45 protein-coding genes and 1 pseudogene (2 of these 46 running past the window's edge) are annotated in these 57671 nt (G+C 45.4%); 26 read left to right on the forward strand and 20 right to left on the reverse strand.

The genetic code is table 11. From position 1 onward, the window contains the following. Nucleotides 1–161 carry the beginning of an amidohydrolase gene (locus ACFPFU_RS13585; RefSeq protein ID WP_377065308.1) on the reverse strand. Its footprint begins 1135 nt before the window's first position, so only the first 161 of its 1296 coding nucleotides appear in the window; its start codon is at nt 159–161; its stop codon lies off the left edge, out of view. A gap of 153 nt (nt 162–314) precedes the next feature. On the opposite strand from ACFPFU_RS13585, the gene ACFPFU_RS13590 reads away from it, so the two are divergent. After that, on the forward strand, nt 315–725 hold the full coding sequence (locus tag ACFPFU_RS13590) for a c-type cytochrome (protein WP_377065309.1): 411 nt from the start codon (nt 315–317) through the stop codon (nt 723–725). 82 nt (nt 726–807) lie between these two features. Then, nucleotides 808–1836 carry a DUF481 domain-containing protein gene (locus tag ACFPFU_RS13595; RefSeq protein ID WP_377065310.1) on the forward strand — a complete coding sequence of 343 codons (1029 nt, stop codon included), beginning with the start codon at nt 808–810 and terminating at the stop codon, nt 1834–1836. Nucleotides 1837–1840: 4 nt separating this feature from the next. On the opposite strand, the gene ACFPFU_RS13600 is transcribed toward ACFPFU_RS13595, so the two are convergent. From ACFPFU_RS13600 to ACFPFU_RS13610, 3 genes are all read right to left on the reverse strand, one after another. After that, nucleotides 1841–4507: a hypothetical protein gene (locus tag ACFPFU_RS13600; protein ID WP_377065311.1), complete on the reverse strand. Its 2667-nt coding sequence runs from the start codon at nt 4505–4507 to the stop codon at nt 1841–1843. 459 nt (nt 4508–4966) lie between these two features. Then, nucleotides 4967–5719, reverse strand: coding sequence for a peroxide stress protein YaaA (gene yaaA, locus ACFPFU_RS13605; RefSeq protein WP_377065312.1), 753 nt, complete (start codon nt 5717–5719; stop codon nt 4967–4969). A gap of 3 nt (nt 5720–5722) precedes the next feature. Next, nucleotides 5723–10789: a T9SS type B sorting domain-containing protein gene (locus tag ACFPFU_RS13610; RefSeq protein ID WP_377065313.1), complete on the reverse strand. Its 5067-nt coding sequence runs from the start codon at nt 10787–10789 to the stop codon at nt 5723–5725. 81 nt (nt 10790–10870) lie between these two features. Here ACFPFU_RS13610 and ACFPFU_RS13615 point away from each other — a divergent pair, with 81 nt between their 5' ends. Genes ACFPFU_RS13615 through ACFPFU_RS13625 form a run of 3 tightly spaced genes read left to right on the forward strand, consistent with a single transcriptional unit; the run spans nt 10871 to nt 13983 of the window. Next, nucleotides 10871–11920 carry a PorP/SprF family type IX secretion system membrane protein gene (locus tag ACFPFU_RS13615; protein ID WP_377065314.1) on the forward strand — a complete coding sequence of 350 codons (1050 nt, stop codon included), beginning with the start codon at nt 10871–10873 and terminating at the stop codon, nt 11918–11920. 12 nt (nt 11921–11932) lie between these two features. Further along, complete coding sequence (locus ACFPFU_RS13620; protein ID WP_377065315.1) at nt 11933–13162, forward strand: M48 family metallopeptidase; 1230 nt, start codon at nt 11933–11935, stop codon at nt 13160–13162. A 41-nt stretch (nt 13163–13203) separates the two neighbouring features. Continuing rightward, nucleotides 13204–13983 carry a phytanoyl-CoA dioxygenase family protein gene (locus tag ACFPFU_RS13625; RefSeq protein WP_377065316.1) on the forward strand — a complete coding sequence of 260 codons (780 nt, stop codon included), beginning with the start codon at nt 13204–13206 and terminating at the stop codon, nt 13981–13983. Between the two features lie 4 nt (nt 13984–13987). On the opposite strand, the gene ACFPFU_RS13630 is transcribed toward ACFPFU_RS13625, so the two are convergent. Both ACFPFU_RS13630 and ACFPFU_RS13635 read right to left on the reverse strand, forming a co-directional pair. Next, entirely contained in the window at nt 13988–15046 is a 1059-nt protein-coding gene (locus tag ACFPFU_RS13630; protein ID WP_377065317.1) for an NAD(P)H-dependent glycerol-3-phosphate dehydrogenase, read from the reverse strand. Beyond that, nucleotides 15024–16721 (reverse strand): 1-acyl-sn-glycerol-3-phosphate acyltransferase, encoded by a 1698-nt coding sequence (locus ACFPFU_RS13635; protein WP_377065318.1) that lies wholly within the window; start codon nt 16719–16721, stop codon nt 15024–15026. Before ACFPFU_RS13635 ends, ACFPFU_RS13630 begins: the two co-directional genes overlap by 23 nt. A 118-nt stretch (nt 16722–16839) precedes the next feature. Here ACFPFU_RS13635 and ACFPFU_RS13640 point away from each other — a divergent pair, with 118 nt between their 5' ends. The 14 genes from ACFPFU_RS13640 to ftsZ all read left to right on the forward strand — a co-directional run bounded on the left by ACFPFU_RS13640 (nt 16840) and on the right by ftsZ (nt 33532). Then, nucleotides 16840–17814 carry a polyprenyl synthetase family protein gene (locus tag ACFPFU_RS13640; RefSeq protein WP_377065319.1) on the forward strand — a complete coding sequence of 325 codons (975 nt, stop codon included), beginning with the start codon at nt 16840–16842 and terminating at the stop codon, nt 17812–17814. Between the two features lie 399 nt (nt 17815–18213). After that, entirely contained in the window at nt 18214–18663 is a 450-nt protein-coding gene (gene mraZ, locus ACFPFU_RS13645) for a division/cell wall cluster transcriptional repressor MraZ (protein ID WP_377065320.1), read from the forward strand. Next, the gene (gene rsmH, locus ACFPFU_RS13650) at nt 18656–19561 is read left to right on the forward strand and encodes a 16S rRNA (cytosine(1402)-N(4))-methyltransferase RsmH (protein WP_377065321.1); all 906 of its coding nucleotides are present in this window, start codon (nt 18656–18658) and stop codon (nt 19559–19561) included. The genes mraZ and rsmH overlap by 8 nt, the downstream gene beginning before the upstream one ends. 2 nt (nt 19562–19563) lie before the next feature. Continuing rightward, on the forward strand, nt 19564–19944 hold the full coding sequence (locus tag ACFPFU_RS13655) for an FtsL-like putative cell division protein (protein WP_377065322.1): 381 nt from the start codon (nt 19564–19566) through the stop codon (nt 19942–19944). After that, a complete protein-coding gene (locus tag ACFPFU_RS13660) occupies nt 19941–22046 on the forward strand; it encodes a penicillin-binding protein (protein ID WP_377065323.1) in 2106 nt (701 codons plus the stop codon). The genes ACFPFU_RS13655 and ACFPFU_RS13660 overlap by 4 nt, the downstream gene beginning before the upstream one ends. Next, nucleotides 22043–23509 (forward strand): UDP-N-acetylmuramoyl-L-alanyl-D-glutamate--2,6-diaminopimelate ligase, encoded by a 1467-nt coding sequence (locus tag ACFPFU_RS13665; RefSeq protein WP_377065324.1) that lies wholly within the window; start codon nt 22043–22045, stop codon nt 23507–23509. Before ACFPFU_RS13660 ends, ACFPFU_RS13665 begins: the two co-directional genes overlap by 4 nt. 4 nt (nt 23510–23513) lie before the next feature. Next, nucleotides 23514–24725, forward strand: a complete 1212-nt coding sequence (gene mraY / locus ACFPFU_RS13670; RefSeq protein WP_377065325.1) for a phospho-N-acetylmuramoyl-pentapeptide-transferase — start codon at nt 23514–23516, stop codon at nt 24723–24725. Further along, nucleotides 24726–26078 (forward strand): UDP-N-acetylmuramoyl-L-alanine--D-glutamate ligase, encoded by a 1353-nt coding sequence (murD, locus tag ACFPFU_RS13675; protein WP_377065326.1) that lies wholly within the window; start codon nt 24726–24728, stop codon nt 26076–26078. It begins immediately after the preceding gene. After that, a complete protein-coding gene (locus ACFPFU_RS13680; RefSeq protein ID WP_377065327.1) occupies nt 26072–27241 on the forward strand; it encodes an FtsW/RodA/SpoVE family cell cycle protein in 1170 nt (389 codons plus the stop codon). The genes murD and ACFPFU_RS13680 overlap by 7 nt, the downstream gene beginning before the upstream one ends. Nucleotides 27242–27248: 7 nt before the next feature. After that, complete coding sequence (gene murG / locus ACFPFU_RS13685; protein WP_377065328.1) at nt 27249–28361, forward strand: undecaprenyldiphospho-muramoylpentapeptide beta-N-acetylglucosaminyltransferase; 1113 nt, start codon at nt 27249–27251, stop codon at nt 28359–28361. Next, complete coding sequence (gene murC, locus ACFPFU_RS13690; protein ID WP_377065329.1) at nt 28358–29758, forward strand: UDP-N-acetylmuramate--L-alanine ligase; 1401 nt, start codon at nt 28358–28360, stop codon at nt 29756–29758. Before murG ends, murC begins: the two co-directional genes overlap by 4 nt. Beyond that, entirely contained in the window at nt 29745–30512 is a 768-nt protein-coding gene (locus ACFPFU_RS13695; RefSeq protein WP_377065330.1) for a cell division protein FtsQ/DivIB, read from the forward strand. The genes murC and ACFPFU_RS13695 overlap by 14 nt, the downstream gene beginning before the upstream one ends. An 11-nt stretch (nt 30513–30523) precedes the next feature. Beyond that, nucleotides 30524–31840 carry a cell division protein FtsA gene (ftsA, locus tag ACFPFU_RS13700; protein WP_377065331.1) on the forward strand — a complete coding sequence of 439 codons (1317 nt, stop codon included), beginning with the start codon at nt 30524–30526 and terminating at the stop codon, nt 31838–31840. 75 nt (nt 31841–31915) lie between these two features. Continuing rightward, nucleotides 31916–33532, forward strand: a complete 1617-nt coding sequence (gene ftsZ, locus ACFPFU_RS13705) for a cell division protein FtsZ (protein ID WP_377065332.1) — start codon at nt 31916–31918, stop codon at nt 33530–33532. A 3-nt stretch (nt 33533–33535) separates the two neighbouring features. Here the strand turns inward: ftsZ and ACFPFU_RS13710 are convergent, their stop codons facing one another. Continuing rightward, nucleotides 33536–34060: an NADPH-dependent FMN reductase gene (locus ACFPFU_RS13710; RefSeq protein ID WP_377065333.1), complete on the reverse strand. Its 525-nt coding sequence runs from the start codon at nt 34058–34060 to the stop codon at nt 33536–33538. A gap of 114 nt (nt 34061–34174) precedes the next feature. Between ACFPFU_RS13710 and ACFPFU_RS13715 the strand changes: the two genes are divergently transcribed. From ACFPFU_RS13715 to ACFPFU_RS13725, 3 genes are all read left to right on the forward strand, one after another. Next, complete coding sequence (locus ACFPFU_RS13715) at nt 34175–35017, forward strand: purine-nucleoside phosphorylase (protein WP_377065334.1); 843 nt, start codon at nt 34175–34177, stop codon at nt 35015–35017. A 93-nt stretch (nt 35018–35110) separates the two neighbouring features. After that, the gene (locus ACFPFU_RS13720; protein ID WP_377065335.1) at nt 35111–36268 is read left to right on the forward strand and encodes an FG-GAP repeat domain-containing protein; all 1158 of its coding nucleotides are present in this window, start codon (nt 35111–35113) and stop codon (nt 36266–36268) included. A 98-nt stretch (nt 36269–36366) separates the two neighbouring features. Next, nucleotides 36367–37365, forward strand: coding sequence for a DUF3500 domain-containing protein (locus tag ACFPFU_RS13725; RefSeq protein WP_377065336.1), 999 nt, complete (start codon nt 36367–36369; stop codon nt 37363–37365). Nucleotides 37366–37424: 59 nt separating this feature from the next. Here the strand turns inward: ACFPFU_RS13725 and ACFPFU_RS13730 are convergent, their stop codons facing one another. After that, the gene (locus ACFPFU_RS13730; protein WP_377065337.1) at nt 37425–37970 is read right to left on the reverse strand and encodes a bactofilin family protein; all 546 of its coding nucleotides are present in this window, start codon (nt 37968–37970) and stop codon (nt 37425–37427) included. Between the two features lie 4 nt (nt 37971–37974). After that, nucleotides 37975–39003 carry a ParM/StbA family protein gene (locus tag ACFPFU_RS13735; protein WP_377065338.1) on the reverse strand — a complete coding sequence of 343 codons (1029 nt, stop codon included), beginning with the start codon at nt 39001–39003 and terminating at the stop codon, nt 37975–37977. Between the two features lie 404 nt (nt 39004–39407). Between ACFPFU_RS13735 and ACFPFU_RS13740 the strand changes: the two genes are divergently transcribed. After that, nucleotides 39408–40010 (forward strand): porin family protein, encoded by a 603-nt coding sequence (locus tag ACFPFU_RS13740; protein WP_377065339.1) that lies wholly within the window; start codon nt 39408–39410, stop codon nt 40008–40010. 26 nt (nt 40011–40036) lie between these two features. Here ACFPFU_RS13740 and ACFPFU_RS13745 read toward each other — a convergent pair whose 3' ends face one another. The 3 genes from ACFPFU_RS13745 to ACFPFU_RS13755 all read right to left on the reverse strand — a co-directional run bounded on the left by ACFPFU_RS13745 (nt 40037) and on the right by ACFPFU_RS13755 (nt 45171). Further along, nucleotides 40037–40600 carry a helix-turn-helix domain-containing protein gene (locus ACFPFU_RS13745; RefSeq protein WP_377065340.1) on the reverse strand — a complete coding sequence of 188 codons (564 nt, stop codon included), beginning with the start codon at nt 40598–40600 and terminating at the stop codon, nt 40037–40039. A 229-nt stretch (nt 40601–40829) separates the two neighbouring features. After that, entirely contained in the window at nt 40830–42020 is a 1191-nt protein-coding gene (locus ACFPFU_RS13750; RefSeq protein ID WP_377065341.1) for a hypothetical protein, read from the reverse strand. Nucleotides 42021–42060: 40 nt separating this feature from the next. After that, nucleotides 42061–45171 (reverse strand): efflux RND transporter permease subunit, encoded by a 3111-nt coding sequence (locus ACFPFU_RS13755; protein WP_377065342.1) that lies wholly within the window; start codon nt 45169–45171, stop codon nt 42061–42063. Between the two features lie 313 nt (nt 45172–45484). On the opposite strand from ACFPFU_RS13755, the gene ACFPFU_RS13760 reads away from it, so the two are divergent. Both ACFPFU_RS13760 and ACFPFU_RS13765 read left to right on the forward strand, forming a co-directional pair. Next, nucleotides 45485–46618 carry a helix-turn-helix domain-containing protein gene (locus ACFPFU_RS13760; RefSeq protein ID WP_377065343.1) on the forward strand — a complete coding sequence of 378 codons (1134 nt, stop codon included), beginning with the start codon at nt 45485–45487 and terminating at the stop codon, nt 46616–46618. Nucleotides 46619–46691: 73 nt separating this feature from the next. Further along, nucleotides 46692–49601, forward strand: a complete 2910-nt coding sequence (locus tag ACFPFU_RS13765; RefSeq protein WP_377065344.1) for a M1 family metallopeptidase — start codon at nt 46692–46694, stop codon at nt 49599–49601. 111 nt (nt 49602–49712) lie between these two features. Here ACFPFU_RS13765 and rny read toward each other — a convergent pair whose 3' ends face one another. The 7 genes from rny to rpsT form a co-directional block, all read right to left on the reverse strand. Further along, nucleotides 49713–51278, reverse strand: a complete 1566-nt coding sequence (gene rny / locus ACFPFU_RS13770) for a ribonuclease Y (RefSeq protein ID WP_377065345.1) — start codon at nt 51276–51278, stop codon at nt 49713–49715. 69 nt (nt 51279–51347) lie between these two features. Further along, nucleotides 51348–51632, reverse strand: a complete 285-nt coding sequence (locus tag ACFPFU_RS13775; RefSeq protein WP_377065346.1) for a cell division protein ZapA — start codon at nt 51630–51632, stop codon at nt 51348–51350. Between the two features lies 1 nt (nt 51633). Beyond that, nucleotides 51634–51918 (reverse strand): hypothetical protein, encoded by a 285-nt coding sequence (locus ACFPFU_RS13780; RefSeq protein WP_377065347.1) that lies wholly within the window; start codon nt 51916–51918, stop codon nt 51634–51636. 2 nt (nt 51919–51920) lie between these two features. Further along, nucleotides 51921–54332 (reverse strand): phenylalanine--tRNA ligase subunit beta, encoded by a 2412-nt coding sequence (gene pheT, locus ACFPFU_RS13785; RefSeq protein ID WP_377065348.1) that lies wholly within the window; start codon nt 54330–54332, stop codon nt 51921–51923. Between the two features lie 54 nt (nt 54333–54386). Beyond that, a complete protein-coding gene (locus ACFPFU_RS13790) occupies nt 54387–55004 on the reverse strand; it encodes a DUF1684 domain-containing protein (protein ID WP_377065349.1) in 618 nt (205 codons plus the stop codon). Between the two features lie 2 nt (nt 55005–55006). Further along, entirely contained in the window at nt 55007–55702 is a 696-nt protein-coding gene (radC, locus tag ACFPFU_RS13795) for a RadC family protein (protein WP_377065350.1), read from the reverse strand. Between the two features lie 183 nt (nt 55703–55885). Beyond that, complete coding sequence (gene rpsT / locus ACFPFU_RS13800) at nt 55886–56137, reverse strand: 30S ribosomal protein S20 (RefSeq protein ID WP_377065351.1); 252 nt, start codon at nt 56135–56137, stop codon at nt 55886–55888. A 225-nt stretch (nt 56138–56362) separates the two neighbouring features. Here rpsT and ACFPFU_RS13805 point away from each other — a divergent pair. Next, nucleotides 56363–57233: pseudogene (locus ACFPFU_RS13805) on the forward strand (zinc dependent phospholipase C family protein); the annotation flags it as partial. 98 nt (nt 57234–57331) lie between these two features. Here ACFPFU_RS13805 and ACFPFU_RS13810 read toward each other — a convergent pair. After that, nucleotides 57332–57671, reverse strand: partial view of a pyridoxal phosphate-dependent aminotransferase gene (locus ACFPFU_RS13810; RefSeq protein WP_377065352.1) — the final stretch only. Its footprint extends 992 nt past the window's final position; only the last 340 of its 1332 coding nucleotides appear in the window; its start codon lies beyond the right edge, outside the window; its stop codon occupies nt 57332–57334.

The following is a 57671-nucleotide window of genomic DNA, read 5'->3' on the forward strand; positions in this document are numbered from 1 at the left end:
TCATTGCCCAGTTCCGGATGTTCGTGAAAATCCCTTCTCCACTCGATGACCTTTGGTTCAATTTCTAAGGCTTTTTCATCCATCTTTTCCTTTAAATGGGTTTGCGCACAAAGCGGGGATGCTAAAAAAAGCATCCAAATAAAATTCCATTTGCTTCTCATAGTATATCAAAATAAGGTCGACATTACCAAAAATATAAAGATTATCGCGTTCATCCCTTTAAATGTCAAAAATTTTAACAACCGGCCCAATTTAGGACAAAATTGACTTAATTTGCACATGAAGGAACCATGAAAATGCTTACTGACATATTAATGAAACCTCTAATCGGGGGGCTGTGCATTTTGCTGTCGATCTCCTGTGAAAAAGAGACCGAGCGAATCAGCGTAGATGAACCCGCTCAAAGGGTTCGGGATTATATCAGAAAAATCCCGGGGGAGAATGACCCCATACCGGAAGCGCTTGCAGACAGAGGCGAAGTGTTGGTTGCTTATTCAGGTTGTTACGATTGTCACAGACGGGAAAAACGTTCCAAAGGCCCTGCTTTTTCGGATATTGCGGAAAGATACCCTGTACAGGAGGTCTACTTGGACATGCTCGCCCGGAAAGTAATCACGGGAGGAACAGGCTCTTGGGGAAGCCCGGTAATGACTCCCCATCCCCACTTGAAGTTAGAAGACGCCAAAATCATGGTGACTTATATCCTTTCTTTAAAACGGCAATAGATCCACGGTACACCGGTAGCGCTGACTTTGGAGAAAAATGGAACAATCCTTGTTACTTTGTTCCGGTTCTAATCTTAGTCACATGAAAAGAAGTTACCTGACTTTTTGCTTGTTGCTGGTAAATACTTTTTGTCTCCTTGGGCAGGATAAAGATACCGTCTATCTTTTTAATCAATCACCCTTGATCGGAGAAATAAAAAGAATCAAGCACGGGACCATGTTTTTTAAAGGGGATGATTTAGGCAATATAGAGATTGACTTACTTAACATCAAGACGCTCAGGGCATATGGTTATGGCTATCGTATACAGACCGCCGAAAGAGAATTCGTGGTGGGTGTATTCAGACCACATGATGATGATGGAAAAGTAATAGTATATGATGGTTATGAAGAACGGACACTTTTGATCAGAAACCTGAATGATGTTCAGTTGATCCACAAGAGCTTTTTCAAACGTCTGGAAGGAAGGGCCGGAGCCGGATACAGTTATACCAGGAGCAGTAACATAGGCAGGTGGAATGGCGACCTGCTGCTTGAATACGATACCGAGAGATTAGACATTGATCTCCGCGGATCGATCATCATCACCCAGGCTGAAGGGACTTGGGACAGAGAAAGGGAGGGGCTACAATTGATCTCCAATTACTACTTCAGCCCCAACTGGTTTGGATTTGGAATGGCAAATTATCAAAGAAACCTGCAGCTGGGCATCAACAGAAGGCTTCAACAAGGCCTGGGGACAGGGATTCCCTTCCTGCAACATAAAAGGGGCGTCGGGACGCTCACCTCTGGTTTGGTCATCAATCAGGAAATCAATACGGAGGGAATAAGGAACCACAATCTGTTTGAAGTCCCTGTCATCCTCAACATCGCATTTTTTAAGTTAAAAAGCCCAAAAATAAGTTTCAGCACCAGTCAAACCCTATTTATTGGTCTCATCCAGTCGGGTAGGTACCGAAATGACGGAGAAACGAGAATCAACTGGAAAATCATCAACAATATTGATTTAGGCATTAATTTTTATAACAACTTTGACAACAGGCCTCCGTTGGAAATCAGAAACACCAATTTTGACTATGGTTTGGTATTCAACCTGGGATACACGTTCTGAATACCTACTCCACCACTACGATGGATGCCTTTACCACCCTGTCTATACCCAGTGCATTGCTCTTGTATTTTATCACCAAAGGATAGGTGCCGATGGACACCTTTTTCCCATTGATCCAGCCATTCCATACACATACAGGTCCTGAGGGATCCGGATGAGTGCTTTCACAATAGTGGATCAATTCACCGGTTCTCTGATAAATAAATACTTCCACATGATCCACATCCGGGTCAATGAACACCCGGAAATCCTTATCGGGGTTTTCAGGCATCATGGCATTGGGGAACTTCACCAAGGACTCACACCGGTCTATTACCTCAAAATCATGTACCTGCTCGCAGCCGTTGGCATCAGTCACCGTTAGTTCGTAGTTTCCCGCAGTCAAAGGCCGGTAACTATCCGCTTCACCGACCAATTCCCCTTCATACCGCCATTCATAGGATGCAAATAGGCCTGGCTTTATCGTTGGGATGAGATTTTCTTCCGCACAGACATTGTAGGACTCCTGTATTTCCAAATCCGCTATTTCGAACCGTTCCACCTCATATTCTGTGCTCCCCATCCGGCAGTTGATCTCGTTCCGCACCACCACCTCGTAAATACCTTCCTCCGCCACATCGATTGACAATTCATCATCAAGGTCAAATAACCATTCGCTTTCCCCGTTGCCGTCTAACTTGAACCATTCGATTTTATGAACCAAATCCATGTCTTCTACCTCTGCTGTCAGTGTGGTAAATGGATCGTCTCCGCAAAATGGCGTCCCTTCCAAGGCCACGTCAACGGAATTTTCCGGTACGGCCACCGTAAAAAGAATGGGCTCAATCGGACAGGCACTGCTTGCTCTCGGCTGCACTTCCAGTAAATAATCCCCTACTCCGGGAGGAAAAAATTCCTCATCCCGTCCCACGATTTCCCTGTCCGGCGTCATCCATCGAATGATCACGGTATTGGGGTCTCTTCCAAAAAGCTCGGCAGTGTATATCTGATTTCCAAAACAGTTGATCAGTCTATTGGAATAATCAAATTCAAGCGGTTCGGTGACGGTCACTTCAAAAGTACGTGTTCTCGGACACAATGGAGAATCAGGATCGACCGGCGTACCTAACAACCTGTAGGTCCCTGAGGCATCGATTAAGAAAGTCTCACCTGCATCGGCATCTTCCTGGCTACCATCGGGCCGGGTTAGTCTATACACCAGGTCCTGGGAACTTTCGGGCAGCAGGTCGAAGGACTCACAAACCGTCAGGTCATCCGGTATAGAGAAACTAACCTGATTAGGGCCTTCTACTTCCTCCACACCGGTAGAGGCGCTGGTACAATTGTTATTATCACCCACCTCTACGGTATAATTGCCTTTTGGTACTTCTACTGTCAACTCCGTCTCGTTTTGGAAATCGCCTTCGTATTCACGTCCATCGTCACTCACTATCCTGTATTTCCCGGTTTGGGATGCGCCTAAAAAATCGATGATGATCCTTCCCGGCCGGGTGCCCGTTGACGAGCATCCCTGAGGGGATGTACTGATACTAAACTGGATCCCCTCTTCCGGGTTTTCATTTTCAATATTTACCCTTCGGGTCACCGTACAGCTGCCCACCGTGCCGGTCACGGTATAACTGCGGGGTTCCAGATTGGAAACGGTCCGCCGGCTGTTAGCCTCCATTTGGCCGATATCCCCGTCCGCTACGCCACTTATGGTCACAGATTCAAGTGCCTCATCCGCAATGATTTCAAATTCCCCATCCGCGTCATCACAGCTGGCTGCATCACTTATTTTTACTACCCTAAACTGGGGGGCGTCCCTCACTTCCAAGCCAAAAGACTTTTCAACCGAACAACCGGGCCGTTCGGGATCATCCACATTAAAAAAAATGGTATAAGTCCCTAATCCTTCCAGTTCGTCAGTGTCCAGGGCAAGATTATAGGATTGCTCAAGGAAAGTTCTTTCAGACTGCCCCTCCATCTGATAGGACCATTCAGCCAGGTAAGGTGAGTCGGGTTTATAATTCACGGTTTCCCCGAGACAAGCAACCGTGGTAGAGGCCTCCACTTCCACCTGGATAGATGGCCCTACATAGGTTGAGGCAACTGCCTCACAGGCAATGGAACTCACCTTTACATAATATCGGCCTGCCCTGTTGGTCTCAAACGTATTTTCAGTTCCCAAAACATTGTTGGAAGTGTCAAGCCATTCAAAGCTGTACCTGGAAAAATTAGGGTCATCCGGATCCAAGGCCTGTAATGTTACCGTTTCACTGCCACACAGTACCACATCCGGAGCCAATACAAAGCGGGGGCCTCTCTCCACGGCGACCGTTTTCGTCTCCTGATAATAATTCTGGTTGTCGCCACGAATTACCCTGAGACTCACGGTAAACTCTCCAATGGAGGTAAAGGGAAATTCGATGGACTCCACATCACTCCCTCCTGACTGATAAAAAAGTTCAAAACCATCGGCGTCCTTTATACTCCAAATATACCGGTCATTGGGATCGCCCCCTGCACTGAAATTCGCGTATACAAAAGCACCGTTGAGGCATACACCATCCGGTCCGCTTAGCTCGGGTTCCTGAAAAAATGCACTCATCACCATGCCTTTGGTCGCCGGAAATAAGGTAGCCACATACATCAGCATGGCCGTTGCTGTCAGACGAATTCCCCAAGCCATTCTATATCACTTATCTAAATTAATGTAGGATTTTCTTAATCATGATCCGGAGGAGTATCGGGATCAGAATTATACTTGCATAATCTATACCAAAACACGAAAGTTGAGCAGCCCGGTCACTGAGCTCCAATCAAAAAATTCCTTTAGTAGTCTTTTTTAGCGTTTCTTGAATGTTTTCACGAAAAAAGTTCTTGGAAATAAATTCGTCCATAGGAGCCGGGGGTTTTCATCCCGGGGTACTATAGTTCCACCCTTTACACGGGTTTTCCTAACACTTAAAATCTTTGATAATCAGAATCGAACCCAGTTTTTAAATTTACATTTAACTTGGTTCATTTCTTACTTGCCAATGTAACAGCGGCATAAAATAAACCCACCGGTTTTTGCGGTGGATAAAAAATAAGCCGGGACCATAATAACGTTGCCCGGCTTTCTGGTTTTGCAGGGAAAAGGATTAGGTCACCGGATAAATACCCAATCATCTTTGCTGCTCAAATTTTCCGCATATTCATACCCGTTTTCATTAAATGTCTTAAGTTTCTCCGGCTCATTGATACGGTTTTTGATGATGAAATTCGTCATCATCCCGCGGGCTTGTTTGGCATAAATGCCAATCACCTTATAATTCCCGTTCTTGTATTCTTTAAATACGGGATTGACTACTTTTGCTTTTAAACAGTTTGTATCCACTGCCTTAAAATATTCCTGAGAAGCCAGATTGATCACCGGCTCATGGTTTGCGGCTTTGTCTATTGCTCCGGCGATTTTTCTTCCCCAAAATTCGTACAGGTTTTTGCCCTTCTTGTTTTTAAGAGGAATGCCCATCTCCAGCCTATAAGGCTGTATAAGGTCCATAGGTTTCAATAATCCATATAATCCGGACAAAATCCGAAGGTGTTTTTGGGCAAAATCGAACGCTTCTTTTGAAAAATCCTCAACATCGATTTGGGTGTAAACATCCCCTTTAAATAGCAAGAGCGCCTGTTTCGAATTGGAAAGAGTAAATTTATCCACAAACTGTTGGTACCTCTCTTCATTTAAAGCAGCAATGTTTTCGCTGACTTTCATTAAGCCCTGAATGTCATTTTTGTTTTTTTTCTTCATGATGCCAACCAATTCACTTGTTTCCTTTTGGAACTCAGGCTGGGTATGAAGTGAAACGTCGGTGGCTGATAAATCCAAAGTTTTGGCGGGGGAAATCAAAGTAATCATAAATTAATCTATTACAACTATAGCCTTTCTTAAAGTTTTATTGATCATCTGTCTTTCATTGGTAAACTTGACCACCACCGGATATGTTCCCGGAAGGACTTTTCTTCCGTTTACCATGCCATCCCAACTGCATATGGAAATGTTTTCCACGGGGTTTTGTTCCTCACAGTAATAGATCAATTCACCCCATCGGTTGTATATGTAAACATGGATCTCGTCTATCTGTCCTTTGATGTGGATCACAAAGTTTTTGCTCGGATTGTCGGGGATAACCGCATTGGGAAAAGTAATATCTACCTCACATACATTTTGAACAGAGAACGTCACGGAAAATTCACACCCTGCTTCATCCATTACCCTCAATTCATATTCGCCATCCTCTTCCGGCGTAAATTCCCGTTCCTCACTCACCAGTTCCCCGTCCAAAAACCATTCATAGGTTGCCCATGTGCCAGGATCAAGCGTGGTAACGTTTCCCTCCAAAGCACAAATCTCATATTGATCCTGTAGCTGTGGAGGCTCACTGGCAGATTCATTGATATCGATCTCCCCGGAACCTATAACACAGTCGACTTCATTGTATAAAACAATTTCGTACCGGCCAGGAGCATCTACCGTAATTATGGGACCGGTTTCGCCTTCTATCAAGGTCCTGGCAGCTCCCACCACCCTGTACCATTCCATCCTATCTACTTCCGTCAAGTCTCCCAGTGCGGTGATTTCAGTGGTTTCCGCGCCTCCGCAAAGTTGGGGACTGCTGAGTTCCACTTCCACCTCATCTCCCCCGCTGATTTCATACGTCTGCGGGTCGGGGATGGCACAGCCGCCAATGTCAGTCACTTCCACCATGTACCTTCCCCGGGGAAGGGCCGTCTCTATTTCTGTTTCTTCGGTAAATGAATCCGTGATCTCCTCCCCGCTGTCCAATCCAATAATGGTATAGCTCCCTGAAGCCGGGCCGTTGGGAAAACGGATGACTATTGCCCCGTCAGTAAAGCCATCGACTCCACAGGTTTCCGGAAAGGCTTCCACCTCAAATCCCACGTCAGCGGGTGGATTCGAATTTTCCACCACTGACACCTGACTGTCAAAACAACCCCCGTTATAGCCTTCGAAAGTATAAGTACCGGGGCCAAGACCGGAAAGCGCAAGCGTCTCGCCAGCCGTCAACCCCAGGAACACATCTTCCGTATCGCGTGATATCAGGCTGTCAAGGTCGGCAAGCAGCCTGATCTCAATCATACCGTCCCCTACTTCACAACTTTCAGCCGGGGATACGCTGATGATTTCAAAGTCAGGCAATGGATTTACCCTCAATGCCACCGTTTTTTCCACCGCGCAGGTACTGTCCAGGGGATCCTCTGTCAAAAAATAAACCTCATAGTCTCCAGGCCCCTCCAGGTCTCCGGTATTCAGTTCCAGTTCCTGGGATTCACCCAAACTCAACCGCTCATCCGAGCCTTCCAGTTGGATGGACCAGACACCTGTCACCGGGGTATCGGGTGAAAAAGTAACCGTTTCGCCATAGCAAACCTCTTCATCCGATTGTGTTATCTCAAATTCAAATGCCGGCCCCACAAACACCGACTGGGTCACGGGACAGGTTTCAAATGTGGCAGGATCCTGCCCATCTGGAAGGGCATACGCCACCGTAACCGTGTAAATACTCTCCTCTGTTACTTCCAGTACATTTTCGTTGCCCACTATTTCTCCCGCCGCATTCACCCATTCAAAAACGTATTCATCAATACTGGGATCCTCAGGGTCAACCGCGACCAGCTCCAAGGTAGCGCCTGCACAAAGGGTGATTTCCGACGGCAAAATGATTTCGGGAGAATCCAGCACCTCCACTTCCATCGTAAAAACCTCTTCCCATGGCGTCCCGCACCGGTCGACATTAAGTTCCACGGTATAAACTCCTACTGCGTCAAATACATACTCCAGATCCTGAAATTCCTCCCCCGGCCCCCCGTCATCATACACCACCGTGCCATCCTCATGGGTAATCGTCCAGAAATAACTGTCAATATCCGGTTCGCCGCCACCCTCAAACAGCCCCACCGCTCCTTCATCCGCGCTGAGGCAAAGCCTTTCAGGGCCGCTTAACATAGGATCGGCGATGTAGCTTCCAGACTGCTGAACAAATGAGGGCAAGCCCAGGCCTGATGGCCCAGGCATGGGCAAAACTCCATCTTGAGAAAAGGTACTTGGATTGCACGAACTTCCTATTTGTATCTGTCCTATCCTGTCTGAACCTACTACGGCAGCATAAATTTGACCATCAGGTCCCATTTGCAAAGCGCCAAGGTTCAAACCATTGGAACCTGACACAGTCGCCCTGCTGTCCAAAATACATTGTTCGATTTCAGATTGAGAGGAAGCATTTTCAAAACATTCCGGACAAACAGTGGTAATGGGGTTCTCGGGATCAGTAGCATCCGTCTCCTCCACGCCTCGAATAAAGAATTCCTCCACGCCTTTCTCGTTTAAATAAGACACAAAAAGCCTGGTACCGTCACTCGAAAATTCCACCCCATACACCTCATCATCACAACCCAGGTCAATCTTCATCCCATTGGTCAACTCACCTGAATTTTGATCAAAATCAAAAACTTCCACATAGCTACATCCATTCTCAACAATAGTGACAGTCAGTTTGTCTCCTTGTGGGCTGAATTTCATGGTGCCCACACCTGTCCCGAAATTATGGACACTCCCTACTGAGCTGATGACCGGCTGCCCAATACCCTGGCCAGAGACAGGGTAGGCGCGGAAGGAGTTGTTCCCCACTTCATGGTACATCACCCACGTGGTGTCTCCGGTATTCAAGGCGGCAGAATGTTCCGTACTGGGGCTAAAGAGAAAATTACCCTTGGAAACCACGTTGCCAATACCGTCCTGGTTTTGTCCTCTCATATCAACCACCGAGAAATTAGCCTGATTTGATCCTCCGGCGGCCGCCTGGGTGGTAAACAAGTAATACAAACCCGGTTCGCCGGGTACTTCTACGGCGATCACACTCCCGGCGGACATGTTGTCCCCCCCAAGATCGGCCCCATTCGCCATTTGGTTTCCATTTAAGTCCCAGACGGTTTCGCCGTCGGTATAGAAAAGCACCTGTCCGGTCTGGTCGGAGATGGTGGTGGTACCGGCGGGTAAATTCCATACATAGCCGGGATTCTCTACAGGTCTCGGAGTGGGTGCGTCGGGATCATCCGGATCCGGATTAAAGTCCAATCCGGCATTATTACCGAAGTACCATATTTGATTGGTTTGGTCATTTACCTGCTGGTTGTTTTCGGTATCCCAGGCTCTTACGGTGATTTCCGCGTAGGAATAGCAGGTGGAGTTAGGCTCCCTGACCAATACCCAGTAGGTACCGGGTTCGCAAACTTCATTCGGAGCTTCAGAAATCCACCGCTCATCTTTTTTATTGGACCAGAAGTATTCATAATTCCCGCCTCCCGGTTGCCCTCCTACACCCCCACCGGGAAGCCCACCGCCTCCACCACCGCCTTGGTCATCGCCGGAAGACACTTCCAAAAGATCATTGAGGTCAAGCCCGGGATTGCACCAGGGATAACATAAAGTGGTATCGGAAGGTGTAAACTGTGCCTGCAGTTCATTTTCGGTAAATTCAATAGTTTTCGGTCCTGCGGTTGCGGTTTCCCCGTTGGCAAAGGTTACCGTCAAGATCACGGTCACCTGCTCTTCTGATGTGACACTGGCGGGTAAGAGGAGGTGCTCCTGGGTCATGTCCATTTCGATCTCCTCACCGTCCTCATCCACAGGTGGTGGTAAAATCTCCCATTCAAAGCTGACAGGCCGATAATTGGTAGGTTCTATGATACTGGTCAGTTGCAGGGGATTGTTCATACAGGGAAAGTCATCCTGCCATATAAAATCCACTTGAGCATCGATGTCCATATTGGGGGAAAAAGTAGGAAATACCGTTCCGCAGAAATCGGTACCATTAAAAGGATCCTCTTCCGGTTCCACTTCCTCCAGGCTTTCTTCGTCTGGGTTGTTGACCCTGCCTACATAATAAGCATCATTGTCTGGTTCTTGATAAATGTAATATAGTCTCCCATCCGGCCCGGCTCTGATGTCATATATTTGATCTATATCGGACTCCAACGGGACAGCTTCCGGACTGGCATTAGGGTCATCAACCGGGATTCTCAGCAGCTGGTCTCCTTGACTGAAATATATATAAGAGCCATCTGGAGAAAATGCAGCTCCTTCGATAGGCTCGCCGTTACCGGATTGAGAAAGTGCGGTAGGAGCGCCGAAAGTACCGGTGGATGTATCAAAATCCAGAACAACCAACTCTTCGTTTGGGTTTTCCGGTATAATTACAAGTTGCCGGGTATCTTCATTGAAGATAATAGCCTTGGGTATGGATGAAAAACTTTCGGAATCGGTTACCAGAAAACTGCCTTCCGCCTCCTCAATTCTTCTCGCTACGAGTTCTCCATCCTCAAAGCTAATCAGGTAGGATGGCGATTCGCTGGTTTTCACCACGGCGATTGCTCCGGAAGCAGGCCCGATAGGTTCATCCAGTGTAGTGACTTCTCCCAAAGGAGGTTGGTTGGAATTGGCTCCCCCAGGGGCATCCATATCTATAACAGAATATTGCAACTGACCACTTGGAGAAATATAGAAAGCATAAAAAAGACGCTCACCGTCGGGATCATAACTCAAGCTGCTAATAGCCACTGTCTGCCTGCCTTCATAATTTCCGTTAAAGCCATTAGGAGCTCCCTGAATGGGTTGATTATCATAATTATATACCAATTCCCCATTGGTATAAAAAAGAATCTGACCGGTAATGGGATCAATGGCAATGGCGTTATTGTCTTCGCCTACTATTATCGATCCGGGCAGACTCTGGACAGCGGGTTCTCCTCCTTTGCCGAAAGAAATATAATTGTTATTTTCGGAAGATCCGCAATAACCGAAAATCCATTCGTTATTGTTATAGCCCTGGGAAAGAACTTTTTCATTACCCAATAAAAATATTGCCGCAAAAGTTACTCTAATTATGATGTTTATAGGGCTATATTTCATAATTTACACACTGCTTTATATACACCATTAAAGCAGGAAAACGTTTATAAACTGTTTGGTATCCAATTAACGAAGAAATCCTTGTTTAAGTCGCAAATAAATACAGTTTTTTTCACGCTGGCGGGGCTTCTTGTATCCATAACATGTCATGGTCAGGACCCCCAATACAGCCAGTATTATGCGGCTCCCTTGTACTTAAACCCGGCATTTGCAGGATCCGAACTTGCTACCCGCGTCGGGGTCAATTACCGCAATCAGTGGCCGGGGCTGGACGCCAACTTCAATACTTTTTCTGCTTACATTGACACCTTTTTGGAAGAATATAATACCGGCATAGGGTTCTTGGTCACCAACGATACAGAAGGCGCCGCCGGACTGATGTCCACCAATATTTCAGGCATGATTTCCTATGAACTCAAAATCGCTGATCAGGCTTATTTCAGGCCGGGTTTTCAGGCAAGTTATATCCGGCGGGAAATAGGTTTTTATGAGAACCTAGTTTTTGCAAACCAGATTAATCCCAGCGACCCGTTCGGACCTATTTTGCCGGGCGATGATCTACCGGGTTTCGGGGACCCTGTGAATCTTCTTTCGGTATCGTTGGGTGGGCTTTTCTTTACGGAAAATTTCTGGTTTGGATTTACCGGGCATCATGTCAACCAGCCCAACCAGAGTTTTCTGGAAGACGGGATCAGCCACCTCCCCATCAAATTTTCCGTCCACACCGGCTACCGCATTTCTCTTGGGCAAGGCCCCATGAGAAGGGATTTTACCCATACCCATAGGCAAAGGTATTTTACACCTACGCTTAATTATAAAAGACAGGGGCCCTTTGAGCAACTGGACCTGGGAGCTTATTTTTATTTCGAACCTGTGGTTTTCGGAGCATGGTACAGGGGTTTGCCCTATAAGCCTATAGAGCAGCAAAGCAACCGGGATGCTATCGTGATGATGGTAGGCTTTAATCTTACCTCCGGTTTTAATATAGGGTATAGCTTTGATTATACCGTGTCCCAACTGGGCATCCAGTCCGGTGGCGCACATGAGGTCAGTCTTTCCTATATCTTTCCTCCAAAAAACCCAGGTGCTCCAAGAAAAAGGGACACCATACTCCCTTGTCCCAAATTTTGATAATTTTGCAACATGGACCCAACAATCATAAAGTACCTCTTGGTGGGGATACTCACCGTTAATTTTGCATTCGACAAAATCCTTAGCTGGCTGAATGTAAACAGAGAAATCAAATCCATTCCTAATACATTGGACCAGTATTTAAGTAAAGAGAAACTGGTGGAACATAAAAACTATCAGTTGGTCAACTACAAGTTCGGGCTGGTTACGGGGATTTTTTCTTTTTTATTGACAGTAGGTTTTATTTGGTTCGGCTTTTTCGGATTTCTGGATGAATGGCTGCGGACTTACATCGAATCTCCCATTTTCTTATCCATTGTTTATTTTGGCATCGTATTTATCGGGTCCGGACTCATATCCATTCCTTTTGACTATTATCATACCTTTAAAATAGAAGAGGATTTTGGATTCAACAAGTCCACCAAAAAAACCTTCTTTTTGGACAAAATCAAAAGCTACCTCCTGTCGGTCCTGATCGGCGGGGTTTTGCTGTTTGCGCTTCTCTGGCTTGTCCTGAAAATGGGAACTGATTTTTGGTGGCAATTCTGGATAATAGCTTCCATCTTCATGGTATTGGTCAACATGTTTTTCTCCGCATTAATTCTCCCCTTGTTTAACAAATTGTCTCCCCTGGAAGAGGGTGAGCTGAAAAAAAACATCCTGGATTATGCCCAGTCGGTAGGGTTTTCATTGGATAACGTCTTTGTCATGGACGGCAGTAAAAGATCCACCAAGGCCAATGCTTTTTTTTCCGGACTCGGGAAACGGAAAAAAGTGGTACTTTATGACACGCTTCTGGAACAGCACACCACCCAGGAACTGGTAGCTGTGCTTGCCCATGAGATCGGTCATTATAAAAAGGGGCATATCAAGTTGGGCATCTTCACCGGAATTGTACAGACGGGAATAATTCTATACATATTGTCGCTGTTTATTTTTAGTGAAAACATCAGTTTGGCTCTTGGAGGAAGCCAAATGGCGGTTCATCTGAATATCATCGGGTTTACCATGCTTTTCTCTCCTATTTCTACGCTTCTGGGGATCGCCATGAACATACTTAGCAGAAAACATGAATTTGAAGCCGATGAGTTTGCCCGGAAGACCTATGCCGGAAAGCCGCTGGCAGAAGCGTTGAAAACCTTATCGGTCAAAACCCTTTCCAATCTGAACCCTCATCCGGCATATGTATTTGTCCATTATTCCCATCCGCCTCTTATGCAGAGATTGGAAAAACTGGAATAAATTTACATAAATGATACGTAACCCTTTAACCAAAGCAGCTCATGGATACTTTAACCAAATTAGGTGTTGTCCCTTCCACGCTATCATCGGAAGAAAAGGAATTTTTAGATACCCAGGGTTATCTTAATTTAGGAGTGCTCCTTACGGAGACCCAACTCCTTTCTATCAGAGGCAAAATCAAAGAATTGCTCGAAAAAGAAGGGGAACATGCGGGAAGGGAACTGGTGGATTCTCCTTATATCCGGCATCCCCGGGAAGCCGGCGCGGACCGCCTGGCAGATCTGGTCAACAAAGGTGCTGAATTCGATGTTTTTTATACCCATCCAAAAGTTTTGGCCGCCATCGCCCATGTCCTGGGCCAAAACATCAAGCTGTCTTCGCTCAACTACCGCGCCGCAAAACCCGGCGCGGGACTCCAAAAACTCCATGCGGATTGGCACGAGGCTGTAGGCCCCGATGACTTCAAAGTCTGTAACTCAATATGGTTGCTGGATGATTTCAGAAAGGAAAACGGCGCCACCCGGGTGGTACCGGGTACCCACCTGAATACCCTGCTTCCGCAGGATGCTTTAAAAGATCCAATGGAACACCACCCAGAGGAGATCCTTATTGAAGCGCCTGCCGGATCCGTGGTGGTTTTTAACTCACACACCTGGCATGGGGGTACCACCAACCATACTTCCGAGGCGAGGAGAGCCATACACAGTTACTTCTGCCGGCGGGACCAACCCCAACAAGTGGATCAAAAAAGGTATATCCGACCCGAAACCCTGGCACGGATATCGCCGGCAGCCGCCGATATTTTGGGTTTGGACAGTTAAGGAATCACAAAAAATCTATATCCACGTTAGCGGGATATTTCATTAAATATTGCAAAGCGGTTTCCACTTTGAAACCTTCAAACAGCACTTTGTATAAGTTTTCGGTGATGGGGGCGCGAAGGTCTGTGCCGCTTAAAAAAAGCTTGACCAATTTAACCGTATTGATCCCCTCCGCCACTTCTTCCATATCCGCAACAATGTCATCCAGTTTATCTCCTTTTGCCAGACGGTAACCCACCGTGAAATTTCTGGAAAGCGTGGAGTTGCAAGTGGTGACAAGATCGCCAATTCCCGCCAGTCCAATAAACGACTTGGTACTGCCTCCCATGGCGTTGCCCAAATAAATCAGTTCCACCATCCCCCTGGATATCAACAAGCCCTTCGCATTTTCACCCAGCCCCATCCCCGACAATGCGCCTGCAGCAATGGCTATGATGTTTTTCAAAACCCCACTTAACTCTACCCCTACGATATCCGGGTTGCCATAAACCTGGAAATTATCCGAGCGCAGGAGGCGCTGGCCTTCCTGTATCACTTCATTGTAGTGACTGGCCACCACTGTTGCCGCCGGTTGGTTCTGGAGGAGTTCTTTGGCGAGATTCGGCCCCGCCAAACAGCCCACCCGGACCACTACGGTTTCATTCATGATCACCTCACTCATGGTGCAGATATTTTCCCTTTTTATCTTTTTCACGGTCTCCAAAGACATCCCATCCGGAAGGTTCAGTGAAAGCCCCTTGGTCCCATGGATCATCAAATGATACGGGTGCAGATAAGGCGAAAACTGTCTGATCACCTCCCTGAACCCTGAGGAAGACACCATAGGAAACAGCACGTCACAGGTGTCACATATATATTCAGGGTCATTGGTAGCTTCGATACTTTCATGCAGTTTTCTACCCTTGGCCGTGTGAAATTCATTGATTTCCTCTACCACATTAAGGTCTCTGGCATAGACTTTCACCTGTCTTTTTTCCGAGAGCAAGTTGGCTATTGCCGCACCAAAGCTGCCAACTCCTATCACACCAACTGGTTTGTTTCTATAAGATTTTTTCAAGTTCATATCCATCCAGTCTGTTATGATAATAGTACAATAAGCTGATGTCCTCAGTAATCACGTCGCCTTTTTCATTGCGGATCAGTGGCCTCTTCGCATGGTACATCCCCACGTTATCCAATCCATGCGCAATGATCTCTTCTATGCCCCCGCTCAGGTGAGGCGCCATATGCACCTTCCCCTCTTCTCTGAGCTCTTTGATCCTGTCCAAAACTTGCTGACAAGCCCTTTCGAACTCAGCATAATCCAGTATGATGTCTTCCTCCGGGATTCTCAGCAGGCTAAAAAGATCCAGGGTGCGGTTGGCCTTCTTGATCAACCGAAAAGCGGTAAATGCCACAAGATGACTGCTGAATACCCGGTTGATTTTATGAAACTCTTCTACGATTCTGCCACCCAGCTTTTTTGTATACTCCTCTTCCCGCTGGAGGTCCACTGTTACTTCGCCATTGCTCACAAAATAGTCTCTGCAATCTATGCCCCGTCCGTATTTATCCCTGCTGTTCCCTTCATTGTCCACATAGTTGCCCATAATATCCATTGCTTTACCGATTGAAACAGAAATATCAGATCCCTTGGTGAAGAATTTTACCAAGAACTTTGAAATCTTATAAGAGGTGGAAAACTCATCGGATTCATTATAGTACCTTTCCTGACCGGTAAAATCCAGGTGTTCTTTGATCAGACTTGGCGCTTCCAATACAAAATGGTAATTGATCGTAACTGGGACAATGAAAATTTTGCCGCTGTTTTCCTCAAATCCTTTTTGATAATTTGCCCGTTGGGCTTCGATGGCAGTACTCAACAGTCCGAGTTTCAATTTGGACTCAATGTTGCCGCTACGGGATCTGGTCCCGCCTGGAAAAAAGAGGCTGTGGCATCCAAACATGATGGCCTCTTTGGAATAAGTTTTGAGCGTTTCGACATAAAGCAGGTTTTTCTTTCTTCTGTCCACCTTGTAGGCCCCCAACGCATTCATAAAATAGGCAAAAATCTGAATGTTGAACAGGTTCAATCCGGCCCCGTAAATAAATGGCGGTAAACCAAGCGTACTGATGGTCCATCCGACAAGGACGCTGTCGAGGTTACTGAAATGCGTGGGCACCATCACTATGGTACCCTTGGAGGCCAGTTCTCTTAATTGGTCCGTCTCCCCGGTGATCTGTATTTTATCCTGCAAGCTGTATTGCTTACTGAAAATCGATTTAAACCCTTTCACCCGAGCAGTATTCAACAACCTGGAAAACCCGAAGGTGACCATACTTCTGGTCATTTTATAATGGCTGTGCTTAAAGTTTCCCGCTATCTCTTCCGCGTACCTGAGGGTAATGGAGGTAAGTATTTCCAGATAGGCCCTCCTTTTGGCTTCCCCTCCCAGTTGCTGATCACTCCCAATGGCCAGCAAGGAAGATTTAACCTTGGACCAAAAAAACTTTTCGTCATCGGGGTCCACCAACCAGGGATTCTGTTTGATCCTCATCCTCTCGCGATACAATGTGGTTTCCAATTCTTCTTTTAGCAGATGAACCTGGTTTCCGGTCAGTTCAAGTATCCTCTCATTACTGGTCTCCACTACCTTTTGGATGAACAACTTTCGATTTTTACTTAATTTTACCACGGGCCACTCATCCTTTTTTGGAAATATTGGCGCGTATTTGTGTTTAATATAATTGTCGGTCAAGGGTTCAGATTTTGGTTGATCAAAGATAAGTAAAAATAAAAATCAATAAACACAATATTGATTAGGGGGTTTTGTCAATGAATGAATACATCGTATTATTGCAGCATCTATATTTCAAATGAAGCAGGATTTAAAGCAGATACAATCACCGATAGCCAGTGAAATGGCCGATTTTGAAAAAAAATTCCGCTCCTTCATGCAGAGTAAGGTCAAACTGTTAGACCATATCACGCAGTATATCGTACGGAGAAAGGGAAAACAGATGCGGCCTATGTTTGTTTTTTTGACAAGTGGCGTGACGGGGCACATCACAGAAGCCACTTATAGAGGGGCTGCGCTGATAGAACTGCTTCATACCGCCACCCTTGTTCATGACGATGTAGTGGATGATGCCAATTATCGCAGAGGCTTCTTTTCCATCAATGCGTTATGGAAAAACAAAATCGCTGTTTTGGTGGGAGATTATCTTCTGTCCAGAGGGCTGCTGCTCAGTGTGGACAATGGGGATTTTGACCTGCTTCGCATCGTTTCCAATGCGGTCAGGGAAATGAGTGAGGGGGAACTTCTCCAGATCGCAAAGGCCCGTAACCTGGATATTACAGAAGAAGTGTATTATACCATCATCCGGCAAAAGACGGCCAGTCTTATTGCTTCATGCTGTGCTGTGGGGGCCTCCACCGCAGGCGCCGAGGAAGCTGTTATTGAAAAAATGCGGCTCTTTGGCGAAAAAGTAGGAATGGCATTCCAGATAAAAGATGACCTTTTTGACTACGGGAAGGACGAAGTCGGCAAACCCGTCGGCATTGATATTAAGGAGAAAAAAATGACCCTTCCCTTGATCTATGCCTTGAATCAGGCATCCTGGCTGGACAGAAAAAAAATCATTTATCTGATCCGGAATAAAAGCCAGAACAAAAAAGCCGTGAACGAGGTAATCGATTTTGTGAAGGGTACGGGAGGCCTGGAATATTCCCAAAAAATCATGCATGCTTATTATCAAGAGGCCTTAAACATCCTCAAAGAATTCCCCGAATCAGCGTACCGGGATTCATTGGAAACCCTTGTGACTTATACCATTGAAAGAAAGAAATAATCCTGTCCGGCCCACGACATGCCCATGATCCTGATCCGCCCAAAAAGTATCTTTTAAATTATTCCTTTTTACCGAAAATCTCATTTTTTTGGAAAAGTCATGGGAAATACTCCCACCTTTCTACACCGGGGATTAAATGCTTTTGTCATCAGCATTTTTTTTAGGATAAAAAACCCTTCAAATTTCATCCCATCTCAATTTTATCGCTAAAACCGCTTTTTTTAGCGGCATTGTAACCTCCTTAGACCCAGCCTGATCAGTTTTAATTTTTTGTAAAAAAAATTGTGTTTTTAGGATCTTTTGGATACTTTTATCACAAAGTGGTAAAAAGTGGGAGATTGTGGTAGATTGTGTTCAGGTATTTATTACTTTTGTATTTGATAAGGAGGCAGATTAAACATGGCATTTTTCACAGGAGAATATGAATGTAAACTCGACGCCAAAGGGCGGCTGGTTTTGCCTGCCAAAATGAAAGCATCACTACCCGAATCCCTGGGCCACGAACTTATGCTCAGAAGGGGCTTAGAACCTTGCCTGGAACTACTGACCATGCTGGAAGTAAAGAAGGATTATAGCCGACTGGCGAGCCTTGATGACACGCAGGATGAGGTAAGGAATTTCAGGAGGTCTTATTTTAGGAGAGAGGCTCCCGTGGAACTGGACAATGCCGGCCGTTTGCTCATTCCCCGCACCATGATGCGTCATGCTCAGTTGGAAAAAGAAGCGATAGTAGTGGGGATAGGGGTAAAGATTGAAATATGGAATCCTGATTTATATGAGGAATTTATCATTAAAGAAGAAAAAATATTCAATGAACTGAATAAAAAATATCTGAAGAAAGGTGGGTAACCCGGTTTACCATATTCCAGTGATGCTCAGTACCAGCATAAAAGGTCTGGATATCCAGCCTGACGGGATATATGTGGACCTTACTTTTGGAGGTGGGGGGCATTCAAAAGAAATCCTGAAACACCTGGAGCAAGGCCACTTATATGGTTTTGACCAGGATCCCGATGCCGGGGCAAATGTACCGGATGACAGCCGTTTCACATTTATCCCCGCCAACTTCAGGGACCTGAAGCGGTACCTGAAAATATACAAGGTCACCGAAGTTGATGGTATTCTGGCCGATCTCGGCATCAGCTCGCACCAGATCGATGAGCCCAAAAGAGGCTTTTCCACCCGCTTCTCCGGTAAACTGGATATGCGCATGAGCCAGTCGGGTGATCAGACTGCTGCTGATATCCTCAACCAATATGAGGAAGAAAAGCTGCACCGCATCTTCGGTGTTTATGGAGAAGTGAAAAATGCGAAAACCTTGGCCAGGGCGATTGTTTCTGCCAGGGCCAACGAACCTTTCGGTTCGATAGCGTCTTTTAAACAACTTTTGGACCGGTATGCGCCCAAAGGAAAAACAGCGAAATACGCGGCGCAGGTATTTCAGGCGCTTCGAATTGAAGTCAACGATGAAATGTCCGCCTTGGAAGAAATGCTGGAGCAAAGCGTTGAAATCCTCAAACCGGGAGGAAGGTTGGTAGTCATCAGTTACCATTCACTGGAAGACAGAATGGTCAAAAATTTTATGAACAAGGGGAAACTGTTTGGAGAACTGGAAAAGGATTTTTATGGAAACCCTATCCGGCCGTTGGAGCCGGTTACCAGAAAAGCGCTGGTAGCCAGTGAAGAAGAACTCCTTCAAAACCCCCGTGCCAGAAGTGCCAAGTTGAGAATTGCAAAAAAACTTTGAACATGGGACAAAACACTTTTAGAAAAAAAAATGCCCCGGCGGCCAAGAGGAAGAAATTCCGATTCAATCCTTTTGCTTTTCTAGAGAGGACCTTGGATGTAAGCGGTCTCCTAGGGGAAGGCATTCCATTGAAGTTGGTGCCTCCTTTTCTATATGCCGCTTTTTTGGCACTTATTTATATATGGAGCAATCATAAAGCTGAAAACACCATTAGAAAAATAGATATACTCCAGCAGGAAGTGGAGGATCTGCGGGCAGACGTCACCACCCTGGAAGCGGAATACATGTATGCAAGCAAACAATCAGAAGTAGCCAAAAAAATCGCTCCACTGGGGATAATGGAAATAGATGAACCACCACAAAAAATCATTTTGAAAAAGTGAACATCAAAAAGTCCATATTGTTGAGAGTCAGGATTGCTTTTTTAGCAGTGACAATCCTTGCTGTAGCTGTTTTTTACAGGATTACCCAGATCCAATTTGTGGAAGGCGAAAAATGGCAACAGATGTCAGAGGAAGTCAACCTGCAATACAGGCCGGTCAAAGCCACAAGGGGGAATATCTACAGTGCCGATGGCAGCCTGCTCGCCACCAGCCTGCCGTTTTACAGGGTGGCAATGGATCCGTCCATTGCTCAGGAAGATAAACTCAAATCCGGAATAGATTCGCTTTCCCTGCTGTTATCGAACTTTTACAGAGATAAACCTGCAGGTTCATATAAAAGAATGATCCTGGACGCCCGGAGTAACGGAAAAAAATACCTTATCCTGAACAGAAAGCAAATCGGGTATCAAGATAAACTTACCATGATGTCATGGCCGGTGTTCAGAGAAGGCCGGCTGGGCGGCGGAGTGATCTTTGAGAAGCTGGATCAAAGATACCGGCCATTTAAAAACCTGGCCGGCCGGACCGTAGGTTTTCTGAACGAGGACCAATACGGGGTTGGACTGGAATACAGTTTCAACGAGCATCTTCAGGGAAGAAACGGAGAGGCACTGTTCCAAAAAATAGCCGGAGGTACATGGAAACCGGTACACGATGCCGAAGATATCAAACCAACCGATGGTTATGATATCGTTACCACGTTAGATGTGAATATTCAGGATGTGGCGGAATCTGCACTTCTAAGACAGCTTTTGAACAAAGATGCCGAATTTGGCTGCGTAATTGTCATGGAGGTAGCTACCGGCCATATCAAAGCCCTGGCCAATTTGCAAAAAAACAAAAACAGCAACGGCTACGGGGAATATTATAATTATGCCATCGGCGAGCAGGGGCTTACAGAACCCGGCTCTACCTTCAAGCTCCTTTCCATCATGGCGTTATTGGAAGAAGGAAAAATCAGCCTTAATGACAGCGTTGATACGGGGAATGGTGTTTTCAGATTTTATGACCGCTCCATGCGGGATGTAAAAACCGGGGGCTATGGAAAAATCTCCGTAAGGGAGGCTTTCGAAAAGTCTTCCAATGTGGGTATATCCCGGCTTGTAAATGAACATTTCGGGGTGAACCCCTCTACATTTCTCGAATACATTTCCAAATCCGCCATTGACAAACCGATGGGATTTCAGATCACGGGTGAAGGGGTCCCCTATTTCAAAAAACCGGGAACAAAAAGCTGGTATGGAACCACACTTCCTTGGATGTCAATAGGCTATGAACTCAAAGTAACCCCTCTGCATACCTTGATGCTCTACAATGCCATTGCCAACGACGGGAAGATGGTAAAACCGATGATTGTCCAGCAGATTTCAAAAGGCAACCAGGTTAAAGAAACCTTCAAAACAGAGGTCATCCAGAAACAAATCGTATCGTCGAAAACAGTAAAACAACTGCAATCTCTTCTGGAGGGTGTTGTGGAAAATGGCACGGCCAAAAATATTAAAAACGTTGATTATAGAATTGCAGGAAAAACAGGTACCGCCCAAAAGCTGATCGATGGCAGGTATACCCAGAAATACTATACATCCTTCGCAGGATATTTCCCGGCGGAAAATCCAAAATACAGTGCCATCATCGTCGTTGACAGTCCAAAGGGCTTCAATGCTTACGGAGGAGATATCTCGGCCCCTGTTTTCAAAGAAATTGCCGATAAAATCCACGCACAGGATCTCAACCTGAATGACGGCAAAAATAACAAAAAGGAACACAGACCGGATCCTACGGAATTCCCCTTTATCAAAGCAGGGATGACGGAGGAACTTCAGATGATCTGCAACAAATTCGGCATTTCCAACCATTACAATGGTGCCGAAAAATGGGTAAAGTCGACGGTATCCCACCGTTCCATACAATGGGTTTCCAATCCAATAGAAACGGAAACGGTTCCCGACGTAAGCGGGCTGACGCTGAGGGATGCCTTATATATTCTTGAGAATAAAGGATTAAGGGTCAATTATTCAGGCAAAGGCAGGGTGGTTTCCCAGTCCTTGCCGATTGGATCTGCCATCAAAAAGAACGACAGCATCAAAATAATTTTAGGGTGAGAAAACCGCTAAAAGACATATTGTATAAAGTATCACTTGCCTCCACCAAAGGGGACATGGAACTGGGGATAGACCATTTGGCTTTTGATAGCAGAAAAGTCAAATCAGGAAGCGTCTTTATCGCCATGCCAGGGACCCAAGTGGATGGACACGATTATATAGATAAGGCGATAGAGAGCGGGGCGTCGGCAGTAGTATGTGAAAAATTGCCAGGTGAACTGCTGGAAGGCATCACCTATGTGCAAGTGGTCAATGCGGCGAAGGCTTTGGGGCTCATGGCAGCTAACTTTTATGGGCACCCTTCAGAGAAACTGAAGCTGATTGCCGTTACCGGAACAAATGGCAAAACTACGACAGCCACCCTTCTCCATCAGCTGTTTTTGGAATTGGGGCATGGATCCGGGCTCATTTCCACGGTAGAAAACAGAATTAATCAGGAAATAATACCTGCCACCCACACTACTCCTGATGTGATAACCATTAATGAATTGCTGGTCAGGATGTTGGGTAAAGGGTGTACCCATTGTTTTATGGAGGCCAGCTCACATGCCATTGTGCAGGAAAGAACGGCGGGCTTAAAGTTCGCGGGAGCGCTTTTCACCAATATATCCCATGACCATCTGGATTACCATGGCTCCTTCAGCGAATATATTAAAGCCAAAAAGAAATTGTTCGATGAGTTGCCTAAAGAGGCTTTTGCCTTGATCAATGCTGACGATAAGCGGGGGCTGGTAATGCTTCAAAACACCAAGGCGCGCCCATTTACCTATGCCCTAAAGTATCCTGCCGATTACAAAGCCAAGGTCCTGAGCAACACCCTTCAGGGGCTGGAACTTGAAATCGAAGGACAGTCAGTATGGTTCAGGATGATCGGTGAATTCAACGCCTATAATCTTTTGGCAGTTATGGGAACCGCTTTCATCCTGGAAGAAGAGGAGGAAGAAGTCCTGAGACAGCTCTCCCAGCTTAAAGGGGCGCCTGGCAGGTTTGATCAAGTAGAAGCAGGGGGAATCACTGCTATTGTGGATTATGCGCATACGCCCGATGCCTTAGAAAATGTCCTCAAAACCATCCAAAAACTAAGAACAGGTGGGGAAACCCTTATTACAATAGTAGGGTGTGGAGGAAACAGGGATAAGGCCAAACGGCCCGTGATGGCCAAAATTGCCTGCCGGCTGAGCGACAGGGTAATCTTTACCTCCGACAACCCCAGAAACGAAGACCCGATGGAGATTCTGAAGGAGATGGAAGCAGGCGTCAGCCCTATTGATCTCAAAAAGACACTGACCATCGAAGACAGGAGGTCCGCTATCAAAACGGCCTGTTCCATGGCCGAAAAAGGTGATATTATCCTGATAGCCGGCAAAGGCCATGAAACCTATCAGGAAATAAAAGGCGTGAGACATCCCTTTGATGACAAAGCCATTGCAAAAGAATTATTGAAATTAATACATAGGGAGTAAAACCATGTTATACCATCTTTTTGATTATATCGACAACGTTTTTGATTTCCCCGGTGCGGGAGTATTCAGGTATATTTCCTTTAGAGCGGGAATGGCGGCTTTATTTTCCCTGATCATCACCATCACTTTTGGGGAAACCATCATCAACTGGATCAGGAAAAAATCCATCGGCGAAACCGTGCGGGAGTTAGGCTTAAAGGGTCAACTGGAGAAAAAAGGCACCCCTACCATGGGAGGGTTAATGATCATCGCTGCCATCGTGGTACCGACCCTCTTGTTTGCCAATATTTATAATGTTTATATCATTTTGCTTCTGGTAACCACATTGTGGCTGGGAGGAATCGGGTTTCTGGACGACTACATTAAAGTATTCCGGAAAAACAAAGAAGGCCTGGCCGGAAGGTTCAAAATTGTGGGTCAGATAACCATTGGGATCATCGTGGGCACTACCCTGTATTTCCACGAAGACGTGGTCATCAGGGAATTCCAAACTGCGGTTTCCATTGAAGAAGGCATTGTAGATGCACCCGTTTTTCAGGACGTGAAATCAATGAAAACCACGATTCCATTCGTCAAAAACAATGAACTGAATTATGACGTCGTTCTGGGTTTTCTTGGCGAAAATGTAACGCCCCTGCTGTACATCATCCTGGTGATTTTCGTCGTAACTGCCGTCTCCAATGGCGCCAATATTACTGACGGCATCGATGGTTTGGCAGCGGGTACTTCGGCCATCATAGGCCTTACGATTGCCATATATGCTTATATCAGTGGTAATGCTATTTTTTCGCAATACCTCAATGTGATGTTCATTCCCAACTCGGGCGAGCTGGTGATTTTCTGTTCGGCTTTTGTCGGAGCCTGCGTGGGCTTTCTCTGGTACAATGCCTATCCCGCACAGGTTTTTATGGGGGATACCGGAAGCCTGATGATAGGAGGCGTTATTGCAGTACTTTCCCTCACATTGAGAAAAGAATTATTGCTTCCTGTCTTATGCGGGATATTTCTCATAGAACTGTTATCTGTCATTATTCAGGTCAGCTACTTTAAATACACGAAGAAGAAATACGGTGAAGGCCAAAGGGTCTTTTTGATGTCTCCATTGCATCATCATTATCAATTGAAAAACATTCCTGAAGCCAAAATCACGGTAAGGTTTTGGATCCTGGGAATCCTGTTTGCAATCATGGCTTTGGCTACTTTGAAACTGAGATAAATGAAGAAAATAGCGATCATAGGAGCGGGTGAAAGCGGGTTTGGAGCAGCCCTATTGGCACATGCTAAAGCCCATGAGGTGTTTGTCTCAGATGCCGGGAATATTTCGGATGAAAGAAAAGCGGTTTTATCCCAAAAAGGAATCCACTATGAAGAGCAAGGGCACAGTTTGGAAAAGCTGTTGCAGGCAGAGGAAGTCATAAAAAGCCCAGGAATAGCATACAGCCACCCGGCAATCCAGGAAATCGTCAAAGCAGGGATTCCTGTAATCGATGAACTGGAATTTGCCTCCCGATACACCAGAGGCAGGATAATCGCCATCACAGGCACCAACGGCAAAACCACGACGAGCCTGCTCACTTACCACTTAATGAAATCCACAGACCTTGATGTGGGGTTGGCAGGTAATGTAGGGCAAAGTTGGGCCGGGCAACTGGTTAGCGAAGATCATGACTGGTGGGTACTTGAAGTGAGCAGTTTTCAGATAGAGGGCTTTCGGGCATTCAAACCCAAAATTGCGGTCTTGTTGAACATTACGCCGGATCATTTGGATAGATATCAGCAAAACCTGGACGAATACATCGCCACCAAAATGCGGCTCACCGACAACATGGATGAAAAGGGACATTTCATTTATTTCGGCGAAGATGACTACCTCAAGAGCGGTCTTGAGAAGATGAAAGGCGTACCAAAAAAATATGCCATACACAGTGATCAAAAAGAAAGCAGCGGTTTCTATTTTGATGATAAAGCAGTTCACTTGGATGCGGATGGGGAACGCTGGTCCTGGAACGCCGAAGAAATGGCTTTAAAAGGGAGGCACAATATGATCAATAGCCTGTGTGCCATCCTGGCTGTTAAACTGGCAGGAGGTAAGAAAGACGGAATAGGAAAAGGGTTGCGCAGTTTTAAAAATGCTCCCCACAGGCTGGAATTTTCCGGGGAAATCCACGGTATCAGCTTTATCAATGACAGCAAGGGCACCAATGTGGATGCCACAGCCTATGCCTTGGCCACGTTCAGCCAGCCGATCATATGGATCGCGGGGGGAATCGATAAGGGAAATGATTATACTGTTCTGTTCCCGATAGTTAAAGGGCGCGTAAAGGCCTTGGTCTGCTTGGGAAAAGACAATAAAAAATTGAAAGCAGCATTTGAAGGCTTGGTTCCCGAAATCATTGAAACAGAAAAAATGGCCGAGGCTGTCGGCCAATCACTGAAGCTGGGAAAACCGGGGGATGTGGTGTTGTTATCCCCGGCATGTGCCAGTTTTGACCTGTTCAAAAATTACGAGGACAGGGGAAACCAATTTAAAGCCGCAGTTGAAGAACTAAAAGAAAGCAGTAAATGGTAAAGTTGAAGGAATGGTTGGACAACAATTTAAAAGGCGACCCCATTATTTGGGGGATTGTCATTCTCCTGTCCATTATCAGCATCCTGGTAGTATACTCTGCCACCGGATCACTTGCTTATAGGAAGATGGGGGGAAACACGGAAGCTTATCTCATTAAACACGGCACTCTGGTGCTGGTCAGCTTAGTGGTGATGTGGGCGGTACATAACATCCCCTACAAGTATTTCTCTAAACTGAGTCTGTTTGCCTTATGGGTTAGCATACCGTTGCTCTTCATCACTTACCTCTTCGGGTCCACCATCAACGAAGCCAGCAGATGGATTACTATTCCTATAATCAATCAGGCATTTCAGCCATCGGACCTGGCTAAACTGGCTCTCATCGCAGCGGTAGCGGGAATGCTGGCCAAAAGACAGCGCAGCATCAAGGATTTTCAGGGAACATTTGTCCCCATCATTATTTGGATTGGCATCATTTGCCTGTTGATCGGTATAGCCAACATGTCCACTGCTGTTATGTTGTTGGCTACTTGCCTGTTGTTGATGTTTATAGGCCGCGTGCCAATGAAATACTTATTGATTGTATGCATGGTGGGGGCTTTTGCTTTATCCACGGCGATCTTTATGGGACAGCGCGGCGGGGTATTCTTCTACAGAATTGAAAAATTTCTCAGCAAGGAGGAGCAGGAGATCCCTTATCAGGCACAACATTCCTATATCGCCATCGCCACCGGCGGGATCACGGGCAAAGGCCCCGGTAAAAGTGAGCAGAGAAATGTATTGCCACACCCCTATTCGGATTTTATCTATGCCATCATTATAGAAGAATACGGCCTGATAGGCGGAGGAGCGGTCCTCTTTCTTTACTTGGCTTTGCTCTACAGGGGCATGAGGGTGGTTGCCATATCCACCAGGCCCTTTGGGGGGCTTCTTTCCGCAGGACTCAGTTTTGCCCTGGTCATACAGGCCATGATCAATATGGCCGTGGCGGTAGGGCTCATTCCGATTACGGGGCTGCCCCTGCCCATGATCAGTATGGGTGGGACCTCCTTAATATTCACAGGAATCTCTTTGGGGATCATCCTAAGCATCAGCAGAGGAGACCATGAAGATGCATTTCCAACGGAAGTAAAAACAGTACGCAAAATGGCTAAAGTAGCTTAGTTAAATAGTGACAGAAAGTAAAGAGACATATCGACTGATCATCAGCGGCGGCGGAACCGGGGGACATGTTTACCCTGCCATTGCCATCGCCAATGCCTGGACTGAAAAGTACCCGGAAAGTGAAATTCTATTCGTAGGAGCAAAAGGCAAAATGGAAATGCAGAAGGTTCCTGAGGCTGGGTACAGAATTGAAGGCCTGAGAATTGCAGGAATCCAACGAAAATTGAGCATAAAAAACCTCAGTTTCCCGTTCAAGGTACTTGACAGTCTGCATAAGTCCCGCAAGCTGTTAAAAAACTTCAATCCCCATCTCGTGGTCGGCGTAGGCGGCTATGCCAGCGGGCCCGTGCTTTTCTCTGCCCAAAGAAAAGGAATCCCCACCGTGATCCAGGAACAAAATTCCTATGCGGGTATCACCAATAAACTCCTTGCAAAAAACGCAAAAGCGATATGTGTAGCTTACCTGGGAATGGATGAATTCTTTCCGGCCGACCGGCTTCACTATACCGGAAACCCTGTGAGAAAAGACATTCTTCACCTTGAAGGGAAAAAGGGTTTGGGATTGAAACACTTTGGTCTTCAAACTGGAAAACCGGTGGTATTGGTATTGGGAGGAAGCCTGGGTGCCCGAACCATCAACCAGGCAGTGCTGGGCGCCATGCCTACTTTATCCGAAAAAGGATATCAGGTACTCTGGCAAACCGGAAAATTCTATTATGAAGAAATGGAGGAAAAAGTAAGGCATGCTGAAATCGAAGGAATATTTCCTCTCGAATTCATCAAGGAAATGGACTTGGCCTACGCAGCAGCAGATATTGTGGTGTCCAGGGCCGGCGCGCTTTCCGTCTCCGAACTCAGTCTCGTTGGCAAGCCGGTGGTATTCATTCCTTCTCCCAATGTAGCAGAGGACCACCAGACTAAAAACGCCATGGCCTATGTATCCAAAGAAGCGGCCATACTACTTCCGGATGATGAGGCGGTGGAAAATTTAGCAGTTGTGATACAGGATATTATGGAAGATCATCAAAAACAGGAAGAATTAGGCCGGCATATTCTCGAACTGGCAAAACCGGATGCCGCGAAAGAAATTGTCAAAGTAATGGAAAGTATCATCAGATGAGGTTAGAATCCCTACATAGCGTCTACTTCCTGGGTATAGGAGGAATTGGCATGAGTGCCATCGCCAGATGGTTTAACCATCTTGGAATAGCTGTATATGGTTATGACAAGACCCCTTCTCCTCTCACCCACACGCTTGAAAATGAGGGAATGGAGATCATCTATACGGATGAGCCTTCACAATTGCCCGAGGTATTTAAAAGCACCTCGCAGGAAAAATTGGTTGTTTGGACTCCTGCGATTCCCCAAAACAGTGACTTGCTCCGGTACTTTAGAAACAAGGGATTCAACCTGAAAAAAAGAGCTGAGGTTTTGGGGATCATAACCCGCAATATGGAAACCGTTGCGGTGGCAGGTACCCATGGCAAAACCACCACTTCTTCCATAATAGCCCATTTATTAAAAAGCTCGGGTAAAAACACGGCTGCTTTCCTGGGAGGTCTTACCCAGAATTACAACAACAACTTCATCCTACATGACGAGGGGAGCCATGAAGCCCCTATTGTGGTGGTGGAGGCAGATGAATTTGACCGTTCCTTCCTTCATCTGCATCCCAATGTCAGCGTGGTGACCAGTATGGATGCCGATCACCTTGACATTTATGGTGACAGTCAACACCTTATCGAAGGCTTCAGGCAATTCATAGCACTCACCGAAAAAGGAGGGCTGGTTTTTATTCAAGAAAACGCTTTCGAAAAACTCAAGGGGAACGATTTTGGCGATACCGCCATCTTATGTTATGGTCTTGAGGGTACCCAAATCAAAACGCAAAACATACAAGCCGGGATATCGGCCTTCTCTTTTGATTATATCGATGAAAATGTCACGATGAAGGCCTTGAAACTTCATGTACCCGGATTCCACAACATAGAAAACGCGGTTGCGGCCATTGCCGTTGCCAGGCATTATGGGCTCTCGGAGAGCGATATCCGGAATGGGATAGCCTCTTATAAAGGGGTAAAAAGAAGGTTTGAGATCATCCATCAGGGCAAAGACCTGGTTTTCATAGATGATTATGCGCACCACCCCGAGGAAATCACGGCTTTTTTACGGTCCGTAAAGGCCATGTATCCGGAGAAAAAGCTGACGGCTGTATTTCAGCCCCATTTGTTTACCCGCACGAGGGACTTTGCCGCGGGTTTTTCAGAAAGCCTTTCCCTTGCGGATGAGGTTTTGCTTTTGGAAATCTATCCAGCCAGGGAACTGCCAATTCCAGGTGTGGAGTCAGGTATGCTGCTCGAAAAAATCAGCTCCAAAACAAAGATGGTCTTGTCAAAAGAGGTACTCATTCCTTATCTGGAAAAGTCACAACCGGAGGTTTTGGTGACCATAGGTGCCGGTGATATCGATAGAATGGTTCCACAAATCGAAAATTGGATCAAAGATGGAAAAAGGTAAAAGATGGAAGATTAAAAAACAGGCCATTTTTGTGCTTTTGGCTTTGATTTTACTGGTTTTCATCGGTTTTATCGAACATAAAGCGGCAGACAAGCCTTTTACCGGGCTGGAGGTCTATGTGGAAGGGATCAGCGATGTCTATTTCGTGGAAGAAAAAGATGTGATCAAACTATTGGAAAACGAGTTCCCCGTGCTTGGCAACAAACAGATGCTGGAGGGGATCTCGCTTCACGACCTGGAGAAAAAAGTAGAAAGCCATCCGTTTGTGAAAAATGCAGAAGTTTTTACGGACCTGAAGGGAAAAATCATAGTGAAAGTATCCCAACATGTTCCCATGGCGAGAATAGTAAGGCCCATGGCTGCCGACGGATACATCAGTACGGAAGGCAAAGTACTTCCTACTTCACCGCATTATACCTCCCGGGTAATGACAATAGAAGGTGTCAAAACAGGTGAATTGCTACAGGCAGGTGACCTCTCTGAAAGCTATCCGGGATTATTGGAGCTTATCCGGTACATCCATAAAGATAAATTTTGGAATGCCCAGATCAGTGCCGTGGAAGTGCTCGGTAATGGAGATCTTATCCTTTACCAGCAAGTAGGCAAGCAAACCATCGAGTTCGGAAAACCTGAAGAAATAGAAGATAAATTCAGCAGGATCAATATTTATTATAAAGAAATATTACCCCAAAAGGGGTGGAATACCTATAGCAGGGTAAATGTGAAATTTAAGGGTCAAATCGTTTGTGAATAATTGTTAGCGCTATGGAAAATGAAAATCTCATCGTTGGATTGGACATCGGAACCACCAAGATATGTGCCGTCATCGGCAGAAAAAATGAATATGGTAAACTGGAGGTATTGGGTATGGGAAAAGCGGTGTCGGATGGGGTCATCCGGGGTATAGTGACCAATATCGACAAAACCGTCAATGCCATACAGAAAGCCGTTAACGATGCCTCTGAAATGTCCAATGTGGATATCGGGGAGGTGATCGTCGGCATAGCCGGACAGCATATCCGGAGTTCCATCCACCACGGGGTCATCATTCGTAACACCAAAGATGACGAAATCACCGTGGAGGATGTCAGAAGATTGGCAAACGACATGGAAAACATTGTGGTTCCTCCCGGGAACAGCATCATCCACGTGATGCCTCAAGATTATACGGTAGATTATGAGGACGGCATCCGCGATCCGGTCGGCATGTCAGGCGCGAGATTGGAAGCAGATTTCCATATCATTACCGCGCAGTCGGCGGCCATCAACAACATCGACCGTTGCGTTAAACGGGCCAGCCTTCAATCCAAAGCATTGATATTGGAACCCTTGGCCAGTTCCCTTTCCGTGTTGAGTGACCTGGACAAGGAAGCGGGGGTTTGTTTGGTAGATATAGGCGGCGGCACCACTGACGTAGCCATCTTTTATGACAACATCATCAGGCATACCGCGGTGATTCCCTTTGGCGGCAACATCATTACGGCGGATATAAAAGAGGGATGCATGGTCATGCAGCACCAGGCGGAGCTTTTAAAAACCAAATTTGGAAAAGCCATTGCAGAAGAAGCCAACCCCAATGAAATTGTTTCTATACCCGGACTGAGAAACAGACCCCCGAAAGAAATATCGGTGAGAAACCTGGCTTCCATCATCCAGGCGAGAATGGAAGAGATCATAGAAATGGTCCAGTCCGAAATCGTGGCAAGCGGGGTATACAACAAACTTGCGGGAGGCATTGTGCTGACCGGCGGGGGTTCACTGCTGAACGGCGTCAGCCCGCTTTTTGAATACCTCACCGGTTTGGATACCCGGATAGGTTATCCGAATGAACATTTGGGTAAATCAAAGATCGAAGATGTAAAGAGCCCTATGTATGCTACTACAGTTGGCTTGGTGCTGGCAGGCTTTAAGGCCCTTGATGAAAGGGATGATATCTATAGAGCAAAAGAAAGCATACAAAACACCATCGGAAAACGCACTGCCCGGCAGGAGCATCTTACAAAGGATATTTTCGGATCCATTACCAGGAAATTGAAAAATTTCATTACCGATGACATCGGTGATGAAACAGGAGATTATTGACCCAAAAGTCTCAGACAATATTCACCAAAAAACAGCATCATCACCAATTAAAATAGAGGAAAAATGTCAGAAATCATGAGAGATTACAAGTTTGATATTCCCAAAAACCACAAATCCATCATCAAGGTGATCGGAGTAGGTGGAGGAGGTTCCAATGCGGTGAACCACATGTTTAACCAAGGTATCAAAGACGTGGAGTTTGTGGTAGCCAATACGGACTCGCAAGCGCTGAAAAGCAGCCCGGTTCCGCTTAAGTTACAGATCGGAGCCAACCTTACCGAGGGCCTTGGCGCTGGGGCTAACCCGGAGAAAGGCAAAAATGCCGCACTGGAAAGCAAAGAAGAAATCAGGGACCTGCTTTCGGACAATACCAAAATGGTATTCATCACCGCCGGTATGGGAGGTGGCACCGGTACAGGTGCCGCGCCAGTCATTGCCAAGATCGCCAAGGACATGGACATATTGACCGTTGGCATTGTAACGGCTCCTTTCATATTTGAAGGCAGGAAAAAAACCATGTCGGCCCAGGATGGAATAGAATCCTTAAGAGCCAACTGTGACACGGTGCTGGTTATTCTTAACGATAAGTTGAGAGAAATTTATGGAAATCTGCCTATCCGGCAAGCCTTTGGAAAAGCGGACAACATCCTGAGTACGGCTGCCAAATCAATTGCTGAAATCATCACCGTTCACCAGGATGTCAACGTGGATTTTGAAGACGTCAAAACAGTCATGAAAGATGCCGGTGCGGCAGTAATGGGCTCCGCGACGGAAGAAGGGGAGGACAGGGCAATCAAAGCGGCTGAAAAAGCCATTTCCTCGCCACTGCTCAACAACGTGGACATCAAAGGGGCACAGAAAATCCTCCTGTCTATCATGTCCGGTGAGGACGAAGAACTGTCCATGGATGAGCTTGTGGAGATCACGGAATACATCCAGGACAGAGCCGGTGATATGGCTGATGTGATCTTTGGACAGGGAATTGACCCGGACCTTAAAAAAGGCATCCGTGTAACGGTTATTGCCACCGGTTTTGAAACAGATTCCCTTACAGACAAAACCTTCGGAAAAAAACAAAACAAAGAAGAGGACAACAGTAAAAAACTGATCCATCTGGAATCCGGGAAAACATCCAAAATAGAAGAAGATGAAGGAAAAAATCCGGGTCAGACCATTACTTTTACCGTGCAGGCTCCTAAAAACAATACCGAGCCGGAAAGTTTTTCCGGCGTGAATAAAAATGAAGCACCTGCCCCCGTCTCAAATGAAGAAGAAAAGGTGAGGAACGACAAGAGACAGGTGGATGAGGACGATAACTTCGAATATGTCACCCCCGAGCCCAAATCGGAACCAAAAAAGGTCCTCACCCTTTTTGACAAGCCGGAAAACCAACCTGCCGGTCATAAAGAGCAGGAAAAACAAAACACCTATCAAAATGATTATTTTGAACAGATCAAGGAAAAAGCCATGAAAAGGGCGCATGAACGCTTTGAAAAGCTCCGCCAGATGAGATCTGTCAACCAGACGCCCGAGGAGTTCAAAGAAAAGCTGGAGGTCCCTGCTTATCAGAGAAAGAAGGTGCAATTACACGAGGTACAACATAGTTCGGAAAGAAGCCTTTCAAAATTCAACCTTAATGATGACAATGAAATCATCAGCAACAACAGGTTCTTGCACGACAACGTGGATTAAAAGTCAAAACTGAAGTAACAATTGTGCCTGTTCTTTCAATAAGCTGATATATAATCTGTTGGTGAGCAGATTACCGGACATATTTTCCTCTATTTTGGCCAGTTTTGGCTTATGGGCAAGAACATGCATTCCCAGGTAATTAAAAATATCGGTAAGGTGGCTGAGCGCAATGCTCCCACCCCCGACACCTGAGGAAAGCCCCACCAACGCGCACTTTTTATTCCTGAAACTGTTTGGATAGGTCATTCCGTCTATAAATGATTTGAGAATTCCGGGAAAAGATCCGTTATACTCAGGCACAATGAAAACATATTTTTCTCCTGATTTGACCTGCGTGTGTATCTTGTTGAATTCCTCGTTCTTCCCGCTTAACTCGTAAAGAGCAGTAAAAACAAAATCATTGGGTAAATCACTGAGGTTAATAATTTCTGAAGCTTCTCCCATGGATTCCAATATTTCCTGGTAAAGCAAGGCTATTTTTTCTGATACCGCATTTTTCCTGTTTGTGCTGACAATTATCTTTATCATGAATTATAGAAAGGTGATCGATCATTTGAACATTTAAAATACAATCCTTATCCGTATAAAGTTTCTGATTGCCTATATTTAATCCTCGTTATTCAAAACAAACATCTGTAAAGCATGTTAAAAGAGCCCACGTTAACTTACCATGAAAAAATCGCCAGTGCTGTTCAATACATCAGAAACAGCATTTCATCACCAGTCCATACAGGCATCATATTAGGGACAGGTCTGGGAAAATTACTCAATGATATCGAAATCATCAAAGAAATAAGCTATAGCGATATCCCTTTTTTCCCCATCTCCACCGTAGAGTCACATTATGGTAAATTAATCCTGGGTGAAGTGGATGGAAAAACGGTACTTGCCATGCAAGGCCGGTTTCATTATTATGAAGGGTACAGCATGAAAGAGGTTACTTTTCCGATAAGGGTAATGAAAATGCTGGGGATCCATCATCTGATCGTTTCCAATGCGGCGGGCGGGCTCAATCCCGATTTTCAGATCGGGGACGTGATGATCATAGAGGATCACATTGACCTGTTTCCCGAAAACCCACTCCGGGGTTCCAATCTGGAGGAATTTGGTGTACGGTTCCCTGATATGAGTGAACCCTATGATACCCAACTGATTAAAACGGCTATAAAAGCAGGCAGGGGAAAAAATATCCCCATAAATACCGGCGTATATGCCGGCGTTCAGGGTCCTAATTTGGAAACGAAAGCAGAATACAGGTACCTGCGGACGATAGGCGCCGACGCGGTGGGCATGAGTACCATTCCAGAGGTAATTGTCGCAGCACATTGTGGTATGAAAGTGTTTGCGGTATCTGCTATAACAGACCTTTGTTCTCCGGCAAACATCAAGAAGATTTCCATCCAGGAAGTACTTGCCGCCGCAGCCATAGCAGAACCTAAAATGACAGCCATTATACACGAGGTCATCAAGCGTATTGAAGGATAAACAAATCAGAATGTGACGGATTCGGTTCGATTTGCTTCGGAATAAGCCGCTAATTCACTATATTTAAAGAACTTAAAAAAACCGATCATAACCATGACGCATTGGATTTTCCTGATTCTTTTATTAGCCTCAACAGAAAGAAAACCAGTTTTTGAAACTCAAACCATAGACAGCGATGTGGCCATAGGATATGGTATCGCCATTGGCGATGTGGATGGAGACGGTAGGCCTGACATCCTTTTGGCGGACAAAAAGGAATTTGTCTGGTACCGGAACGGCGACTGGAAAAGATTCGTCATGGTGGATAACCTCACTGAACATGACAATGTCTGTATTGCTGCCCGTGATATCAATGGAGATGGAAGGGTGGAAGTAGCCGTTGGCGCACAATGGAACCCGGGCGAAACATCGGACGAGAATCGATCCGGATCTGTTCATTATCTCATCCGCCCGGAAGACCCGACCCAAAAATGGAAGCCTGTGGCCTTGCATCATGAGCCGACTGTCCATAGAATGCGCTGGGCCAAGGCTACGGGCGACAAATACCATTTGATCATGTTGCCACTGCACGGCCGTGGCAACAAAGGCGGGGAAGGAGAAGGCGTAAAGGTAATAGCTTATGAAAAGCCCAAAAACCCTGAAGATAAATGGGAACACTGGGTAATAGACCAGTCCATGCACCTGACCCACAATTTGGATGTGGTCAGCGAAGGTGATGGGGAAACACTTTACATCGGTGGTAAAGAAGGAGTAAAGGTGCTTTCTTTTCAAAATGGAAACTGGTCACCCCATCCAGATGGGGAATGGGCTGTAGAAGCGCATGGGTTTGGTGAACTAAGGTTTGGCAAAACCGCATCCGGATCCCGGTTTCTAGCCGGCATAGAACCCCTCCATGGTAATATGCTAACCACCTACATCCCGAGGGGAAAAACATTTGCAAAAAACCAATTGGACCGACAGGTCCTTACCGACCAAATGCAACAGGGACACGGCCTGGCAGCAGCCGATGTTTTGGGATTGGGAAAAGACCAGATTGTCGTCGGCTGGAGAGAACCCAATGAGGCAGGCGAACTGGGTGTGAAAATCTTCATTCCCCAACAAAACGGTGAATGGGACAGCATCTGGATCGATAAAGACGGAATGGCTTGCGAAGATCTACAGGTTGCGGATCTCAACGGGGACGGCAAACCCGATATTATTGCTGCCGGAAGAGCCACCAACAACCTAAAAATCTATTGGAATAGAAATTGATTCGCTACACGTATTATCCCGACCGAAATTAAACTCCCTTTAACCCTAAGCCCATGAAAACCGAACCCAGACTTTTGCGATTAGCTATAAAATGCTGCATGTGGTTGTTATTGTTCACCCCATTTACTGCTATAGGGCAGGATCTTTCGGAGCAAGCCAGCCATTTTCTCAGCACTTTGACGGATGATTTAAAAAAGAGCGCGGCATTCCCCTTCGACCATTCGGAGCGGTTTAACTGGCATTTCATCCCGCGGGACAGAAAAGGCCCCACTTTTCATGATTTCAACGAGGAACAAAAAGAAGCTGCCATTAATTTGATGAAGGCCTCTCTCGGAAAGCAGGGTTTTGAAAAAGCCACAGCGATTTTTGAACTGGAAAATGTCCTGAGGGACATAGAAAACCGGCCAAAAAACGACACCTATCGGGATCCATTAAACTATCATTTCACCATTTTTGGCCAGCCTTCTTCAGAAAAAGAATGGGGATGGAGGCTGGAAGGCCATCACTTGTCCCTCAATTTTTCTTCCGGGCGCGGGACCATCATTTCCTCCACTCCTACTTTCTATGGATCAAATCCTGCCATCGTGCCATCCGGTATTCATAAAGGCAAACAAGTTTTGGAACAAGAAACAAAGTTGGGTTTTGAATTACTTCGATCTTTGGATAAAAATCAACTGGCTAAAGCCAAATTCTCCGATGAGGCACCTTCTGACATCATCACGGGAAATGATCGGGAAGCCTCAATTCTGGAACCTAGAGGAATATTTTATCATGAGCTGACCCCACAACAGCAAGCTGTGTTCAGAAAGCTACTGGATGTTTATCTTGGTCATTATACTGCTGAATTTGCCCATAAAATGATGGAGGACATCCAGAAAAACGGTTTGGAAGAATTGTCCTTTGCCTGGGCAGGCAGCCAGCAAAACCAACTGGGCCATCCCCACTACTACCGAATACAAGGCCCCACTTTTATTATTGAATATGATAATGTGCAAAACAATGCCAACCATGTACACACGGTCATACGGGATCTCAGCAACGATTTTGCTACAGACGTGCTAAGGCAGCATTATCTGCATGGCCATGCCCATCAATAAAAAAAGGAAGCAACTTGAATATCCCTCAGTTGCCGTGGATTATGGTGTGCAACAGCAACTTACCAAGCTCTGGGATAATTTTTTGGAGGTTCTTCCCCACGGGTCTTTTCTTCGACTTTGGTGTCAGTAATGGATTTTACCTGAGCTTCTTTTTTTGCAGATGTTTTATCGTCCAATAGAGAATACAGTTCATCTCTGCTGACAGAATTGATTTTACTGGACTTGGATGCTTCTTTCACCGCTTCTTTATCCACAGTTTTTATACCACTGTTCATGATGGCGCCCTTATGGATATAAATCTGGTTAGTAATGATATTCCCGGAAACCTTAGCCGACGCATAAATGGTCGTATCTCCATAGATATAAAGATCCCCCACCACTTCTCCGCTGATGCTGATCTCATCAGCGATAATATCGCCGGTAATTGAAGCCTTTTCCCCGACCACCACTTTCTTGTCGGTGCGGATGCTGCCTACCAATATGCCATCTGCTCTGATATCACTTTTCGATATGATATCACCGGTAAGCTCGAAACCAAGTGACAAAACCGTCACTTTACTGGCATTCGCCTCTTCGTTCCGCTGTTTGCTGGATCCAAATCTCATGAGATTATTCCTCCCTTTCTTGTTTAAAAGTGGTCAAAATCGTAGAACTGTTGCCCAAATCCAACCCTACGGCTTTATCCTTGGCTCCGCCGTTTATAGCAAGGCTATTAAAACAGTAGCCTATTGAGGCCATCTGTTCCGGTGTTTCCGGCACATGGATGTTCAAAAGACCATCAAATTCATCTTTGAAGAGATTAACCAGTTCCGGATAATTAGCCCCACCTCCTGCCAAATACAGGTCAGCGGATTTGGCAAAATCCCTATCCGAAAAGGCATTTCTTAAAGACGGGGATATCACATCGTTGTAATATTGGGCAATCACCTGCTTTCGAAGCTCCCTTAAATCCAAACGCCTTCTGTTCAGGATAATTGTACCTTCAGTGAAATATTGATCAATCTGGTGCTCGGTCTTAAGATCCAAATAATTGTCCTTTTGAAGCTCCCGGGTGATCAGGTTGATGGCATATCTCAAGCCAAAAGTAGACACGCTGGACCGCTGGACCAGCCCCCCTTCTGTACTTAGAATGGCTTCCATGGTGCCATATCCCAAGCTGATCATGAAAAAGTTTTTAGGTGCATCAGAAAAAAGCTGTCTAACTGCCATGCTACACCCCACCACCTCTGGAACAACCGCCACGCGGTCAACTTCCACTGCCATTTTTTTCCTACCCCCTCCACCAAAGGTATGGGTATCGTATTCTATGATATGTTCGTTCTCCAAAAGCCTGTAGGCGTTTTCCTTAAAGACCTGAAAAGTTGAAAAAGGAAACCCGGTAGTGACGGTAAGGGGGCTACCCAGTTTTTGGGAAGCAAGCAGCAATCCGGTTTTTAAAAATATCCTGTAGTCTGCTTCGTCAGGAGAACTGTTGATGATCCGGTGAGGTGAGGTTCCTTCCGACAACGCCAAGTCGCCGACTAGATATCCTGCATTATCATGATATATTTTAAGTCCGGAAACCAAGTCCCTAGCAACATTTCTGAGCTCAAGGTTGCTACTTTCCAATACACTTGGGAATTTTATTACTTCTATCATGGAAATTTATTTATATACTTTAATCCTGTTCAAAAACTAAATCTAATATATACTGCCTTTTGGACGTCAAAGATGTAAAATTCTAGTGGGCATAAATATAAGCCATAATCAAGTACTTCACAAAAATAAAGTTTCTTCACAAACTTAATTGTTTTTTTGGAAATTAATCATTTAGATATATGCCGTCCGGAATGTAATTGTTTTTTCACAAAATAGCCGTTGAACACCTAAAATCCAAATATGCTTCTTATGTTTGGCATTAAATGTTTATTATTGGCAAAGTTATTGACACGATAAGCTAAAACATCAACCCATAGCGTTGTTATAACGTTATAACTCACAAGAATTCACCACGGCATAGAGACCGGAAATTGTTTTACGAAAAAACCACAAACACATACATTATGAAAATCAGAGCAATCATCGGCGCTTCGATATTTATTTTGTCCTTGTTGACAAGCATTCATGTGAATGCCCAAGAGTTCTCCGTAGGGCCTAAACTGGGCTTGTCCCAGGGAAATATCAGCGTAAACGGAACCGATTACGTCAGCGGCAATGACAAATTGGGTTACCATTTGGGTTTATTTGCAAGGTTGGGGGGAAACAGGATTTTTCTCCAGCCGGAAGTGCTTTACACCAACACAGGCGGAGAATTTGAAAGTCAGCAGGGAAACGACAACATAACCTACACAGCAAGTTTTAACAGGCTGGATGTTCCGGTAATGGCAGGATACAAATTTGCCAATGTCTTCAGGTTGCAGGCCGGTCCTGTGATGACTTTTATCATCAATTCCGATTTTCATAGTGACACGCAAAATGGAGCGGTCCCGGATTACAACAATGCTACCTTGGGATACCAGGCTGGCATCGGCCTTGATATCGCCAACATGATATTGGATTTAAAATATGAAGGGGCTTTGGGAAAACATGCCGAAAGCATTGCTGGACTAGCCACTGACCAAAGACAGAACCAACTGATACTCTCACTCGGCATCCGATTGTTTTGATTTCACTAAATTGAACGCCGTAAAAATCATAATTCATCCAATGATTTACGGGGTTTAAGGCTCAGTTTTTTGTATTGGCTGGGGGTCATCCCCGTAACTTTCTTGAATTGTGATGACAGATGCTGGATGCTGCTGTATCCCAGTTTCCAGGCGGATTCACTGATATTATAATCCCCATAACTCAGCCATTCCTTTACTTTCTCAATCTTTAAAAGGATAAAATAACGCTCTATCGTAATGCCTTGAATACTGCTGAACAGATTACTCAGTTTGGTGTAATCCTCGCCCGTACGTTCTGAAATTAAATCAGAAATATTCACCGAAGATGCCGCGTCTTCTGAACTTACAAGTGAAACAAGGGTATTTTTAATGCTTTCCACGAGTTTCATTTCTCTGGTTTTTACCAGTTCAAATCCCAAGGGGAGCAAGCTTTCCTCCAAAGTTCTCAATGTTTCCTTATCGGGCTGCGTATCCAAAACCACGCTCCCCAACTCGATTCTTGAATAAGAAAGGCCCACTTGGTCCAAAACCTGCCTTACCGCCATGATACAGCGTGGACATACCATGTTTTTTATATATACCGTTTCCATCAAATGGCTAACATCTTGTGCAAAATAAGTTTCTGGCAATCTTAGTAAATTAATGATAAAATACCATAAAAGAAGTTCCGAATCGGCATTGTTTTATAGAAGATCTGACACTTAGAGTACAAAAACACCTCCTGCAAAACCATAGGTATCGGTAATTTCCATGGTGATGCTTTCCAATGATTTTATGGACTGTAACTTGGATATTCTCCCAAACTCCCTTGCTTTTATCCTACTTCCTGATCCTTATCTTGTAGAAAACATTGTAATCCCTCTCTGTGGCCGGATCAACATTATCGTTGACGTACAGGAATCCCTTCTCATCGGTAAAATCCAGCCTTCCCGGCACCGGGAATTTATCCAAAACACCTATTTGTTCGCCATTCTCCACTACCAAAAAATAAGTTTTGATATATTGGGCTTCTGCTTCTTTGTATTCTGGCATGTTGTAGTACTGTTCTGATTGTGCCCGAAGTTGTTTGACCACATCCACCGGTATCCTGGTATGGAATCCTACCAATATTTTTTCCCCACAATACCTCAACTCAGTAAAAGACGGGTAATCGGAAAAATACTCACGGGAACCGGCCTCTATTTGGGGGGCCTCCGCCGGGCGATACGGGTGGGTCAGGTTTACCTGGTGCTTCATGACGGGCTGTTCCGCCGAAAAATCATAAACAAACAGTTCGTTGCCCATCACCGGCAGAACTGCCATTTCTCCCTTACTTTTATGGTACGCCACCATAGGATGACTCGCCCCTACAAAGCGTTCATTTCTTCTGGGACCCCAACTTTCAGGATAAGTCTCCAGCAATTCATGTTCCTCGTTATCCAGTCGGTACCTATATAGTGTCTTCACCTTTTCGTAAAAACCTGCACCCAATTCTGTTCCGCTGATCTCTTTTGGGTTATAAAGATTTTGTTCCTCTCCTATCATATAGGGTACACCATCTTTGACATAGGGATTAAAGGTAGTCCTAAATGTGTAGACAGTCATCGCAAAAACCCCCAAATTATTAGGCGGGATGACTTTTTCCTTTTTGCCTCTCATATCATAAAGATGAAACCCATTGAAAAGCCCCTGAGCCACCCACCTGTTCTTATCCAAAAACCGGTAGCCAAAAGCACCGCTTGAGCCCAGACCATCCGGTCCTTCGTTCAAGACCTCAAATATTTTCACGATATCCCCTTTGTTGTTTACCAAATAAGGCTTCCGGGATTTGGTACCGCGCAGCAAAAAAAGACCCTCCTCTTCCATAAAATCGTCCATCACCAATGGACTGAATTCGTCCACGACCAAACTATCCACCAACTCCAGCGCTATCTTGGACAGGGGCCCCTTGTCCTCTTCTTTATCGTTCGATTTACAGGCATAAAATGCCATGGTTATCACTACAGCACCGGCAAACAGGAATCTATTCATCTTTAATCAGGTTAAAATCAACCTCAATAACAACGTATGATCAGCGTGGTAGTTTGCTTTTTTTCCATAAAAAAACCGGCAGGGCCAAAAAGACCCCCACCATGCTGAACATCAGGCCCCCAATCGTTCCAATGGCAAGGGAAAACCAGAAAATCTCATTTTGCCCCTCCATAACGAAGGGGATCAATCCAAAACAAGTGGAAAGTATGGTCAGCAAAATCGGGGTGGCTTTCCCTGCCACTGCTTTCAGCACATTCCTATTATAAGTTCCTGTCCGGCGGTTATTAAGGTCGTTGACGATGAAGATGGCGGCATTCACAGCCAAGCCGCCTAACATCACAAAAGCGGCATACCCTCCCTGATCAAAATAAAAATCAAAAAGGGAAAAAATCAAAAACAGGCCGATGAAGGAAATGGGAATAATGAAGATGATGTACAAAGGTTGTTTGAAGTTCTCAAAAAGGATCGAGCAGATAAAAAATATACCCACAATAAGAACCAATAAAAGACTGTACTGCCTCTTGGCCCTGTTGAAATCCCAGGAGTAAGTCTGCTTGGAAGCGCTGTAACCGATGGGCATGGTCGCCTTCATCTCATCCAACACCTGATCCAGAAACTCCCCGCCAAACTTGGCTGACCCCATATATTCAAAAGAGACCATCCGGATATACTGCCTGTTCTCTTTGTGTAAGGCATTGGTGGTGGTTTCCTTTTGAAGGTTGCCAAAACCGGCCACCTTGAAGATCTTGTCCTCTCCGGAAATCAAACTGGCATTTTCAAGGTCAAATTTGGAAAAACGGTCCGCATTCTTCTCACGGATGACCACGCCGTAGCGCTTTTCATCCACATTCAGAAACAGGGAAGCGTTCTGGTGTTTGGACACATCGTTGAGGGCGTTTACCACTTGATACTGATTGGCTCCATTCAAGGATAGTTTAGCCTGATCAAGACGCAACACGTACTCATCGGTTTTTTGCTCATTATAACTCAGCCGCTCGTTGGTATTGACCTCCTGAATCCTGCGGTGCTCCAACAGTTTTGCAGCCAGGATTTCGGCCTGTTTTTCCAGTTCCGTAAAGTTATAACCTCTTAGTTCGGCTCTGAAGGAAGGTATCCCCTCTCCCCCGGGGCCCGTAAAAAAACCCTGGCCCACCCCGTAGATGGTCCACCTTACCCCGCTCCAGTCTGTCGATTTCATGGCCAGCTTCCCCTTCAGCTGATAAGGCAAAGCCGATTTTTCATAGGCTTCCTTGAAGGTAATTTCTATGCTGGCCGACTGCCCTGATCTTACGGTAGTGACAAATTTGTCCACGCCCTCCACACCCTTCAGATACGCCTCAAACTCCCTGATGATGAAATCCATCTGCTCGAGCGTATTTCCAAAAGGCAGCCTCGCGTTGACATACAGACGGGTACGCTCGGCCTCCCGGTAAGAGGATTTTTCAAAAACCCCTCTTACAAACATCCGCATGGATCCCCCTAAAGCCTTGTCGACATACGGCCTTATCTCCTCCTGGTAATAGGTGCTTCCAATGGTTTGGTTGTACCACTCCTTCCCTTCCCATTTTGAAGGCAAATAAAATACCGGCAGGCCAAACAAAAGCAACAGGGCGAATATAAACACCTTCCTATAGTTGGCTGTAAAAGCTATGGTTTTATGGAAAAGACCAAAGGCCTTGGCCCGCCTTTTAAGCTGGCCAAAACCCAATTTTCTTCCCTCCACCGCTCTTTCCCCAAAAAGCAGGCGGTACATGGCAGGGGTAAAAAACAAAGCCACCAATAAGGATACTCCCAGCATGACCGCCACCACAACCGAAAACTCGCCCAGGTTTTTTCTGTCTTCCTCCGGCAGCAAAAAAACCATCAACAAAGCAGCTATAGTCGTCAGGGAAGCGGCAAGCAATGCCAGGAAAACCTTCCTGTTTTTGTGCTTGTGCAGGTGGTCAATCATGATGATGGCATTGTCCACGATCAACCCAAAAGAGATCGTCAGCCCAGCCAGTGAATACAGGTGAATATCTACCCGCAACATATAGAGAATGATGGCAGTGATGCTGATGTTTACGACAATCCCTAAAAACAGCGTGACAAGATAACGGAGGTTTCTGTTCATTATAAAAATAAACAAAACCAGTATGACCACAGACAGGCCGGAGCGTTTATAAATCTTTTTTAATTCAGTTTCCAGAAACAAGGTATCATCATATTCAAGACGTACGTCAAATCCGGCAGGCAATAGCTCCCGGCTGTCTTCCACCTTTTTTTTAATCGTCTTGGCCAGTAAAACCTTGTTGACGCCCTCCCGGTTGAAAATCGTCAAGGTAACGGAATTATTGCCGTTGATCCGGTAATAACTTTCCGCTTCAGCCTCTTCCAGGGTCAGGTCGGCCACATCCCTCAGATAGATATCCTTCCCTTCAATTCTTCCTATCAAAAGATTCTCCAGTTGATCCAACGCGTTCAGGGACCTGTCAACCTCCAGAAAAAGGGACTCACCGGAAACATTCATCACCAAGCCGGGATAGTTTTTCCCAAAAGCGCTGTTAAGTCTCGACTCCAAAACCGAACGGGACAATTTGAGCGCCTGTAATTTTTTGATGTCATACGTCACAAAAAGGCGAAGGTCATTCGCTCCCCTCACCTGCATTTCCTCTATCTCCTCAATCCGGGTCAGGGCAGAGCGGAGTACGTCTTCCGTTATTTTCTTGATCTCGAAAGAGGCGAAAGGCCCATTGATGCTATAAGTAAGAATAGGGGTTTTCTCATTGACATTGCGTTGTGCCGATTGGGTGACATTGGGGTAACTGACCTTTTGGTCAAGCGAGGGGTATACCTGGCGGACCAGTGACGCCACTTCAAACTTTTTATATTCTATATCCGTGTGCTTGTCAAAACGCAGTTGTATCTCTCCCCTGTCATAATTGGATACAGAGGTTATTTTTTTTAATTCGGCCAGTTGGGAAAACGCTCCTTCAAGTGGTGAAGTGGCCAGTTTCTCCACCAATTCCGGAGAAGCACTGGAAACACCATAGGAAATATTCAGCACGGGCTCCCGCTCCCTTGGATTCAGATCCACGGAGAGTTTGGGTATCAGGGCAAAGCCAATGATCGCGACCACAAAAAAAGCGATGACCAAACGAAAAGGTGTCATGGTTCAAAGATATAAGTAAGCGTTATAAATATTTTCATGCCACTGCATGTCATTCAATATATCGTAGAAATAAAAAGCCACATGGGGTAATTTGATGTTGCGCGTGGCAAACAATCTCCCTCCTTTGTACCTGAAGTCAATATCCAAATGTTCCTTCGGTGTTTTCCTGCCCTCTTATCAGTATCTGTTAAAACTAAAAAAATAATTTGGTATTCAAAAACATCCTTTTGTTTTTTTATATTTGTAATCAATGATGTCTGCTGATGCTCAAAGCCCTCATGTAATACCCGGGCAACCTTAATGTTCCGCCATCATGAAATTGAACTTGGATATTTTCAGTCTTCTTGTATTGCTCGGGGCCTGTCAGGGATTGGTTTTCAGTTTGTTTTTATTTTTTTCAAAACAGGAAAACCTGAGAGGAAAAAATTACCTGGGGTTTTTCATGCTGATTCTGGCCTATAATGGCTTTGAAACCTTGAGCTGGAGTTCTGGAATCAATGATCCCTACATAGACCTGTTTTTCAACTGTTTTCATTTTATGTTGATATTTGGATTGGGGCCAAGTCTATACCTCTATATAAAAAGCATTGTCCATCAGAATAAGATTCCTTCCACCGATGTGCGTATTTATTTTCTGCCGCTTATCATACGCGTTGTCATGCGGATTTCCCTTATTATTTATGCTCTTTTATGGGGTGAGGGCACCGGGTGGCTGAGCCCCATGGATCTGGACGGGTGGGATGTAATCATAGCCGAACCTTTAAGTGTGCTGGTGTTTTGCTTTTATCTGGGCCTGACCTTTAGGGAACTGCATCTCCATTGCCCGGTATTGAACCGCAACCGGGAAGAAATAAATGCCAAATGGTTAAAACTATTCCTGAAAGGGTGTGCGGTTTTTTGTGTGACCTGGGTTGTCACCGTGCTGTCCCCCATGGTTTTTGATATTGAATATGGCCCTCATTTCTATGCCATAGAAATCCTGCTTGTATTTTTCATTTATTGGATAGCCCTGGCAAGCTATTATAGGACAAAGGTCATCTATGTCAATTTCCAAAAACCTGCTTCTTCCTATTTAAACAACCTATCTTCCGAAGATATGTTGTTGTACACCAACCGGATAGAGCATGCCATGAAAAAGGACAAACTGTATCTGGATGCGACCCTTAACGTAAAGAAGCTGGCGGAACACACGCAGATCACTCCTAAAATGATCTCTGCTGTTTTAAATGGTCATTTGAAACAGAGTTTTAATGAGTTCGTCAACACCTACAGGATTGAAGAGGTCAAAAGACGGCTGCTTGAGCCCCAAAACGGTCACCTCACCATTTCGGGAATTGCCTTTGAGTCAGGCTTCAACTCACAGGCTACTTTTCAACGGTCTTTTAAAAACCACACCGGCATGTCGCCCAAGGCGTACATCGCCAGCCGGGCACAAATTTCCGTTTAAAATATTACTCAAATCCTGATTTGAGTAGATTATTACCATCTATTTTACTGTATTGCTCCCAAATTTCAAGACCATGAGCACTACCTGGCAAACAAAGGCATTCGCAACCATTCTGTTCTATACGGTGGCAATTCCTTCATTATTGGCCCAACAAACCCACCGCACCATCACAGGAAGAATCATCGACGCGGAAACTTTCACTCCTGTTCCCTATGCCAATGTAGGAATAGCAGGCACAAGCACCGGCACGGTTTCTAACGGAGAAGGTGCTTTTATTATTAAAGTACCCGAAAAACTGCAACAGGACAGCCTGATGGTTTCTTTTATAGGCTATCAAACATTTACCCAACCTATTTCGGACATCAAAGAAGGCCCCCTCTCCATATCTTTAAAGCCTGCTACAGTTGTACTGGACGAAGTGTTGGTAGAAGCACAGCGGAAAAGTGCGGTGGAAATCATTAAAGAAGCCATTGCTGCTATCCCCTCCAATTATGATACCGCTGCTACTCAATATAGAGCTTTTTACCGTGAGGAGACCACATTGGAAGATCAGGAAGTTACCTTTATCGAATCCGTATTGGAAGTTGACAGACCCTCCTACGTCAGTAAAGAACTGGACGACCAGATCACCACAGTCAAAGAAAGGAGGAAAAATCTGGACCATTCGGCAGATCCCATGCTATATCACGTCCTTCGCTTACAGGGCGGTGCCAAATACACCATAAGAAGCGGAGATTTTATAAGATTCTATAAAAAGCCTCACAAGCACAGTATGCTTAACGAGAAGAATTTAAAAGACTATGAGTTCCATCTCAACAGAATTATCTCAGACGGTCAAAAAGATATGTATGAAATAGAAATTTCTCCCAAGCACAATAAAAAAGCATATGTTCAGGGTAAGATGTATTTGGAAACCCAGTCATTGGCTTTCGTGAGGTGGGAACTCGAATCGACACAAAAAGGGATCGATTTGGAAAACAGCAGGAATGCGCTGCAGAAAAAAATAGGAACAATGGTAACAAAAGCCAGCCTGAAACTATCTTATTTCAAGGAAGTCATCAACTTCGACAACCACAATCACAAATGGTATGTAAGGGATGTCCAGCGGGATTTCGAAGGCTTGGTCAACAGCAGAAGCAGAAACATGAAAAACAACTTGTGGAAAACCAATCTATTCCTGACTGTCACCGATATATATAGCAGCAATGATAAACTGGCACATATGGATCGTATCTATACCGGGGAGCATTCTGGCAAACACTTTTCTGATGATGAGCTTTTCTGGGAGAATTTTAATGTCATCCATCCCACTTCCTCCAGTATATCCGGTGAATTTACAGTTTATACAGATACTACTTCCACTTTTTCCGGAAATGCAGTCCATCAGCCACATACGCCAGTTTCAAACAGACAAAACGGGTTCACCCGGGCAGATTCCCTGCGCGGACAACTGACCCCATTACGTACCTGTTATGATGTCACTTTTTATGATCTGGATGTTGAGGTGTACATTGACGACCGATTCATCAGCGGCAGCAACAAGATCAGGTTTCTTGTAACTGAACCTTTTAAAAATATGCAAGTGGATCTTTATGCCAATATGGAAATCCACAAAATCCTCTATGGGAACACAGAACTGGATTATACCAGAGAATTCAACGCTGTTTTTATTGAATTCCCCAATCCGCTAAAACAAGGTACCGAGGAAGAAATCACTGTTTTTTATTCAGGTAAACCCAAAGAACCCAATAAGGATATCTCCATGGATGGTGGTTTTATGTGGGAAAAGGACGAAGAAGGTAACCCATGGGTTCAGGTAGTGTGCCAGGGCTCAGGCGCCAGCTTGTGGTGGCCCAACAAGGACCATTTATCAGATGAGCCGGACAGTGCAAGGATAGCTGTAACTGTACCAAAGGGGCTTATGAATATTTCTAACGGCAGGCTTCGCAAAACTACCGAGTTACCGGGTAATCTGACCCGCTACGAATGGTATGTCACCTACCCCATCAATAATTACAATGTGACCTTGAATATTGGTAAATATATGCATTTACAGGACCTTCATATCACTGATGATACCCTTACCCTCGATTATTATGTCATGCCATATAACCTGGAAAAAGGAAAAATCATATTTGATGGTGTAAAACCTATGCTGGCTGTCTTAGAAAGCCATTATGGCAAATATCCTTTTCCGAGGGATGGATTTAAGTTAATGGAGTCCCTCTATCCCATGGAACATCAAAGTGCGGTGAGCTTTGGCAAAATTCCGGAACATGAGGTAAAAGAGCCATTGGAAGCGCCAATGGGATTGGTTTGGCATGAAGTGGCGCACGAGTGGTGGGGAAATAATGTAAGCTGTAAGGACATGGCCGATATGTGGTTCCATGAAGCTTTTGCCACTTATTCCGAAAGACTGTATATGATGGATTTATTTGGAGAAGAGGGGGAGGCGGGCTTTATCCAAGATTTGCCGGATCAGGTGATTGGGAGAGAACCCATTATTGGGGTGCGCGATGTCAACCATATCCATTATGATATCGGGGATATGTACGGCAAAGGTGCTCTGGTATTGCATACTTTTAGGAATGTGTTGGATAATGATGAACTCTGGTTAGCGCTGCAGTCGGGCATCCAATGTGATTTTCGTTACCAGACAATAACAACAGACGATTTGGTGAATTATATCAATATCAAAACCAAAGCTGATTATACTTATTTTTTTGATCAGTACTTAAAACATGCCGGATTGCCCAAGCTCATCCTTAAACTGGAAGAAAAAAACCATTCATTGGTGGTGAACTATAAGTGGGAAGCTGATGTGGATAATTTCAGCATGCCCATCCGAATCACTACCTTCTCCGGTACTTTTGGATGGATCCATCCCACCACGGATTGGCAAGATATCCGTTTGGAAGAAATGTCTTATGAAGATTTTGAAGTGGATCAGCAAAGCTTTCTGATAGAGGTAGAAGAATTATGATCGAAGGACGGACAACCACCACCACCTTTTCCGGCACTTTCCAACGAGGTGGCCAGAATAAAAAAAACTCCCCATCCAAAGAACAGGGAGTCTTTTTCAGAACAGATTCTTCTATTTGGCGTAGTTCACCGCCCGCATTTCCCGGATCACCGTGATCTTGATTTGTCCGGGGTACTGCATTTCCTTCTCTATCTTCTGGGAAATATCAAAGGAAAGCTTACCTGCCGTGGTATCATCCACATTATCGGCATCCACCAGCACCCTGAGTTCGCGGCCGGCCTGCATGGCAAAACACTTGTTGACCCCATCAAAGCTCAGAGCCAGGTCTTCCAGATCCTTCAGGCGCTTGATGTAGCTGTCCATAATCTCCCTTCTTGCTCCGGGTCTTGAGCCCGAAATGGCATCACACGCCTGCACAATGGGAGAAAGCATGGAGGTCATTTCTATTTCATCGTGGTGGGCACCGATGGCGTTGATGACCTCGGGATGCTCCTTGTATTTCTTCGCCAGCTCCATACCCAGAATGGCGTGGGGAAGTTCCGCTTCTTCGGGATAAACCTTGCCGATATCATGCAGCAATCCGGCCCGTTTGGCCAGCTTGGCATTGAACCCCATTTCAGCAGCCATGGTGGCACAAAGCTTGGCCACTTCCCTGGAATGCTGCAAGAGGTTTTGGCCATAAGAAGAACGGAAACGCAGCCTGCCCACCATCTTGATCAACTCGGGATGCAAGCCGTGAATGCCAAGATCGATACAGGTTCTTTCCCCTATTTCTATGATTTCCTCATCGATGTTTTTCTCGGTCTTCGCCACGACCTCCTCTATGCGTGCGGGGTGTATACGGCCGTCCTGCACCAATCTGTGAAGCGCCAAACGGGCCACCTCTCTTCTGATGGGATCAAAACCGGATATGATAATCGCCTCCGGGGTATCATCAACCACGATTTCCACACCCGTAGCGGCTTCAAGCGCCCTGATATTCCTTCCTTCCCTGCCAATGATCTTGCCTTTGACATCATCGCTTTCAATGTTGAATACGGAAACGCAGTTTTCAATAGCATGCTCAGTCGCCGTTCGCTGTATGGTGTCCAAAACAATTTTTTTGGCTTGCTTAGTGGCACTGAGCTTGGCTTGGTCCAGAATGTCCTTGATATGGGAAGATGCCCTCGTGGTCGCCTCATCCTTGAGCATTTCTATCAGCTGTTCTCTGGCTTCTTCCCGGGTAAGCAAGGCAACCTTTTCCAGATCAGTGATCCGCTGCTGGGTCACTTTATCCAGCTCCTCCTTTTTCACCTGCACCACATGCAACTGGGCACTGAGGTTTTCTTTTTTACTGTCCAGCTCTGCCTCTTTGCGTTTCAGCTGTTCCATTTCTTTGGAAAGGAGCTGTTCCCGCTGCTTCAGCTTATTTTCGTTGGTGATGAGGATATTCTTTTTTTTCCCTACTTCTTCCTCAAAATCGGACTTGAGCCTGAGATACTTTTCCTTTGCTTCTAATATCTTATCCTTTTTGATGCCCTCTGCGGTGATTTCCGCTTCCCTGACAATGCTTTTGGCTTTCTCTTTGGCCTCTGTCTCTATTTTCTTACTGTTGTTTTTGATGAATAAACCCGCCAATATGGCGCCCAGCACTATGCCGACGGCGCCGGCCAAGATGATGTATAATGAAATTCCCATAGATATATTTAGTTTATCTACCGGAAAAAAAGTTCCTCTGGAAATGAGCCGTCAAATAACTATACGCATTTACAATAATGATGTCAATCGGTCATTGATCTGTTGGATGGTGTGCTTCACCTGTTCACTTCCCTCAGCGTTTGTCTCACTTAATTCCATGGTTTCCACCATACAATCAAAGGCTACCATGGCAAGCAGGTCCTGTCTGTCATCCAGACCAAATTCCTCCCTGTATCTCTTGATTTTGTCATTGATAAGTTTTCCTGCCCGTCTGATTCTGGCCTCGTCCTCCGCCTTCACTTTCATAGGATATTCCCTATCTCCTATTTTTATTTTGATTGAAAGTGTCTCCATTTTATTCAGACAAGTAGGTAATTATCTTATCGATTTCTTTTATATAGTTATCAATTCTTCCTCTCAATTCAGCAGACTCTTTATTTTCTACCGGTATGTTTCTTACAATTTTACTAATTTTAATTTGATTTTTAAAATGTTCGAGTGCTTCTTCCTTTTCCCGCATCCGCTCCTCATAACTTAACAGCTGATTTTTAAGAGCCGTATTCTCCTGTTCCAGCAGCCGCACCTTGCGGGCAACCTGCTCAGCGAGCTTTTCCAATCGTTGAAGTTCTTCGAACACCATAGTTATTTCCGGATCAGGGCACCTATCTCTTTTTCAAAAGCCTGCATTAATTTGTTCATGGTTTTGTCAATGACCTTATCGGTGAGGGTCTGTTGATTGTCCTGAAGATAAAAACTCATCGCATAGGCCTTCTTACCCGCATCGATTTTATCCCCCTTGTAAACATCAAAGACATTGATCCGCTTTAAAAGCTTTCCTCCTGTCTTAAGAGACAGCCGGCGGATGCGGTCAAAAGTAACCGATTTATCAATGACCAGGGATAAATCCCTTCTGACTTCCGGAAACTTGGAAATCTCCATGAACCTGTCAAGTCCTCCCGCCATGCCGGCCAATAAACTCCAATTGAATTCCGCAAAATAAACTTCCTGCTTCACGCCGGCCAGCGCCGCTGTTTTTTCACGCAAAAGCCCTATTTTTCCAATTTCATGATGATTGATATACATTACCAAGGCGTGGTCAAAAGGAGCAGCTTCCACGATTTCCACTTCAGTCTGCTCGAGGTTCAACTTCGTCAATAAACTTTCCGCCACGGCGTACAGATCAGGAAACCCAACGGGCCTTGTCTCCTGAAGCCAGCTCTCCTGGGTCAAATTGCCGCTTATAAATAAGGAAAGTCTTTTTGCTTCTTCATACCCGTTCTCTGTTTTGGCATAAACCGAGCCAAATTCGAAAAACCTAAGGTCTTTCTGTCTTCTGTTGATATTGTAAGCCAATACTTCCAGTCCTGCAAACAAAAGGGTTTGACGGAGTACCCCAAGATCTTCGCTCAGCTTGTTCAAAATCTCCACGTCTCTATCCCGGTCCAAGTACCCTGACTTCTCCGTATAGAAGGGCTTGGTAAGGGAATTGGTCAGGATTTCCTGGAACCCCTGGGCGGCAAGCAATTCGGAAACCCTGTATTGAAGCTTGTTTTCATCCTTTTCGGGATGCTCTGCCAGATAATCCGACTGGTAAGTTTCCTGGAGTTTGATTGCTTCAAACCCATATATCCGCAGAATTTCTTCTATAACATCTGCCTCGCGGGTCACATCCACCCTGTACGGTTTCACTTTTGCCGTAAATCCATTTTCGCTTTCATCTTCCACAGCTATTTCCAAAGCCTCCAGGATTTTTCTGATTTCCTGCCGGTCGATTTTTTTTCCAATCAACCTGTCCACATGCTGGTATTTTACGGGAACAGAAAAATCCTCAACCGGATCGGGATAAACATCTGTGATAGGCGATGAAACCTTTCCACCAGCTATTTCACAGATAAGCATTGCCGCTCTTTTCAAGGCGAAAACCGGCATATTGGGGTCCGTGCCCCGCTCAAACCGGAAAGAGGCATCTGTTTTTATGCCATGATGCTGCCCTCCCTTCCGGATAATATCCGGGGAAAAACAGGCACTTTCCAAAAATATAGCAGTGGTCCCGTCACTTACCCCCGAATCCAACCCTCCAAGGATCCCTGCCATACAAAGCCCTTCCCTGGCATCGCAAATCATAAGTTCTTCACCGGTGAGTTTTCGTTCTTTTCCATCCAGCGTAATGAAAGAGGCCCCTTGGGGCATGCGTTTGACAATGATTTCTCCCCCTTTGATCCTGTCCAGATCAAAGGCATGCAAAGGCTGGCCAAGATCATGAAGAACAAAATTGGTGATGTCCACCACATTGTTAATGGGTTCCAAATCCAGCGCGCGGAGGTAATCCTGCAGCCATTTTGGTGAAGGAGCTATTTTTAACCCGGTGATGGTCAGGCCGGCGTACCGGGGACAATCCTGACTGCTTTCCACACTTACTTTGATGCCCTTGTCATGGTTATCCACTTTGAAACCGGATACATCCGGAAGGCTGAGTTCTCCATTAAGAAGTGCCTTCAGGTCCCTGGCCACCCCCAAATGGGAAGCCGCATCAGCTCTGTTCGGAGTCAGGCCTATCTCCAGCACATCCGATTTCACAACTTCGAAATAGCGGTTGGCAGGTGTGCCATTGGGAAGCTGGGTATCCAGCACCAGAATACCATCATGGCTTTCTCCCAATCCCAATTCATCTTCGGCGCAGATCATTCCTTGGGAAACCTCCCCTCTGATCTTGGCTTTTTTTATTACAAAGGCACTCCCGTTGTTTCCATACAAAGCTGTCCCTACCAAAGCAACAGGGACTTTTTGGCCTTCGGCTACGTTGGGCGCTCCGCAGACTATGGGAAGCACATCATGGCCTACATCCACCTTGGTGAGACTGAGATTGTCTGCATTGGGATGGGGGACACAACTGACGACCTCGCCTATCACGATGCCCTCAAGACTCCCCTTTACGGATTCAAAAGTAGAAATCCCCTCCACCTCCAGCCCGGAAGCTGTGAGTAAATCGGCAATTTCTTCTGAAGAATGGTCAAATGGTATATAATCTTTAAGTCTGTTTATTGAAATTTTCATTTTTCCGGTTTTGACTAAGGCACAAATTTACTATAAATGCCCTGTACCTAAAGGTTATTTTATGTAATTTTTCTCCCCTGCCAAAATAGGGACATCCAACACGTTTTCCTTTGGGGGAAGCGGACAGGCATAGTCCGGGTTGTACGCACAATAGGGGTTGTAGGCCAAATTAAAATCAATGGTAACAGAATTCTGCCCGTCTTGTCTGAGATTGATGTACCTCCCTCCTCCATAAGTAACATCGCCACTGGTGGCATCAGCAAATGCCAGGAAAAAATTCCGGCTATCCTTTTCATCCGCTGCCTGTAGCAACAACAGACGCAAAATGCGCCCTTCCAACTCAAACTCCGCAAATGAATGCCGGATATATCTCTCCACCGACCCGTCGGTCATCGGCAACTCCAGCATTCTCCGGTTTTGTGCCGGCACCATTCTGGCTTTCACCTTGTAGACAGGGTCAACCGGAAAAAACTCAAGTTGATCCAACTCGGACTTTTGCTCGCCGGTCAGCGGAGAATCTGCGTTGAACTTAAGAAATTTAAACTGTCTTTCCCGTTCTTCTTCAATTCTTTCCCGGTATTGCTCGGGGCTCTCCCCACCGGATAAGGTATACAATAAAGAACCCAATACCACCAAGACTATCAATACCCATACAATGTTTTTCTGATTCATTTTCATATCATTCCTTCATCAGCGAAGCTAAAATAGCCAAGATCTGTGAAAATAACATGGTCCAGTACGGGAAGCTCGAGATTTTTGCCCACCAGACAAAGTTTTTTGGTCAGGCTGATGTCGGAGGCGGACGGTTTCAAATTGCCGGAGGGGTGGTTATGGACCAAAATCAATGCACTGGCGAGGTTCTCCATGGCATACTTGAATATCAGTTTTGGGTCGGCGATGGTGGCAGAAGTACCGCCCTGACTGATCAGCTGCTTTTTGATTACCTGGTTGTTTCTGTTCAATAACAGTGCATAAAAATACTCTATGCTCTCATCCAGAAGTTCTCCTCTCATCAGTTCATACACATCTCCCGAACAACTTATTTTTATCTTTTTTTGCGGATCTGCCGTTTTTCTCCTTCTTCCCAGCTCCAATGCACTCACGATACTTATCGCCTTTGCTTCCCCGATCCCCTTAAATTTTTTAAGATCGTTGACAGACATCCTGGCCAACCGGGCCAGATCGTTGTCGACACTGTGGAGAATGTGTTTCGCCAGATCCACAGCGCTAAGCGAACGGGAACCCGATCCTATTAAAATGGCAATCAATTCTGCGTCGGATAAATTCCCTTTGCCCCGCAGCAATAGTTTTTCTCTTGGTCTGTCTTCCTCCGCCAATGCAGAGATACGAATTGAAATATAGTCTTCCATAATAAAAAATTCAGAAAAGTTCTATCTATACATAAAGGTAACTGTCTGCCCAAAATTGAAAATTCAGAACGCCAATTCCATTTTGCTCCCCATCTGGAACGACTTAAAAATAAAAAAATCAAAGCCAAAAAAAAACTCCGCGAAAAGCGGAGTCCAATATTTTTATACAATAAGCTTCGTTGATTACAGGGAATTAACCAGCTTAGCGAGACTTGACTTTTTGTTGGCAGCGTTATTTTTATGTATGATATTCTTTTTAGCCAATTTGTCCAACATAGAAGAAACTTCCTTGTACAGTTCCTGAGCTTCTTCCTTATCGTGCGTATTTCTCAGTCTTTTGATAAAAGTTCTGGTAGTTTTGGCTTGATACCTGTTTCTCAACCTTTTGGCTTCATTAGCACGAATTCTCTTTAAAGCCGATTTGTGATTTGCCATATTGTATTTTTAACTTAGTGTCTTTTTAAATCCCTGCGAATTAGAAGCGCAAATTTAACGGTTTTATTTTTAACTACAAAAAATTTCTTCATTAATGCTTTCCATAAGCCATCATGCCCTACAAAAATGAAGAAAAAACGGTGTATTACAAACACAAACTATTTCAGAAAGGCAAAAAAAATTATAAATTACCTTGGTAATTAAGTTTTTAAATCTGAAATCATAATGAAATACCTTTTTTTGATAATATGCTTTTTCACGATGGGGTCACAGGAGACCATGGCCTGGGGTTTTTATGCTCACAAAAAAATAAACCGGCAAGCCGTATTTTCCCTGCCTCCTGAAATGATCGGTTTTTTTAAAGAAAACATTCAATACATCACGGAGAATGCTGTCAACCCCGACAGAAGGAGATATGCGGTAAAAGGAGAAGCAGAGAAGCATTTTATTGATGTGGACGCTTATGGGGACAGTGCGTTGTATCACCTTCCCCGCTATTGGCAGACAGCTGTACAACATTTCGGGGAAGACAGCCTTAGAAGTTTCGGGATTGGCCCCTGGAGCGCTTATCAAACCTTCCTCCAGCTTACCAGAGCTTTTGAGCGGAAAGACAAGAACGCCATTTTAAGGCTTGCGGCAGATCTGGGTCATTACCTCGGTGATATCAATGTCCCATTGCATACCACCAAAAATTACAACGGCCAGCTGACCGGGCAACACGGGATACATGGTTTTTGGGAAAGCAGGGTTCCTGAGGTCTTTGCAGAGGAGTATGATTTCTTTGTAGGCAAAGCCATTTACATGCAGGAACCCCAACTGGCTATATGGGAATCGGTCAGCCAGGCGCATCATGCTTTGGACAGTGTCCTGGGTTTTGAAAAAACGCTGACGTTAAAATTTCCCGAAGATAAAAAATACAGCTATGAAGAAAGGGGAAATATAAATGTACGGGTTTATTCCAAGCCCTTCACCCTGGCCTATCATCGAATGCTGGGAGGTCAGGTGGAACGTCAAATGCGCAAATCGATCAAAATGATTGCGGATTTCTGGTATACAGCCTGGGTGAATGCCGGCCAACCTGATTTGGACAGCCTATCTTCGGACAAAGACGCGCCTTCACCTGAAGAAGATGAACAAGACATCCAGCCCAGTGAAGAACTGAAGCATCTAAGGGAACATGAGGGACTTGTCCGCCTAAAAGTGGACCGGAGCTTTGCTGGAAGATTTCAGGTAGGCATTGATACTTCTGGCCAGGCGTTCGAAGGTGTCTCTGAAAACGTCCTCATTTTCCTCCAGCAAGGTCACCCTGAATCCTCTTAAATCAGAGCAAAAAGAACTCACAGGCACCACGCATATCCGTTCGGCCGCCAGTAAATTATATACAAACCGCTTGTCATGCGGCATTTCTTTCTCCTGTAACCACAGGTTTAAAAAACCCTGTATTCTTGGATCCTCCACCGGAAGAAACTGGGTTTCATCCAGCAGACCTTCCTCAAAGGTTATGGTATTGTAAAAAGCTCCCTTGGTCTTGTTA

The organism is Negadavirga shengliensis (genome assembly GCF_042652345.1).
Classification (GTDB): domain Bacteria; phylum Bacteroidota; class Bacteroidia; order Cytophagales; family Cyclobacteriaceae; genus Negadavirga; species Negadavirga shengliensis.

Bases quoted from the DNA above. Each gene is read 5' to 3' on its own strand.
- ACFPFU_RS13590 (WP_377065309.1), top strand. From the start codon at position 315: ATGAAACCTCTAATCGGGGGGCTGTGCATTTTGCTGTCGATCTCCTGT.
- ACFPFU_RS13595 (WP_377065310.1), top strand. From the start codon at position 808: ATGAAAAGAAGTTACCTGACTTTTTGCTTGTTGCTGGTAAATACTTTT.
- ACFPFU_RS13600 (WP_377065311.1), bottom strand. From the start codon at position 4,507: ATGGCTTGGGGAATTCGTCTGACAGCAACGGCCATGCTGATGTATGTG.
- yaaA (WP_377065312.1), bottom strand. From the start codon at position 5,719: ATGATTACTTTGATTTCCCCCGCCAAAACTTTGGATTTATCAGCCACC.
- ACFPFU_RS13610 (WP_377065313.1), bottom strand. From the start codon at position 10,789: ATGAAATATAGCCCTATAAACATCATAATTAGAGTAACTTTTGCGGCA.
- ACFPFU_RS13620 (WP_377065315.1), top strand. From the start codon at position 11,933: ATGGACCCAACAATCATAAAGTACCTCTTGGTGGGGATACTCACCGTT.
- ACFPFU_RS13625 (WP_377065316.1), top strand. From the start codon at position 13,204: ATGGATACTTTAACCAAATTAGGTGTTGTCCCTTCCACGCTATCATCG.
- ACFPFU_RS13630 (WP_377065317.1), bottom strand. From the start codon at position 15,046: ATGAACTTGAAAAAATCTTATAGAAACAAACCAGTTGGTGTGATAGGA.
- ACFPFU_RS13640 (WP_377065319.1), top strand. From the start codon at position 16,840: ATGAAGCAGGATTTAAAGCAGATACAATCACCGATAGCCAGTGAAATG.
- mraZ (WP_377065320.1), top strand. From the start codon at position 18,214: ATGGCATTTTTCACAGGAGAATATGAATGTAAACTCGACGCCAAAGGG.
- ACFPFU_RS13655 (WP_377065322.1), top strand. From the start codon at position 19,564: ATGGGACAAAACACTTTTAGAAAAAAAAATGCCCCGGCGGCCAAGAGG.
- mraY (WP_377065325.1), top strand. From the start codon at position 23,514: ATGTTATACCATCTTTTTGATTATATCGACAACGTTTTTGATTTCCCC.
- murD (WP_377065326.1), top strand. From the start codon at position 24,726: ATGAAGAAAATAGCGATCATAGGAGCGGGTGAAAGCGGGTTTGGAGCA.
- ACFPFU_RS13680 (WP_377065327.1), top strand. From the start codon at position 26,072: ATGGTAAAGTTGAAGGAATGGTTGGACAACAATTTAAAAGGCGACCCC.
- murC (WP_377065329.1), top strand. From the start codon at position 28,358: ATGAGGTTAGAATCCCTACATAGCGTCTACTTCCTGGGTATAGGAGGA.
- ACFPFU_RS13695 (WP_377065330.1), top strand. From the start codon at position 29,745: ATGGAAAAAGGTAAAAGATGGAAGATTAAAAAACAGGCCATTTTTGTG.
- ftsA (WP_377065331.1), top strand. From the start codon at position 30,524: ATGGAAAATGAAAATCTCATCGTTGGATTGGACATCGGAACCACCAAG.
- ftsZ (WP_377065332.1), top strand. From the start codon at position 31,916: ATGAGAGATTACAAGTTTGATATTCCCAAAAACCACAAATCCATCATC.
- ACFPFU_RS13710 (WP_377065333.1), bottom strand. From the start codon at position 34,060: ATGATAAAGATAATTGTCAGCACAAACAGGAAAAATGCGGTATCAGAA.
- ACFPFU_RS13715 (WP_377065334.1), top strand. From the start codon at position 34,175: ATGTTAAAAGAGCCCACGTTAACTTACCATGAAAAAATCGCCAGTGCT.
- ACFPFU_RS13720 (WP_377065335.1), top strand. From the start codon at position 35,111: ATGACGCATTGGATTTTCCTGATTCTTTTATTAGCCTCAACAGAAAGA.
- ACFPFU_RS13725 (WP_377065336.1), top strand. From the start codon at position 36,367: ATGTGGTTGTTATTGTTCACCCCATTTACTGCTATAGGGCAGGATCTT.
- ACFPFU_RS13730 (WP_377065337.1), bottom strand. From the start codon at position 37,970: ATGAGATTTGGATCCAGCAAACAGCGGAACGAAGAGGCGAATGCCAGT.
- ACFPFU_RS13735 (WP_377065338.1), bottom strand. From the start codon at position 39,003: ATGATAGAAGTAATAAAATTCCCAAGTGTATTGGAAAGTAGCAACCTT.
- ACFPFU_RS13740 (WP_377065339.1), top strand. From the start codon at position 39,408: ATGAAAATCAGAGCAATCATCGGCGCTTCGATATTTATTTTGTCCTTG.
- ACFPFU_RS13745 (WP_377065340.1), bottom strand. From the start codon at position 40,600: ATGGAAACGGTATATATAAAAAACATGGTATGTCCACGCTGTATCATG.
- ACFPFU_RS13750 (WP_377065341.1), bottom strand. From the start codon at position 42,020: ATGAATAGATTCCTGTTTGCCGGTGCTGTAGTGATAACCATGGCATTT.
- ACFPFU_RS13755 (WP_377065342.1), bottom strand. From the start codon at position 45,171: ATGACACCTTTTCGTTTGGTCATCGCTTTTTTTGTGGTCGCGATCATT.
- ACFPFU_RS13760 (WP_377065343.1), top strand. From the start codon at position 45,485: ATGAAATTGAACTTGGATATTTTCAGTCTTCTTGTATTGCTCGGGGCC.
- ACFPFU_RS13765 (WP_377065344.1), top strand. From the start codon at position 46,692: ATGAGCACTACCTGGCAAACAAAGGCATTCGCAACCATTCTGTTCTAT.
- rny (WP_377065345.1), bottom strand. From the start codon at position 51,278: ATGGGAATTTCATTATACATCATCTTGGCCGGCGCCGTCGGCATAGTG.
- ACFPFU_RS13775 (WP_377065346.1), bottom strand. From the start codon at position 51,632: ATGGAGACACTTTCAATCAAAATAAAAATAGGAGATAGGGAATATCCT.
- ACFPFU_RS13780 (WP_377065347.1), bottom strand. From the start codon at position 51,918: ATGGTGTTCGAAGAACTTCAACGATTGGAAAAGCTCGCTGAGCAGGTT.
- pheT (WP_377065348.1), bottom strand. From the start codon at position 54,332: ATGAAAATTTCAATAAACAGACTTAAAGATTATATACCATTTGACCAT.
- ACFPFU_RS13790 (WP_377065349.1), bottom strand. From the start codon at position 55,004: ATGAATCAGAAAAACATTGTATGGGTATTGATAGTCTTGGTGGTATTG.
- radC (WP_377065350.1), bottom strand. From the start codon at position 55,702: ATGGAAGACTATATTTCAATTCGTATCTCTGCATTGGCGGAGGAAGAC.
- rpsT (WP_377065351.1), bottom strand. From the start codon at position 56,137: ATGGCAAATCACAAATCGGCTTTAAAGAGAATTCGTGCTAATGAAGCC.